The sequence below is a fragment of the Leptospira terpstrae serovar Hualin str. LT 11-33 = ATCC 700639 genome (genome assembly GCF_000332495.1).
GTDB lineage: Bacteria > Spirochaetota > Leptospiria > Leptospirales > Leptospiraceae > Leptospira_A > Leptospira_A terpstrae.
Window position 1 is genome coordinate 629,295 of the sequence record NZ_AOGW02000006.1, and the last position, 57,006, is coordinate 686,300.

Consider the following 57,006-nt stretch of genomic DNA (forward strand, 5'->3'; position numbering starts at 1 on the left):
ATAAATCTTCTTATTCCGCCAAACAGTCGCTAGAGGCAATATACCTTCAGGCATTGTTGTCACTTGGTTTTTTTGGCTTTGGAACTAAATTTGGCGATGATCGAGTTTTACTTGTATTCTCTTACGTGTTAATGGCATTTCTTCATGTTATTTTTTTAGGAATTGCGATCTACAGAACCACCATAGGAAAAGCCCATCACTATCCGTTCAGTTTTTTCCCTCTTCTTTTTTCATCCAACCAAACCAAAGAGAATTGGAATGAATTAAAGAAAAAATTTGAAGATAAAGTCGAATTTACCGAATACAAATCTCAAATGGAACGTTTGGATGGATTTCGAGTTTTGACAGAAAAAGAATCCAAAACACTTCTGGATTCTACACTTCAAGGATTGAGTACTGAATACTTACATTCCCTATCTGATTTGCGTGTTCGCCTTGCAGAAGATCCGTTGTCTTACCGAAAGGCAAAACAATTTCTGAATTACTTTCCTGAAACTGTATCAAAGATACTTAGTCAGTACAATAAACTAAATACTGATGTTGGATCAGCGGAAGCAGAAAAAAGAAAAACAGAATTGAATTCATTACTCAGTGAAGTAATCAAAACAACGGAACAAGTAAGAAATAAACTGAAAGCAGATGAAACCCTGAATTTAGATGTTGAGATCACCGCTATGAAGAAAAACATCGAATTTGGTGGGTATTGATGCAATCTGAGTTACTTGATAGATCTTATCATTTTTTAAATTTCCTTCCGAATGTGGCGGACTTCCTTGTTCAAAAACACAAAGAATCGGGACTGAAGGTAGATGAAAAAGGTTTGTACAATCTGGTGACAGAAGCTGACTTAAAAGCAGAGTCCATGATTTTGGATGAAATCCAAAAAAACTATCCAAAGGATGGAATCCTTTCAGAAGAACGTGGAAAGATTGAAGGTAAGTCAGGTTACACTTGGGTAGTGGATCCTTTGGATGGAACTACAAATTATACGCACGGACTACCCTTATACGGTATTTCTGTAGGTGTGGTGGAAACAGAAACTATGACTCCTCTCATCGGAATGGTTTTTTTTCCAGAGTTAAATACCTACTATCATGCGATCAAAGGGCAAGGGGCTTTTCGCGAAAAAACACCCATACAAGTTTCCAAAACAAGTTCTCTTAAGGATTCTCTTTTTGTAACAGGATTTCCCTATGATCGAAATCTTTCATTAGATACTTTGATGCAGTATTATAAATCCATTTTGCAGAAGTCCCGTGGTATCCGTAGAACCGGAGCCGCTACACTCGATTTATGTTGGTTAGCTGAAGGGAAGTTTGAAGGATATTACGAACTTGGATTAAAACCTTGGGATATGGCTGCTGCTGGTTTGATTGTTCTTGAAGCTAAAGGCAAAATTACATCTATGGATGGTAACGATTTTTCTATTTTGATTCCTAGTTTATTGGCGACCAATGGCCTTGTTCATGATTATTTGTTAGCTGAATTTGAAGGTCAAATCAATCGAGTAGCATACTAACCATTTGGTTTAGTTTTTTACGAATCACTTCTTTACTAAAGTTAGCCAATACATATTCACGTCCATTCTGCCCAAGCCTTGTGGCAATTTCTCGATTTTCTAATAGAAAATCCAAGGTTTTTTGGAAGGAAAGAGAATCCGAATAATATAGTCCACCTTGGCTTCGTAAACAATGTCCTTTCATCACAGTGGATTTTGCGTTTACGAGCACCGCTTTTTTTTGAATCCAAGCTTCCATTATCGAAATAGAAAAACTCTCAAACGCCGATGGATTGAGTAGTAGAAATGATTTTTGGATTTCAGATATTTTTTCTTCTTCACTGACAAAACCAGTAAATGTAATCAAAGGTTCCTTCGGAGTTTCCATGGAGGAGATGGAGCCCAAACATTTGACAGTAATGTCTGTTCGATTTGAAAATACCTTCCAATTCTGAAAGTATTCAAAAAGTTCAGGATATCCTTTTGCGGGTTCAATTCGGCCAATGGTGATCAATTGATTTGAATTCAAATCTGATGAATTTGCTTCGGTGATTGTATCATTGATATAAGTTCCAATCAAAAAATAAGAATTAGTTTTTTGATTTGTATAAGCCTCATATACAGAGATTTCCTCAGTTGCATTGAAGCTATAAACATAATGGCTGGAATAAGTTTTTCTGTATAAAGGTAGACGAAACGGCGGTTCGTCATGGAATGTTGGTACAATGACAAAGGGAATTTTCAAATTTGGAATACTGGTGACGACTGGATAATATAGATATCCAATAAGAATCGCAATATCATAATTATGTTGTTCTTTGGTGACGTAATTTACCAAGTCAGGACAAAACGGTCCTTGTTCTTTTAAAAATTCGAACTGTTCTTTATCGGAAACTGAATCTCCTTTTTCTAAACATTGGTTTAGAATGCGATTCATCCTTACAATATTTCGTGTTTGCGATACTGAAAAACGGAGGATCCGAATGGAATTCTCCTTTGTTTCTCCTTTGGAAAATTCATTTTTCCAACTTACATAATCTTTGGCACAAGAAGTACAGACTGTAACATCATTGGATTCCGATAGGATTGACGCGTAATCATAAGCTAATTTTTCAGCACCACCAGAAGCATGTTCTAAAAAACGTGCTGTGATCATTAAAATTTTTGCCATAACTAATCTCTCATTACTTCGAGTAGAGGAAGGATACTAGTGGATTGCAAATATTCATCTAACCTAATATTCTGAGAACCAATGACTGAATTTCGTAGATCAGTTTTTTTGAAAATGGAATCTACGAGTGGAACAAGGGAATCAAAATCTTTCGATTCAAAAAGTATTCCTGATTGATTTAAAGTTTCAGGAATTGCTCCTGCAGCAAATGCAACCACTGGCAGATGGAAATACATCGCTTCCATTAAGGGAACACAAAATCCCTCATGTTCACTCATCGATAAAAACATATTACTTTCAGAGTAAATCTTTTTTAACATAGTCTCATCAACATAAGAAATAATCTTAACTTCTTTTGTAAGATCTAAGTGATGAATCATAAAATTGAGTTCATCCAAGTAAGATTGTTGGTTTGGATTACAGAAACCAAGCATTCGCAAAGAAAATTGATTTCCCATTTTGGATTTCCATGTCCTCGCAAAACGGATTAAATCATCTTGACGTTTGTTAGGAGCAATACGGCCTACAAACAAAAAAGAAGGATTTTCAAATGATTTCAATTTGAGATCTCTTGGAACATCTTTCCATTTTAGAAAATTTAGATGTAGAGGAAGTAACCTTGCATGTTCAAATCCAATTTCTCGTAACTCGCTTAGGTTAAAATGAGAAACAGCAAATGAATGATGAAATGTATCACGAATGATTTCCAAATCTTCTCTGCCTTTCCGAAGTAAATAAGAAAATTTCAGGTCATAATTGGTAAAAAAATCTTCAGGTGTAACATTGTGATAAATAAGAATTTTACGATTTGGAAATTTTAAAATAAAATCTAATACTTCACTATGAATCGAATGGTGATATACGAGGACATCATTAGGTTTGATTTTTGCTTTCGCAAGTTTTTCTGCGTATTTCCGATCATAAGAAAATACATTTTCTGCAAATATTTTCCCATTATATCCTTCCTTTGACAACAAACGTTTTATCTCCAACATCTCTTGGGAGATTGCGTCACCTAACTGGAATCCTGCGGAAAATTGATGTATGTTCATTGGATACCAGATTCGAGAATACCAGAAATTACTTCTTGAAAAGGAAATTGGTTATAAGATTCCAATACTCTGTATTGGTCATGAATCAGGGAAGTTCGTTTTTCTATTTGGAACAAATTCTCTCGGATTTGGTGTACAATAGATAAATAATCTTTTGATTGGAAAATTACTCCTGCTCCCTTCATGGTTCCTGGAACTGCACCTGCCGAATAAGCAAAGACGGGAATTCCAGAACCAAATGCTTCTAGAATCGGCAAACAAAAACCTTCATGTTCGCTCATGGAAACAAAGGCACCAGACTCTTTCAAAAATGAAATTACTTCTAAATCAGTTTTGCCTGTTAAAAAATGGACCTTTCCTTCCAATCCAAATCTCTCTACTGTTTTTGTCAGTCTATCAAAATAACCATCGAACGCACCAATGACAGAACCAATACACAAACATTTAGCGTCTGGAAATTCCTTGATCCAAAAAGAGAAAAGTTCAATGAAATCTTCCCATTTTTTCTGCGGCGAATAACGACCCACAAAAACCAAGGATTGATTTCGAGTTGGAGATTCAATTTCAGAATTGGTTTCATAAGATTTGCAAATAGGAATGACATAAGGATTTTTAAATTGGTATTCAGAAATTGTTTGGAAGTTGTATTCTGAATCGCACCAAATAGAATCACAAAATATGGATAAACTAGCTATTTCTAAATAAGATAAAGATTCAAATTTTTCCATTGCTGAATATATATCCGGAGTGGTAGTATTTTTGTAAAATTGAGCGGGTGTTATGTTGTGAAATCTTAGAATTTTACGACCAGGTAAATTTTGAAAAATAGAATAAGGATATCCTGCCCCACCATAGTGCAAAATGTGAATGTCATTCGAAGTAGTAGGGTGCTGAAAAGAACTTACAAGATGAAACTTACTATTTAATGGTTTTCCTTTTCTTGGCAATCGAGTCACAAAATGTGATTGGTAACCAAGGGATGTAAAAACATTTGCAAGTCCAATTGCATCATTTCCAACACCATCAGAATCTTTTAGTTCATCTAAATGTTGGAAAACATTCATGTATCGAGTTTTGTATATCTGTATACTTTCGTATCTTCCGTAGCAGAAAGATCTCGAACTTGTTTAAAACCAAGAGTTTCTAAATAGCTGGGAAGTTGGTCCAAATTAATTTCAGAAACTTGCAGATCGCGGAATGGGCGGTTAGAAAAATTGGGTTTGATGGATACTGAAAAGTATAAATTTTTCCCATTGGAAAGTGAATTTGAAATTTCAGCAAATATCCTCTCAATCCAAAAAGAAGGAAAACGGTTGAGAGGCAAATAAACTAAAACATCCGTTGGATTCTTTAGAATTTGTTTTAATGGGAATATTTTTTTTTCAAATTGAACTGTTGATGTGATTTTACGCTGAATGAATTGAAATTCACTTTCATGTGATGTAACACAACGAAATGGAATTTTCATGATAGAAAGTTGTTTTAAAATGTCTCCCCATTCTGGGAACAATACGGTGATTTCGTTGGTTTTAGAAAAATCCTCTAATGCAAGTTTCCAAGTTGGATTTGATCCTGCATCGGTAAAATATGAATTCGTCGCCCAACCAAAGTTAGGCAATTCATGAGAAGACTCTTGCAACAAATGGTCACGATAAAATCCATCAAACCGACTTTCGATTTGTTCTATTCGTTTTCCCAAACGAACCAACTCGTGCAAAACAGAAAAAAAAGCACGAATTCGATTCTCGGAAAGTTTTTTATCGATTAGTCCATAAACAGAGATTAGGCGATTGACGAGGTATTTAATTGGTCCCCGGATAAACCAGAATTTTGGATTTGAAAATTTAGGGCTGGAAATGCCTTTTTCAAAGAGATGTGCAGTGCCCGCAGGATCAAATTTTCGAAAACCTTGTGGGGATTCGGGTTTGTAACTGATTTTTGTGAGCTCGCGCCAATTGGGCGTTTGTCCTGGATCGAGTGGAATCTTTGATTCGATTCCCTGGATCAATTCTGATACATTTAACTGTGGGTCTCTGACTTCGACAAAGGGGGAGGGATTGAATTTCTTTTTGTCTTCCACAGTTTTCTTTCTTTTGTTGAGAGGATTTGAAAAATTGGAAGAATGGCAACTAAATCTTAGGGCCGAATCGGAAATTTCCCTTTTCTATGAAAAAAAAACAAACTTTAGTCACCGGAGCCAGCGGATTTGTCGGAAGTTATCTACTTCCTGCTCTTGAATCGGTTGGCGAGTATCAAATCCATTGTTTTCAAGGTGACATTCGCGACCGAAAGGCCGTAGTGAAAAATCTAGAAGAAGTCCAACCGGATATTCTCATCCATTTGGCAGCCCAAGCATTTGTTCCTATTGCGATCGAAAATCCATGGGAAACGGAAGAAATCAATGTCGGCGGTACTTTGAATCTGATAGAATTCTTACACAGAATTCAAAAGCCATGCAAAATGTTGTATGTCTCTTCCGCTGATGTCTACGGGAAACAAAACTTATCTCTCCTTCCATTAAAAGAGACTCTTTTGCCAAACCCAGTGAATCCCTACGCGGGCAGTAAATTAGCAGCAGAATCTTATTGTCGTCAATATGCGGAATATAGTCCTTTTGTTTCCGTTGTCATTGCTCGTCCTTTCAACCACATCGGGATAGGCCAAAGGAAAGAATTTGTGATTCCCAACTTCTGTACCCAAATTATCGAAGCCAAGTATTCTGGAAAATCTTCGATTGCCGTTGGAGACTTAGCGCCGACACGAGATTTTTCTCATGTAGAAGATATTATCAGTGGTTATCTAACCTTAATTGAAAAGGGTGAGTCTGGTGAAATTTATAATATCTGTTCAGGTGAAGAACGAAGTATCCGCTTTATGGTGGAAGAATTAGTAAAAATTTCAGGTCATGATATCAAATTCGAAGTGGATGCCGGACGAGTGAGGGCGTCCGAAACATCCAAAGTTTATGGCGATAATTCTAAATTAAAAACGCTTGGTTGGAAAAACAAACATAGTTTAAGCGAAACTTTACAACAGATTTACAATCATTTAGAATCAGAATTTTTAAAATCCAAACAAACAGATTGAACATCTTTCCACGTTTTGTCTGATACCACTTTTTTGATGGTTCCTTTTTTTCCGGATTCAATTAAAGATGCCAGAGTTTTCATTCTTTCTTCTGTGGCAGGATGAGTACTTAAAAAATCAGTGAGTGATTTTGTGACTACCTCATCATCTTTTGCGTTGGCATCCGGTGGATTGTCTTCAGATTCCATACTTTCTTTTTCAAGTTCTTGCATCCGTTTAAAGAATGTAAGAAGACCCGAAGGAGAAAGATTTTGATTTCGTAAATATTCAATGGATGTAACATCAGCCTCTGTTTCAAAGTCTCGAGAAAACTTGAGAACAAGGATTGTGGAACCAATTTCTGTAAACGTTTCCAGAAATTCCATGTTTCCCAAACCAGGACCGACCACCAAACTAATCGCAAGTGAAGTACCACCTGCCTTTACTAAATTTCTCATATGGTGTCTCTTTTCAATATGGGCCACTTCATGTGCCAATACTCCGATAACTTCTTCTTGCGATTTTGCATCGTTTAACAATCCAGAAAAAAAATAGATTTTTCCATTGGATAGGGCAAATGCATTGGGAATAGTAGAGCCAATCACTGAAACTTTGAATTGATGAGGGCTACCTTTTGGTACAATTTTTTTTAGAGCTTCAGAAAAGAATCTATCTGTCGCTTTTGTATTACATTCTTGAAATTGGGCATCCATTTTCATTTGAACCGATTCCCCAAGTGATTTGTCCATTGAAACTGGGATTAAATTAGTAACAAGTTCCAGACCTTTGAAATAGAAAAAACCAATAATAGCAACAATGACAATTGATAAACCACCGAGCACAATGGGGTTCATTTCTCTAATAGAATAAAAAAACGCATGCGCATGACTTTGATTTTTCTTCGACTGAATCCAAAGAGATTCGAATTGTTTTGCATCAGACTTTGAGCATATAATTTCTAATACAGGGCTTTCTTTTGATTCATCTGGTCGTAATACCAACTTACAACCTTTATGCGTCAAAGTGAATTCTGCAAATTGGGAAACATTCAATTTGTGGGCAGTTTCCGCGGAAGAAAAGTCGATGGTTTGGCCATGAACCAGAACAGTCCCTTCTTCAGGGACTGCTGATACTCCGTCAAAATATCGGGATGTAAATGTTTGATTTTGAAACAATGTTTATGATAGGAAGCCTTCTAGAGCTTCGGCAAGCGCTTCCAAACCCTCCGCAGTGGCATTTGCTGTTGTATCTGCTTTTGCTGAGATAGTAGAGAAATCAACCTCTGCTTCCAAACTCACCGACTCAATGAAAAGTTTGGTCAAACGTACGACAGCCCAAGCAAATCCAATTCCTAAGGTAAATAGGATGATTAAATATGCGATGATAAAATTAATGAAAATTTTACCACCTGTGATATCCGATCGGAATTTTTTTCCTTGGAAACTGGTTCGATTCCAAATGTAATTTTGAACATCTGCTAAAAACCAAGAATAATAAATCCCGAGAGTCACAATACTCAAAAGAACTCCTTTCAAATAGAGGAAAAAGATTTCTTTCCCTTCTGCAGAAAATCCAAAATTTGTATTTCCGTATCTTGTTTTGCTTTGTACGTAAGCTTCCTTTTCTGCAAAAAACCAAGGGTAATAAATCCCAAGCGTAATGATTGTTAGTAGGATTCCCTTTCCATAAATTTTTGCAACTTCTAGGATTTTTCCATCAAATCCAAAACGAAGGTTGCGGTATCCGGTTCGAGAAGTTAGGTATCTTCTTCCACCGACTACTATGATAGGAACGAGTGCCAGGAATACTCCCAATGTCAAAACATACCCGACAATCATTGCAAAATAAGGGATAGGGATATAGGCCAGGATGGTTTGAATGATATAGATGCCGAGATAAAGGACTATGAAAATTCCTAAGGCCTTTAAAAAACCAATGAATCGCTCTTTTCCGGTTCCGTGAAAGGAAAAACGTTCCCCTGCCCATTCCAAATTTTCTGCCATAAATTTTTGTACATTGGTTCTTGCCCAAAAGCTATAGATCCCCAAAGTTACTACGGTAAGAAACATATTCTTCAATAGAAGGATGAAGAGTTGTCCTCCCGTGGCATGGTATTGTAGTCTAGTATTGTTCATTGATGGTCCTCAAAGGATGATTAGTGGGGAGAGTATAAAAGATTTTGTAAAAGGGTAAAGAAAAATATTTCCTATCCATTAGAAATACAATTTGTACGATTGAACCTAATTCATGACTTTTTTAGGAATCGCCGAACTTGTGTATCTTTAACCAAGTCTACCTGTACAGAATGCGAACAATATTGACTTTTCTCTTCTTGAGTTTGGCGTCATTATCCGAAGGATTTGCCGATTCGAGACAAGAATTACCTCCAACTCTAGGAGATCTGAAAGGACAGGATAAGTCGGTACGCCAACCTCCCGATCGTAAGGACAAAAAAGGATGTTGTAAAATCAAATATCCAGCAGGCGGATATGATTTCTTTCTTGCGACTGAAGACGATTGTCGGGCTAGTTTATACTTTGACAGATTTTTGGGAGAAAACAACACTCTATGCTTTCGTTGGGAAGGGGAATAGAATTTGTCGATTTTATGGGCGTTCGAGAACAAGTATTACAAACATTAGTAAAAATATTTCCTTCTTATGATGCATCCCTTGCTATTGCAGGTGGCGGCTGTAAGGCATTTTATGCTTTAGGAGTTGGGAAAACTCTTCGCGAATGGGGAGTTCGTTTCACAGAAGTTTCTGGAGTCTCTGCTGGTGCAGCTATGGCTCTTTGTATTCTCTCTCAAACAGAAGAAGAATCTGTAGAATACTTTGAAGAAATCACAAAACGCAATTCGCGTAACTTCCATTTTTCGAATTTTCTTCGGGGAGAATCTACTTTCCCTCACGAAGATATGTATCGCCGAACCATTCGGTTTGGAATGAAGTTCGATAAGGTTTTGGATTCAGGTGCCAAAGTTTGGATCCATTCGGTCAAGGCACATCCTAAGGAAGATTCGCTAAAGAATAAGTTTCGTTTGGCGAGACTCATCTCCGAAACGGGAAGAGCCTTTATTTTGGATGATCGCGATCGTTCTGATGGAATTCCTGCGAATAGAACTGCAGAGATGATTAAAAAATGGAATATGGTCGATGTTGATTTCACAGAGAAAGACTTTGTGAATTCAGAAACCATAGAACAATTCATTATGAATTCTTCCTCCATTCCTCCCATTGTGGACTTTCAATCGGTTGATAATGAATACTATTTGGATGGGGGCTTAACCAATAATATGGTTATAGAAACTTTTTCTCCAAATGCCAAAATCATTGGAATCCACTATGAACCAAATACGATTGTAGGTAAAGATCCAGAATTATTGGCAAAGTCTTATTTGATCACTCCGTCTAAACCCTTGCCAATTACTTCTTTTGATTATACGAATCCAAAAGGAGTCAGGGAAACTTTCGAATTAGGAAAAGCAGATGCTTTGGCCCAAAAAACTGCAATTCTAGATTATTTAAGATAGGATTGAAGGGTCGCTAAAGCGTTTCGCAACGTTTCTTCTTCCGAAATCAAACTGACAACTAAGGTACAACGGTTATGCGAAAATCCATACCAAGAGCCAGGGTGTAAAAAAACCTTGGCATTTAGTAAAATTTCCAAAACTAAATCTTCGTCTTTGTTTTCCATATCCAATTCAAATAGATAATACCATCCAGCTTCGCTATGTGATTTGGTTTTGATTTTTGGATTTTCTTTTGAAAAGTATTCACACTCTGCCAAGTTTCGCATAATCCTTGTTCGAATACGATTTTGGACCATTAATTTCCAGGGTATGAGTTCTGGGGTTGCTAATTGGACAGGCGAATTTACTGAGAGGTAAGTGTCAGCAATGAATCCTAAGTTTTTCTGTATCTCAGACCGGAAGTGTTTAGGACTTTTGTTTAGGATCCAACCAAGTTTGAGTCCAGGAAGAGCCAACATTTTAGAAAATCCATTGCATACAAGGAGAGGGAAAGTGGGCTCATCGGGTATTTCGTGTGCCTCTCCGGAAAACTCATAACCAACAAAAACTTCATCTAAAAGAATTGGGATTTTGATTCCAATTCTTTCCCATTCTTTCCAAAAACTAGCTGTGGTTCGAGATCCTGTGGGATTTGCGGGGCTGACTAGGACAATCAGTTTGGTTTTTGTACTCACACAATTCGCAATCGTTTCCGCAGAATAAATCCATTGCCCGGTCTCTGGATCTTCTTTTAGCGGGTAATGAACTTCTTTTAGATTTTCAAGACCAATTAAAAAGCTAAATAACGGATAACCAGGATTTGGTGTAAGAACTTCATCACCTGGATTTGTAAAAAGTTTAAAAATATATGAATAGGCCTCTGAAGTACTCGCTGTGAGAATCAGATCGGAAGTTTCAGTTTGGATTCCCCTTGTTTTGTAATCAGTAACAATCACTGATCTTGTAGATTCTAATCCTTCAGCTAGCGGATCATACTGACTAAGGTCCAAACTAGAAAGTATATGGGACAAAGCTCCCGGCGGGAATTCCAATCCTAGTTTTGTAGGATTGGAATTGGTGAGATCTAAAATTTCATTTCCTGACCTTTCCTGGTTTTTTTTTGTTTGGTGAATTTTATTTTCTGAACTTAAATCACCTAACAACTGAAAACGATTTGAAAATGAAAAAGGGAAATCGACCAAATCAACCTGCTTGGTGTAAATATTTCGCAATCAAACGGACGAGAAACCGGGGAGAAAATCGAACTGATTGTGCTAATAGGAAATTAAAGAATCCAGTAATTTTTACGACCTTTTTTCCAAACAATGCATCGAGTCCAATATCTACCACATCTTGTGATTTCATGATGAGAAAAGATGACTTAACTAAATTGATTTTAGTCATATCGGCTCTTTCAAAAAATTCTGTCTGTGTTGGTCCTGGACAAACACAGGTTACAGTAACACCGTAATCCCGAACTTCTTCAGCAAGACCTTCACTGAGTGAAAGAACAAAGGCTTTTGAGGCGTAGTAACTAGACATTAGTGGGCCTGGTTGGAAGGCAGCAGTGGAGGCAACGTTTAGAATATAACCTTCTTTTGCTTTTACCATATCTTGCAAAAACAAATGGCAAAGTTCTGCGAGAGTAGTGACATTGAGTTGGATCAATTCTGCTTCTTTTTCAAAAGAATTTTTATGGAATTCACCGTTGATACCAAAACCTGCATTGTTCACTAAACAGTGGATCGAAATTTTTAGTTTTTTGACAGCTTTGTACAAAACTTCGGCTGATTTAGGTTTTGCCAAGTCCTGGGTTATAACGACACTTTGTAATCCGTATTTGGTTTTGATTTCGGTAGCAAGAGCCTTTAGTCGATCGGCACTGCGAGCGACTAAAACAGGGGTATAACCCTTTTTCGCCAATGTTAAAGCAAAATCTTTTCCGAGACCTGTGGAAGCACCAGTAATTAGAGCATATTTCATTAGGGAAATTTATTACTGAATGCAAAAGTTGGCAATTCGAAACTAAATAGTTTTGGAAATTTTGAACGCCTGGTCAATATTAGTTTTATGAGCCAACCTCTTACCCATCCGCTTCATACCATCCAAAAAGAAAGAGCCATCATCTTCATCCTTGCAGCCCTCCAATTTTTACATATCCTAGATTTTGTCATCATGATGCCCTTAGGGCCAGTGTTTATGGAAAGTTTCAAAATCGACTCTGCAGCCTTTGGGTTACTAGTGTCTTCCTATTCTATTAGTGCTGGAGTATTTGGACTGATAGGAGCTTTGTTTTTAGATTCCTATGACCGTAAAATGAGTCTCCTTGTATTGTTCTTTGGATTTTCTGTCGGGACATTGTTATGTGCTTTTGCCCCCAATTACCCATTTTTGCTTTTTGCAAGAATTGTTGCCGGTGGGTTTGGAGGAATGTTGGGTGCTACGGTATTATCAATCATTGGAGATATCATTCCTGTATTTAGAAGAGGGACGGCAACAGGTGTTGTGATGAGTTCCTTTTCTGTGGCATCGGTGATCGGAATTCCCATTGGTCTTTCCTTAGCCAATAAATTCGGATGGCAGTTCCCATTCCTGTCCTTGGCAATTGCAGGTTTTTTGATTTTACCGATTGGTTATAAAGTATTACCTTCGATTCGTTATCATTTGGATTCGGATGTTCACCCTAAACAGTCCCAACTAAAATCCTTAATACAGGTTGTTACCAAAAAAGACCATATGGCACCTTTTATTTTTATGGTTTTTTTGATGTTTGGTGGATTTACGATCATTCCTTTTCTTAGTCCATTTCTTGTCTCTAACGTTGGTTTAGTGTTCAGTGATTTACCTTATATTTATTTCTTTGGTGGTCTATTTACATTTTTTACTAGTAGATTCATAGGAAAACTATCAGATCGATATGGAAAACTAACTGTTTATCAAATCATTTCAATCATTGCCGTGATTCCCATTGTGCTTGTGGTTTCATTGACAAAAACTTCATTACCAATCGTTCTTACGATCACAACACTATTTATGATTTTAGTTTCTGGAAGGATGGTCCCTGCTTTTGCGATGATCACCTCCGCTGTGGAACCAAGAATACGGGGAAGTTTTATGTCTGTAAATTCTGCTATTCAACAAATTTCTTCGGGTGTTGCGTCTTATGTTGCAGGACTCATTTTGGTCCAAGCTCCCGATAACCAACTCGTAAACTACGAATTAGTAGGGATGATTTCTGTATTTAGTTTGTTGTTTAGTGTGTATCTTGCTAAAAAAATAAAAATTGCAGGATAGTTTCAAAATGTATAGAATAAACTAGCGAAAGTTAGTTTATTCTATAATTCTAATTTTCCCGTGTTAAGAAAATCAATAATCATTTGTTTTTGAGAAGGAGTGATCATTTTTCGTTCTAATAGTTGGTTTAGAATTTCCGACGCAGTTCCAATTTCCATTCCAGCCATTTCAGAAAAAATAAACTGAAAGTTTTTATCAATCCGGTGTTCCCCAATATAGTTTATGAGTTTTTCACTTGTTTCTAGAATCAATCGCTGCCTTTGAATGAGGCCTTCCATAGTGGAAAGTATGATCGATACTTCGGGATCCTCAGCAAATAATTGCATCATATGTTCATAAATTTTGGGAGATTGTAATGGTAATTCGTAAATCGAATCTCCAAGAGCCGTATATAAGGATTTTTCTTCTTCAAAATCCAAACCAGTATATTTGTTAAGATTGGATACAATTTCGGAAGGTAAAATCACGATAAACTGACAGGCATATTCTGGTTCTTTTAAGTATCGAACAAAATACTGAATTAAATCGCAAATACGCAAATAACTAACAAATGTCCAATACTTGAAACTTCTTATATCAAACATATGTTTGATGGACTTTTCTCTTTTAATCGAGTCTCGGATATTCATGTAATTTTCAAAATCACATTTGAAAAGATAACTTAATGTGTGGTTGGAAAAGGACTCAATGATTTCACGAACGAGTGTTGGTTCTCCAATATAAAGAAAATAAGAGATTAATTCTAAATTGTCTTTTGAAGTCCAAAGGAACTTTTCTAGTGTTTTGGCTGGAATTTGGGAAAAAGCAGAAAACCCAATTTTAAATGTAACTTTATCTTGTAAAAATGCTTCTAATTTATTTTTTGCAATACAATCTTCATCTAAGTCTTGTTTAGCGAAAGAATGCCTGCAACTAGGTGGGCAGGCTTCATATAAAGATGTACCAAGGAAACATTTTGGCATAGATTATTGAACTAATTCTCCGCAGTCTCTCATTTCAGGAGCATAAGGGTTTTTTACTTCTCTACCTGTCATTAACCAAGATTTATCAACCATAGGACAGTAAAATCGATTGTACTTAGATTGGTTTGGCACTTCCGTTTTGATTTGGATCAATATTTCCTGAATTTTCGAAATTTTTTCATAACTAGTTTCTAAATCGGCTCCATTTGCGGGAACAAAGGGGCGCAATGTTTCTGCCCAGACCTTTAATTTAGGATGTCCATTCGCTCCCAATGCATCAAGAGACTCTGAAAAAACTTTCCAATTCGGTTTGGGATCTTCTTTTAGATACTCTTCGAGGAGGATTTGGTTCTCTGCAAGGAGTTTTGCCGCTAGGTTTTCATGGGCAGTTTCAAAAGGAACGACCTCTTCCTTGCAAGAAAGGGCAAAAAAGGCTAAAACGATGAGTAATATCCGAAATGCATTCATATTTTGATTCTTTTTTCCTAAGTTGGAATTGGAATTCAAATTTTAGTTTCGAGTTTGTTAGAGGGAAATTGCTTTTTTCTCGACAAAGCCGGTTTTTCAAGCATGATGACAGAAAAGTTCACGAAGGTGTAATTCCATTATGATTATTGTAGAAGGCATTGGCCACATCAGTATCCCCGTCTCCCAACTCGACACCTCTATCGATTTTTACCGGGACATTTTTGACTTCGAAGTGGAGACAAAGAAGGCTACTGAGGCAATTCTTTCTCTGGATTCCTTTCGGATCCGATTGGTGAAAGCAGAGGTTTCAGACAGGTCTCTCCCTATCCTTAGTTTTGTGATGGATGTGGATGACTTCACTGAAGCTATCAGCGAACTGGAAGAAAAAAATGTGAAGATCATCAAAGGACCAGAAGGAACAGACTCTGGAGAAAGCTTAACCTTTGCAGATCCGAGCCAAAACTTAATAGAGATTTTCTACTCCAACTAAAACCTGCTGATTTTTTAAAATTCCCAATGAAAGTCTCCTTGGTGTCCTAGGAACCAAGGGGTGGGAACCTCTAACCTTATATTCAATTTTATAAAATGCTTAAGTACTTATCTTTTTCAAAGTACTAAGCTACAAGTTGCGGATTCTGCAGTGATGTAAAACTGCGTCGCAACTCCCACCGGAAAAGGGATGACTGGGTCGTTTTGTAAAACGTAATCGGTTGCCCGACATGATCTATCAAATACTCTCACAGTCACGACACTTTGACAACCAATGGTCAAATTCCTTGAGGATAACAATGTATCTGTATGAAAGGCTTTGGTTTCATTCCCATCAAATTCTACTGATAAACTTTGGCCTTGTTTTAGTTCAATTTCGGCACCGTATTGTTTGTTAGTGACCGTATAGCAGTCGATAAAGTATTCCATACCGGCACAATTCACACCTTCTTTTGAATTGGGTAAACAAGAGCCACCCGATTTTGATACTGTGATGAATCCAGAATATGCTCCATCGGGAACTTTGGTATACAATTCGGTTCCAAGGTTTAAACTGATTGCTGCAACAACGTCATTAAAACGAACTATGGGATCGATTCCAAAATTTTCTCCTTTGATGACAACTTCTGTGGCAGCATAGAAGGCATTTAAATTGTTTTGAGCAGGAGTTCCAATTTGGGGAGTCACTGAAGACACAACAGGTGGAGAGGTAAGAAGTGAGGCCAGAGGGTCTTCTGAAGACGAGGACTGGCAGGAAAAACTGCTTCCAAGTACTAGTGAGAATCCGATTGTGTATAAAATCCTTCTCATGACGGCTGCTTCCATTATCGGAAAATCAAAACAGTTTTCATTTCTATTTTTTCATCTGGAGGAAATTCTATGAACACTGTCACTCTTCAAACTCACCATACTTATGTAGCATTGATAGAACTAAATCGTCCTGAGGCAAAAAATGCCATATCCATTCAGCTCCTGGAAGAACTAAGAGGGAAAATTGAAGAAGTAAAAACAACCCGTGCTCGTGCTCTTGTCATCATTGGAACAGGAGATGCTTTTTGTTCTGGCGCCGATTTAAAGGAAAGAAAATCCATGTCGGACATAGAGGTAAAAAAATTTCTGAAAGATATCAACATTTGTTTTTCAGAACTGGCAAATCTCCCTATCCCAACAATTGCGGCTATCAATGGGTTTGCCTTTGGTGGTGGATTAGAAATGGCATTATCATGTGACATTCGTTATGCGAGTGAGTCTGCGCAAATGGGACTAACTGAAACTAAATTAGGAATCATTCCTGGTGCAGGCGGAACCCAAAGACTTTCCCGAATTGTAGGAGAATCCACAGCCAAAGAATGGATTTTTTCCGGAAGGAAACTATCAGGAAAAGAAGCAATGGCCCGGGGATTGGTATCTCAAGTATTCGAATCAGACCATTTAAGGGAATCTTCTCTTGCCTTGGCGCGGGAGATATCGGAATCTGCACCTATTGCGGTTTCTGCAGCTAAAAAGGCTATAGACCGCGGAATGGAATTGCCAATAGAGTCTGCCCTAGAGTGGGAGAGGTTATGTTATTTTGAGACGATAGGTACAAAAGATCGAATCGAAGCCTTGCAGGCGTTTGCTGAAAAAAGAAAACCTAATTTTAAGGGAGAATGATCCGTGATTTTAACCGGAAAAGAAATTTTAAAAAGACTTGGTAACGATATTAAAATCGAACCATACGATGCTAACTTACTAAATCCAAATTCATATAATTTAAGATTGCATGAAGACCTTTTAATATACTCAGAATTTCCATTGGATATGAAAAAACCGAATCCTGTACAAACTCTGAAGATACCGGAAGAGGGTTTGTTATTAGAACCGGGCAAATTGTATTTAGGAAGGACAATCGAATTTACGGAGACTCATAATTTAGTTCCCATGTTAGAAGGTCGTTCTTCGATTGGGCGATTAGGAATGTTTGTTCATATCACTGCAGGTTTTGGGGACGTTGGATTTAAAGGTTTTTGGACTTTAGAGATCCAAGTGACTCATCCTTTACGTGTTTATTCAGGTGTCCAGATCTGCCAGATTTTCTACCATACAGTGGAAGGGGAAATCAGTGAATACAAATCAGGAAAATACCAAGCAAACCAAGGCATCCAACCTTCTTTATTGTATAAGGACTTTGAAAAGAAATAGGTAATTTGATTTCTTTAAGATGAGAATTGGCAATGGAAAGAAGAAACCTGCCTCCCAATGGGAGGGCAGGTGTTTCATAATTACATTTATTTTTTAGCTTTGAAGGTACAATCCCAGCGAGGGTCATCTAAGTTCATAGCACCTAGTTTTACCCAGTTGTTCGTTTTACCAATGAAGGTAATGGAACAAAGTGTTCCCTTTAGATCCAAACGATTTCCACCTTCGAGGGAAGTAAATTTTCCACAGTAGGTTTTACCATCGCGCGGATTATAGATCTTTCCGTTTTTATATACACCTTCCCCAACATAATCAAATCCAGTGATAAAAACCATTCCTAAGTTAGGGCGGTTTCTTAGTTTTGGATCTTCATTGTTATGGTCTAAGTAAGGAGTTCCTGGAACACCTTTGTCTTTCTCTTTTTCAGGGTAAGCATTGTCTTTGATACAAACCGTTTTACCGCAGTACTTATCACCACATTTGAAAATTTCAATGACAGAGTCTTTTTCAGGGGGTAAGTACCGGCCTATGGCAACGTCTGCCTCTTGGGCAAGTAGAGAACTTCCGGCGAAGAGGATTGCCGTCCATACACTTAAAACAAGTTTTTGATTCATAAGGATCCTTATTCTATAAAATTGGATTCGCTTATTCTGACAGAAATTTGAATCTCTGGCAAGCTGGTTTTTGATAATTACCCGTTACAATTTAATAAAAAGGTACATTCTTTATAACCATTTTAAATTGAATTACGTATGGTGTTTTTATACAAATTAAAGAATCCCAATAGGCGTTTTCTTACAGAACCGAAATTCCATAAGTGAACGGTGGATTCAAATAAATCGTTTAGTGAATATGGACTAACCTCAATTAATTGAGGCTAGTCGCTTTTTCTAGTAATTTGGAAAGTTTGAGAACGTTTTTGTTTGTTGGATCAATAGATTGAGCTCTTGTTACATAAGTAACTGCTCGGTCGACATTCCCAAGCAACCGGCTAACATCCGCAAGGTTAATAAGATTTTGAAAGTTTTCAGGATCGTATTTAAGAGCTTCCTGCGCAGCTTTTAGGGCACTTTCATAATTTCCGAGTTTCTTTTCGGACATTGCTAGGTAATACCAATACTCACCTGATCCTTCATTTTCTTTTAAAAATTCAGTTAGCACTTTTGCAGCGATGTCGTACTCTTTTCCTTTGTAACTTACAAGACCTAAAAACTTATTTAGTTTTTGGTTAGTTGAATCACCGAGGAAGGCTTTTTTCATTACGGTAATGGCTCTTTCAATTTCTCCATTTTGATAAAGAACTTTTCCTTCTTCATAGGCACCGGAAGTTGTAAGCGCTTCATCCCAATCGTCGCCGGGAGTGTCAAAAAAGTCATCAATCGGTTGGTGTGATAAGTCGTCTTTTTCTGGTGCATGCAGGATTGGGGACCTTTCGCTTTTGAAAACAACACTTAACATTGAGATATCATCTGTAACATCTCCCGATTTTTTTACGAGTTTCTCCACTTCATAAATATCGCCATCAGCTTGTTCAACAAATCGAAGAACCATTGTTTCATCTTCATTGATAGTTCTTACATCTTCATCTGGTGTGAGGTCAATATCATCCCTTCCATCGGAACCAAGGATCAATTGATCGCCAGGTAGAAGTTGAAATGTTTGCACTTCGAATGGATATTCAGAGTCCAGTCCCAATTTACGTAGTTTTAATTCATCTTCGATAAAACTTGCCTTACCGTCTCGGTAAAGAATGCTGTATGGGTGTTCTGCGTTAAAATACCAAATTTTACCACTTTCATCATCAATTAACATGACTGTTGCTGAGATGACCATGGTTCCACTAAAGGATTTAAATACAGCATTGACTTCTTCGTATACGTCTGTTAGCCATTCTTCTGGAGTTCTGTTGAGAATTCTTTTGTTACCAGCCGAACGTGCCATAATGGAATTCATTACCACACCCATCACTAGAGAGCCACCAGCCCCCTGCATGGATTTTCCCATGGCATCACCATTCATCACCATAGTATATCGATGAAAATCATCAGGTTTTCCTAACTTTAGGTTTCCTGTGATACAAATGTCACCACCCAAATCTCCGGTTTTATTACGGAATTCGAAAGTTTTCTTTTGGTGAACAAAAAAATCGCAACGAATATTGTCTGACTTGTTTGCGTTGAAGAATAATGGTTTTGCAAGTAAAGAAGTTAGGAAGTAGTCTCCATCTTGTTGTACTTTCAAACGATGAATCTCATCCATTTTTTCTTGGAGTTCTTTCGTTCGTTCTTTTACTTTTTCTTCTAAGTTTTCTGCATAGTCTTGGAGTTCGCGTCTTGCATCACGGATTGAAGAAACCATGCCATTGAAGGATTCTGCAAGATAACCAATTTCATCATTTACTTTGATGGGAACTTCTACTTCCAAATTTCCTTGGTTTACTTTTTCTACCCCAGCGAGTAATGCATAGAGTGGATTCACAAGTGCGGAACGAAAGAAAAGAGGGAAAACAACGAGTAAAACGAACATCACAATTGCAAGAATTACTAGTTCGAGTTTTGCAGACTTGTGCATATAAGCTCTGTAGTCTCGATAGTTAAAACCAACCTCTCTGTTGATTTTATTTTTCGAATCATAAGTCATATAAGCAACGTAATGCGAAACACCATCTAAGTCTTTTCTGTAGTGTCTTGTTAAGTCTGGTTTAAAATAACGGAAAAACTTCAACATTTCGACGCGAAGGTCCCTTCCTGAAATTTCCTTTCCGTCCCACTTACAATCGCTAACATGTTTGAGGATGGCATCACGAAACGTATCAACGTTTTTTACTTTTTCGACGTATTTGACGCCCTCTTCACAAAACTGGTCTGGTAGAATGTCACCAAGTTTGTTTGTGTTGATAAAGGTTCTTCGATTTAATTTTTCGATCAGCTTAGAAACTTCGGCTTTTAATTCCGCTCCTTCTGAATCTGGATTTTCATCCAAAAACTGACTGATCGCATTTTTATAACCTTCAAAGTAATATGGTGTTTTTTCTAAAATTGACTTCAGTGAATTTCGATACTCTGATTCACCAATGGATACAACTTCATCATACAAAGCGGTATTATAAAGATCTGCTTGGACGAGAGGAAGGTCTAGGTTTACCGAAGAAGGTAAGTATGCTTTTTTAAGGTTTTGACCTGAGGAATCGTATTCAATGACAAACAAAATATCCTTGGAACGTACTCCGCCTTCTGCGACTCGTAGTGCCTTTTGGATCGCAGTATTATCAAAAGAGGTTTCCTTTTCTTGATCTACTAAGTAACTGAAGGCCTGCATGATGAGGAGGATGGTTACAAATGAGATTCCTACAATCTTTACCATGAAGGTAGTACGTTCACTACTGTTGTTGATAAAGGTAATAGTAATAATAAAGAATGTAAATGTGAAAAGTAATACAAGCGCTGTCAAATATGTCGAACGCTCCATTGCTCCATCACGACTCATAACGTTAGTTATATTGGGTACAACCGCTGCAATTAAAGCCGCAACCAACATGATTATGAGAGTTCCCCGTTTGTCTTTACTTACGTGGAATATACGATATCCAGGCAGAACAAGGAAGTTGATAAATGAATAAGCAGCGATGAATAAACTTAGAATTCGGCTAGGTCCTTCTGAATTAAAATCCCAATGGTGAGCAGTGAAGTGGTATTTTCTTTCGCCTTGAGAAACGGTAACAAGAAACCACAAAACTACAACTACTGCGATAGCATAAAGGATGGCCTGGAGGATGGTTGCTGCTTTCGGGTCTTCATTATCTGGAAAACGAAAGAAGAACTGTCCGAAATGGATGATCCCGAAGATAATAAAACCACCAGTGATCCAACGGTGGTAAGAAGCAATGGGATGGTAGTAAAACGCTCCCAAAAGGTATCCGAACTGAAATAGACATAAAAACAAACAAGCTAACCCCATGTGTTTAGTGGCCACAGTTTTGTCTTTCAGTGAGAAAAAGAATGTAGTCAAGACCGCAAGGAGGACAGTGACAATTAAACTACCGAATGTATAATAATTTGTTAGTATGTGGTCAACGGATAATATGCTTTCACTCATAGGGTCTTCTAGTTGCTAATTTAATACGAAATCGTAACAGGCAGAAATTCGAAATCAATTCATTTTCCTACCTTCCCGAGCAAATCGGACAGTCGCCGTTTTGCCCGAAGGAAGGGTAAAAACTATCGAGTTGCGATAAAACAATCAATCCCATCGTATTTCAATTTTGATTTGAGAGATTCCGCTTTTGAGCGGTCTGCAAAATCACCAACTTGAACTACGAACTTTCCATCTCGAGGAGTTACAAACACGGATTGGTTGTATTCAGATTTCATGTTTTCTTGGTATTTTAATGCTCTTTCTTTTTCTTGAAAGACCCCAACTTGAACCGTAAATCCTTTTCCTGCCGCTACTGGTTTCACAATACCCGGTTTTACAGGTGTCAGTTTTTCTGGTTTCGCAGGAGCATCATCCAAAAGATTTGCGTCATCTAAATCATCGCCAAGATCATCTTCTCCTTTTTTGAGAACTTTGATCCCAACTTTGGTAATCCCTTTGTCTTTAAACTCAAGGATCTCTGCAGTTTTTTCTGATACATCTACAATTCGTTCATCTACAAAAGGCCCGCGATCATTGATTCGAACCACTGCTTCTTTATTGTTTTCTAAGTTCTGGATTTTGATCACACTTCCGATGGGCAGAGTTCTATGAGCACCTGTCATCTTCATTCGATCAAAAGGTTCACCACTGGCAGTGGGGCGTCCTTGGAACTTTTGTCCATACCAGGAGGACAAACCAACTTCATCAAACTGATCCGCAGGTTTTTTGGTTGGGATTGCTGCGGCCGCAACAGGAGTTGCTGTTTTTGCATTAGAATCTAAATCGTCAATGATGGAGCGAGCCACTGGATCTTCCGATTTTGTGTTACTTGCCGGCTTTGACTTCCCAGACCGTTCGAAAAAAATATCTTCCGGATCGCCGGAAGCACTATAATCTCTTCGGGTAGCATCTGCAGAACTGCAGGACACTAGCCACAATACTATGGATATAAGTATGAGTCTTTGCATAACTTTCCCCTTCCTCTGGACTCTTGTGTGTACCTTTCGGAAGGTTTTTCCAATCTCCTGATAATTTTTCTCGAGGGAGATTCGTTTCTGAAACGATAATGGCTAGTATGGCACAAGAAATCCAATCTCTATTCAACGAGGCAGTCCGTTTGGAGCGGAATGGGGAGTGGGAACGTGCAGAAACTCAATATAAAATTTTGCTTGAGAAGGACCCAAATTACCATTTGGCCTTACAAAACTTAGGAGTGATTTACGCCAAACAAGGGAAACATGCGGATGCAATTCCATTGTTTTCTAAGGCATACAAACTCCACGCAAATGTGAAAAACTGTTATAATTTAGCAGTTTCCCTTTACAAACATGAGGAAACGGAAAAAGCCATAAGTTTCTTAAAACAAACTTTAACCTTTGAAAAGAAGTTTATTTCTGCGCATTTGCTTCTTGCACAAGCCTATCAAAAGTTAGGCAATGATGAAAAAACCGAAGTATATCTAACTAATGTTATTAAAATCGAACCGGACCATAAATCAGCTTTAGGAGGGCTTGCGATGTTTTATTACGAAAGGAATCGTTTTCCAGAAAGTTTAAAAATGATCGAACGTTATTTGATTCTTTATCCTGGTAATGCTCAATTAAAAATTATTCAATCGGAAATCCTCGCCAAACAAGGTAATTATAAAGCTTCAGCCACTTTACTTGCAGCCATGGTTAAAGAGGATGTAGGATTCACAAACTTTAATGAAAGTTTACAAGCTGCTTGGAAAGAGGAAGACGGAATAGCAAATGAAAGTTTGCACAGAATCCAATCCAAGGCCAAAATGAAATTAAAAGAATTTCAAACAAAATTAGAACTTTCAAAAGAGAATCCAGAGGAGTTTTCTCCGCCAGATGCACAAGAAGCTTTAGATTTAAGTTTGTTATATCTTTTCAACGGCAACCCAGAAAAAGCGATGCAATATTTGGTATTTGCCCAAAAGATGAAGGAAAAGACTGATCCAGACAGGCCATCCTAGATTGAAATTTCGAATTTTATCCCTCTTATTTCTTTGTTTTATACTCATTTTTATGGGATGTAGATATCCCATTGCAAAACAAGAGGATTTGGAATCCGATACTTTGTTTTTAGAAGTGTCGAATTCCAGTGCGACAGAGTGTAATGCAGAAGGAATTCGGCTGTCGAAGTCCATCCAACTCGACCAAGCAGAGTCTGTTTGGGACAAATGCGTACAAACCAATCCAAATGAAGTTGCCGTCCATTTGAACCGACTTCGATTTTATTTTTTGTTAGATGAATTCGAACTACTCAAAGAAAAAATTACAAAGGAAGCTCCATCTCGGTCCTCAGTGACCTATACTAATATTTTAAAAGAATTGGAAATCCGTTTGCGAAATGACGAAAGGGTTGTTGTGCTTGATGCCCTATCTCGTGTAAAGGGATGGGAATTGTATTCTTATGAAGAGTTAGCAAATTATTATTTACAAACAGGTAACTATGTTTATGCGGAAGGTTATTTTAACCAAATTTTAGAGCTAGTCCCATTCCATGAAAACGCTCTTTATGGAATGGCAGACATCCAAGTCCAAAAAGGTAACTGGTACAGTCTGTTAGATTATGCAAAATCTTTAGAAGTTGCTTCTAAAAAGAATAAGGATTTTCATTTTTACTTTTTAAAGGCCAATTATGAATTAGGGCGATATGAAGAAGCCTTAAAATGGGCAGAGTCAGCGACTGTTAGCGAAAAAACACAGATCGGTTTTTTAGAAATTTGGCGAGATACTTTACTGGTCTTAAAAGATTTTCCTAGATGGGACGGGCTTTTACCTTACTACCGTAAGGCGGTAGAGAAAGGTTATTCTGTTCCGGAGTCGGTTTTTTTTCCTACTCTTTCCAAAGAAGGAAAGGATGTTAGGAAAGCTTCTCGTACAGGAAGAAGTTAAACAAATAAACTCAATATTTTAAAACTAATGATAGAGATCATTCTCTGTCTTGGCATAAATTCCAAATTTTTTCCGCTTGTCGGAGCTTAAGGACGTTATGCGTTCGAATCAAAGGAATTTTGTATCGTATTAGATGGAGTTCACAGGCCAAAGTGGCAAACTCTCTATCAATGATTGGTAAATTTCCAAGTACATTTCCGAGAAAAGACTTTCTAGATACTCCAACCATTAATTGGGGGAATTCCAATTTTAGGATTTCCAATTCTTGTAAAACTTGAAAAGAAACCATCGGATCCTCACTCAAAAAAAATCCCATTCCGGGATCAAAGTAAAGGGCCGTTTCAGGAATGCCAAGTGAGATTAGTTCGGAACGACGGTCTCTAAAAAAAGTTTGGACTTTTTTCACAACTTTTTCTGGCGTTAGGTCTGATTTATATTTCGCAATATTTCTGTTATGCGAATGCATGATGATGAGTTTTAATTCCGGGTGTTTTTCGATGGAATGTTTTAGAAAACTACGGTCCCCTTCATAGGTAAAACCCGTGATGTCGTTGAGGCAACGAACACCCGCTTCAATTCCCTTTTTTTGTACTGCGGGTCTAAAGCTATCAAGACTGATCCGAACTCCCTTAGGGACAAAATGGCGAATGACTGGCTCGACTCTTTGCCACTCTTCCTCTTCCGTAACTAGCGTGGCTTCAATGTTAGAAGATTGACCCGATACATCCAACCAGTCAGCACCTTCTTGTAAAAGTTTCGTACCTTGTTGGATTGCGTCCTCTGGGTTAAGAAATTTTCCCCCATCACTAAATGAGTCAGTGGTAATGTTTAAAATTCCGAAGATTTCGGCCATGAATGAGTAGGATAATGGGTAAACCTTACCCTAAAAGCCTTATTTTTCCCTTGGCAGAAAATTCCGATTAGCCGATACATAGGAGAGACGGCAGATGAAAAAACTCCTTATTTCCTTAATCATTTTGGCATTCCCACTTCTGGCGCAGCCTTTACCAAAGGCGAAGGATGTAAGGTTTTACCAGCCACTCAACACACAAAATGTGGAATACAACCCAATCATATCCCCAACAGGAAGGTATTTAGTATTCCAATCCAATCGACCAGGTGGTGAGGGAGGGATGGATCTTTGGATTTCAGAAAACTTAAGTTTTCCAGACCGAATGAAATTACCTGTATGGTCGCCGCCGAAAAATTTTCGTGAACTCAATACATCCAATTTTGAAGGTATGTTTTCCATCCTTTTTGATGAAGAGGAAAAACCATACGAGCTCTACTTTACTTCAGTGCGTGATAAAACACAAGCTGATCCAAAAAAGAACCGTGAAGGTTATGATGGGCTTAACCTCTATTATACAAAGATCAATCAAAGGACCGGTCTTTGGTCTGTTCCCATTCATATCAATGAAGTTAATTCCCATTTTGAAGATAAAATGCCTGCCGTTTCGCCTGATGGATGTTCGATGGTATTTTCATCAAACCGACCAGGGGGACTCGGGGGATTTGATCTTTGGATTTCGAAAAGAGAACCCACAACAGGAACAAAGGAAACAGTTCCAGATAAACCAAAAATTAAATGTCGAGATGGGATTTGGCAAAAGCCAATTTCTATGGGAACGGTTATCAATACAAACGATGATGAAATTAGTCCCAATTACCACTGGGATGGACTTCGTTTGTATTTTAGTTCGAATCGAACTGATAAAAATCGTAAATTTAGTTTTTACTATAGTGAGTTTAATGAGGCACAAAATATTTTTGAAACGCCTATATTGTTAGGTTCTCCTTTTAATACTAAAGGTCAATTGTCAGGTGAATCTACAGGATTCCCATTTGATACTCCTGCAGATTATTCAACTTATAGCCTTTGGGAAGAAAGTGATAATGAAGGTATTTCTGTAACCTTTGATGACTTGTGGTTTTATTTTTCATCTAACAGACCAGGTGGGGAAGGCCAGTTCGATATTTATAGAACTATGGTTCCAGAAGACCTAAGGCGTACATACGAATTTGTATTTCGTGGTCTTGTGCTCGATGGATCAGAAGCCATCATGATAGGACTTGATTCTACTCTCAAGATATATGATGATACAAGACCTATTCAAGTGATTACATCAAAACGAATCGGTGGAGACTTATCCATTGCGGATGCAGAAAATTTTCGTACAACGATCAAAACAGGAAAACTATACCGAGTAGAAGTTTCTTCACCTGGGTTTCATCCTACAGAAGTTCTTTTAGATTTGAGAGGAAATGTTGGAAAGGATAAAGAACAATATTCTCAGATCATCTTACAACCAATTCGCCCAACGAAAGAGGAACGACCTGACAAAACCATCCAAGGAATTCGATTTATTGTCAAAGACAGGAAAACAGACCTTGTCATTCCCAATGCCATCTGTTATTATTTTGATGATTTAACTCGTAAGGGAAAATCTTTAGAATCAAAAGATGCACGTTTTGACCTGGAAAAATCTCCTACAATGGATTTTGAAATTTTGGTACGAGCAAAAGGATATAAAGAAGAAACATTCCTTTTTTCCAAAGATAAAATTTCAGGAATGGAAGGGAAAGAAACCGTACTTTATCTAAGAAATTTAAATGATTTTGACAATTTGTATAATACAATTATTTATTTCCCATTCAACGAACGGGTATTGAGTGATGAAGATAAGAAAAAATTGGATCTTTTTGCTGACTTCCTGATCCAACATAAGAATGAAAAAGTTGAAATCGGTGGACATACTGATAATATAGGGAATAAGGAATACAACATCAGTTTGAGCGAAGATAGGGCTCTTTCTGTTTATCAATACATGCGACTCAAAGGTGTTCCAAAGGAACGAATGAAGGTACAGGCCTACCATTATTCTCAGCCGATTGCAGAAAATGAAACAGAAGAAGGACGATCTCGAAATAGACGTGTGAATTTCAAAAAGATAGACTAATTATGATCAATCGTGTTAAAATTCATTTCGAGCAAGAAAGAGATTACCTTCCATTAGAGGCAGTCAGAACATTACCCGAATTCTTCAAACAAATGATGGGTGGGAATGGATTGTATCTTAAAGGATATGACACTCCCATTCGTGCAAAGTTCAAAGGGGAAAGACCAGACGGTGCACATATTTGGGAATTAGAGACCATTCCTGAATTAATCGAAACTATTTTTACAGTGCAAGCAACTCCTAGTTTCCATGTAGAAGTGGATTATGAACTGATAAACCAAAAAGACAATCTCCTTCTTGGAAAAATCATAGACCGAAGACAAACCTATGCTACGAGACAAGATCCGAGAAATGAAAAAGTTCGAGGAAATGTTGTAGCATCAAATTTTTTAGTCGCAAAAACTAATATCGATTTTTCAAAGCTAACCGGGGTTAGCTCGCAAGTGATCCTTTCGGATATTCAACGAACTGTCTTAAAGGATTACCCACAATCAAAAGTGGTATTTCTTTCAGTCTCAATTCATAGTGATGAAATTGATTTGATGAAGGAACACAAAAAACCTCTTTTTATATTGGATACGGAAACCTTTGAGTCTTTTTCCTCTGAAGATGTGTTCAATCCCAAAAAAACCTTTGAAGATGAATTTTTATTGGATGATAAAATCCAAGAGTATAAAAAGAAAAAAATTGGTTCTTATATCTATTACCCTCTATTCATTCAAATGAAAGACATGCATTTTTTTGCATATATTTCACTCGAGACGGAAAGACCCGGAATTCCTGGTGAAGTATTGGATTTGTTTAAAGAGGTTGAACGTACGTTTCAAGAAAGAATCATGGACTCAAATACCCATATTCTTGATATCAAACAAAACGTACTGAACGTTTCCCGAGGTGGGGTCGCCTTGGAAGTTAACGATATGGAAATTATTAGAGCACTGAAAGTGAAACCTACATTTACTTTAGATATCAATTTTAAATTGCAAGCTCCGATCCGGATGGCAGTAGAATTGCGACATCTGGAAGAGGTGAATGACTATTTTAGATTGGGTGGAAGGATCACAGGTGTGAGCGGAGATAAAAAAGCCAAAGAGATTTATCACAGTCTTATTGATTTTTTTGGCTAATCTGCGCAGGTTCCAGGGGCCATACATTGAAAGAACAAAAACTAACAACAGAAAACTATAAAGGCACTAGGGATTTTTATCCTGAAGATATGCGCCTTCGCAATTATTTATTCTCGGTCATGAAAGATGTCGTCAGGTCGTATGGATACGAAGAATACGATGGACCTATGGTAGAATCATTGGATCTTTACAGAGCCAAAACGGGTGAGGAAATCGTAGGAAAACAAATTTATAATTTCATTGATAAGGGAGATCGCGAAGTTGCAATTCGTCCCGAAATGACACCAACTGTTGCTAGGATGGTGGCAAAAAAATTACGCGACTTACCTCGCCCTATTCGTTGGTTTTCCATTCCTAACCTTTGGAGATACGAACAACCTGGCCTCGGCCGACTGCGGGAACATTGGCAATTGAATGTAGATATGTTTGGTGTGACAAGTAGTAGAGCCGAATTGGAAATATTGTCTTTGGCTTGCGATATTTTATTTGCTTTTGGTGCACCAAGGAATAGTTTTAAAGTTACCATTTCTCATAGATCACTTCTCGACGAATTTTTGTTAGATGGTTTGAAAGTAAGTCCAAACCAAGCTCATGAAGTTTCAAAAATTTTGGACAAAAAAAACAAAATTACTGAAGATGAATATGTTGCACTTGTTTCGAAAACAATTCCGAACGATCCTTCCGCGATTTCTAAAATCAATTTGTTTTTGGCATCTACTACAGAAACTTTGAATCAGATTCCTGGTATCAAAGAAGAAACTTTAAATGCCATTCGAACTTTGTTTGAAGATTTGAAAACTATCGGATTACAAGACATCATCTATTTTGACCCATCAGTGGTTAGAGGTTTTGACTATTATACAGGTTTTATATTTGAAATTTTTGATACGTCCCCGCAGAACAAACGTTCGCTATATGGCGGAGGAAGGTATGATAATTTAATTGGTCTTTTTTCCAATGAGGAACTTTCTGGAATTGGATTTGGACTTGGTGATGTAACTCTCCAAAATTTTTTAACAGCACATAATTTGTTACCAAAATTTTCAAGTGATTCCACTGTATATATTCCACTACTAGATGAGTCTTCATTTACAGAGAACCATAACTTTGCGAAAGAACTACGAAAGGAAAAGATTGCCACTGAGGTGTCTTTAGTTTCTCAAAAGATGGGAAAACAACTTTCGTATGCAGAGAAAAAAGGATATCGATGGATCCTTCTTCGCGGGGAAGACGAAATCAAAGCGGGAACTGTGACTTTAAAAGATATGGCAACTCGTAACCAATGGACGTCTTCATTTCCTGAAGCACTTCAAAAGATAAAAGAAGAGCTTTCTAAATGAATTTGATTTCTACTATCGACTTAAAGCTATCTATTTGGATCCAAAAGTATTTACACCATCCAAAGCTTAGTTGGGTTTTGTCCAGAGTCAATCGTGGGGAAATGTTTGCTTTAGTTTTGTTGCCCCTTATGTTTTTGAGTGAATTATACAAACCAGTTTACTTTAGTTTGCCTTTTGTACTCGTATTCACTTACATAACGGATCGTTTGGTATTGGTGTTAAAAAAATACTTCGCTAGGAAACGTCCCCTAGTTAGTGTTATGGGAAAAGTAGATTCCAATCCAGATATGAAACACTCCTTTCCCTCGGCACATAGTGCTAATTCGATTGTCGTATCTACAATTTTGGTGTTTGCCTTTCATGAAACTCCCTATTTCTTTTTCTTTAGTTTATTTGCGGGTGTGGGACGGCTTGTAACCTTACACCATTTTGTAAGTGATATTGTGGGAGGATGGATCATTGGTTTTGGAATTGGACTAATTGCAGTTCTATTTCATTTTTATCTATGGCCATATTGTTTGACACTATGAAACATATTGGATATTTTTTCTCATTTTTAATCGTATATCTATTTTATTTTCCGTTTAAAATTCTTCCATATAAGTGGTGTTTGGCGTATGGAATTTTTTTAACCAAACTTCTTTATCCACTGGATAAAAAACACCAGAAGGTAGCGGCAGATAATATTCGGTTTGCATTCCCGAATTATTCTGAAGAACAAATTCAAAGTTTAGTAAAAGCTCATTACAGACATTTGGGGATCTTACTTGCTCATACACTTTGGGCGCCACGGATGACAAAAAAATGGTTGGATGAAAATTTGATTATTGATGCAGAAAGCCTACAAATCGAAGAAGAAACCAAAAAACAAGGAGTAGGAGTGATCTTAATTTCTGGTCACTTTGGCACTTGGGAAATTTTAGTTCAATTTTTGGGAATCCGAATGAAGGGCGGCGGTATTTACAAAAAGGTGAGAAACCCCTTTGTCGATCGGCTTTTACGCAGTATGCGTTCTAAAAATGGAGTGGTCCTTGTTCCTGTGCAAGAGTCTACTCAAGTGATCAAACTTCTGAAACAAGGTTATTGGATAGGTTTTGGTGCTGACCAAAATGCTGGAAAAGCAGGAATTTTTGTTCCCTTTATGAATCGCCAAGCCTCTACCTTTGTGGGTCCGGCCCTAATGGCTTACTTAACTGGAGCCAAAATGTTATATTATTCAGTGTTAGCTGGTGAAAACGGAAAAGTGATCGTTCGAGTGAAGGATTTAGGTTTTGTTGATAAAAAACTTTATCCATCAAAAGACGATGTGATCAGACATTATACGGAACTATGGACCAAAACTTTGGAAGAAGAAGTGAAGTTGTTTCCGGAGCAGTACTTTTGGGTGCACCGTCGTTGGAGAACCCAACCGCAAGTCACCGGAAACAATCAGTAAGTCTCGGAGTTATTCTCCGAGAAGTGCTAGCGTAGGTTTGTGACGAACTGAACCATTTTCTGCAATCATACATGCATTAATGATCTCATCTTCCAAGTTGATGTTGAATTGTTTTTCTTTGTTCACAAATAACTTGAGGAAGTTCACAATATTTTTTGCATACATCTTACTTGCATCCATTGGCTGGGTGCTTTGTAGATTTGAGTTTCCAATAATTGTGATGCCTTTATAAACAATTGTTTTATCGTTTTCTGTAACTTCACAGTTACCACCGTTGACTGCTGCCAAATCTACGATTACAGAACCTTGTCTCATTTTATCTACCATCTCTTTTGTGATGAGTAGAGGTGCTTTTTTTCCTGGAATCAGAGCTGTCGTAATGATGATATCTGCTTTTTCAGCAAATTTCGCAATAGCTTCTTTTTGGCGTCTTTGGTAGTCTTCTGTTTGCTCTACCGCATAACCACCTGTATTCGATGCATCAGCTGCACCTTCTACTTCCACAAATTTTGCTCCAAGAGACATACACTGCTCTTTTACTTCTGGTCTTGTATCAAATACATCCACTACAGCTCCCAGTCGGCGGGAAGTTGCGATAGCTTGCAGGCCAGCAACACCAGCACCAAGAATGAGGACTCTTGCAGGAGTGATAGTTCCTGCTGCCGTAGTCAACATCGGGAAAAAACGACTGTAATTGGAAGCAGCAAGTAATACTGCTTTGTATCCAGAAACAGTTGCTTGGCTACTGAGAACATCCATGGATTGCGCGCGAGTGATTCGCGGGATAGTATCCATAGAGAATATTTTAAAGGAAGCATTTGCAATTTCTTTTACTTTTTTTGGAAAAGCGAGTGGAGAAAGTGTAGCAATGTAGATTTTATCTTTGCCGATTTTTTTGGCACTTGTTTCATCCAAAGCATGAATGGAAACTACAATGTCCGATCCAGAGAGAATTGAATCTCTTGATTCAATTGTTGCACCGACATCTTTATAATCTTGGTCGGAGAAAAATGCATTGTCCCCAGCTGTAGTTTCAACTGAAACAGTGAAACCTAACTTTTTCAAAGGGTCAACAACATCCGGAGTGATTGCCACTCGGTTTTCATAAGATGGTTCTTTGATTACGCCTATTTTCATTTTATACTCTTTTGCTAAAATATTCGATGGTTTTTTTTACGCCTTCCACTAACGGGACGGTCGTTGAATAATTCAATTTTTCTTTCGCTAAACTCAAGTTTGGTTTTCTTCGTGTCGGGTCGTCTTGTGGAAGTGGAAGATAAATAATTTTAGATTTACTTCCCGTTTCTTTGATTACAAGTTCTGCCAATTCCTTCACAGTAAATTCGCCTTCATTGCCTAAGTTTACGGGTCCAATGAAACCTTCTGTGTTCATCATCGTTATGATTCCGCGAACTAAGTCATCCACATAACAGAAGGATCGAGTTTGACTACCATCACCATAAATAGTGATGTTTTCTCCGCGTAACGCTTGTACGATAAAGTTACTTACCACACGACCGTCATCCGGAATCATACGCGGACCATAGGTATTAAAAATACGGATCACACGAATGTCGACAGCATGTTGGCGGTGGTAATCAAAACATAAAGTTTCCGCAACTCGTTTCCCTTCGTCATAACAACTACGGATTCCGATTGTATTTACATTTCCCCAATATGATTCAGTTTGCGGGTGTTCGAGTGGATTTCCATAAACTTCAGAGGTACTTGCCTGGAGGATTCGCGCCTTCACTCGTTTGGCAAGTCCAAGCATATTCATCATACCCAAAACATTTGTTTTGATGGTTTTGATCGGGTTACTTTGGTAATGCACTGGAGAGGCTGGGCAAGCCATATTGTAGATTTGATCCACTTCTAATTTGATGGAGTCCGTAATATCATGGCGGATTAGTTCAAAATTTGGATTGGGAAGAAGGTGGGTTAGATTTTCCTTTCTTCCTGTATGGAAATTGTCCAATACGATGATCTGATTTCCCTCGTTCAGAAGAGTTTCTGCAAGATGGGATCCGATAAATCCGGCTCCACCTGTGATAAGGATTCTTTTTGCCATTGAGATTCTATATTTATGAAGTCGGTGTCCTACGCAAATGAAAATTTGCGCGAGGCCTTAAGGACTATTGTCTTTAGGGGGGAAGTCTTGGAACAAATTGGGGGGCAAAACGATCCCACTTTCTGGATCAACTCCACGTTTTTCCAACCAAAGTTTTGCTTCTGGAGAAAGGTCTCCCGGAAATCTCTCAAAAGATTCTTCCATATCCGGAAAATCATGGGTTTCTTCGTGGCTAAGCGAACTGCGTAGGGACATAAAAATAATCCCGATGCTGAGAAGTGACCAAAGAGTTGCAATCATGTAACCGAGAACAACTACTACAGTCGGAACTTCCTGATTCTGTAAGTCTTCTGGTCCTAACCCGGCCATCCAAAAAGCTAGAATTCCCGCATCTGTTTCTGTAAGTCTTTCTGCAAAGTCAGAAAGATCATACAATGAATAGAGAGAGATACTAGTTCCTAAAAAAACTAAGGATAGGATCGAAATCGTTTCGCCTAACATACCGGTAACGAGAATTCCTACACCCCAAAAAATACCTGTAAAATAGGCAAGGTCACCCAGTTTGGAATACAATACGCTTACAGAAATAAGGAACATACCAAACAAAATCATTGTTTGGCGAGCATGGCGACCTTGGAATCCTAAACGAAGTAAAAAAGCTCCCACAAGAGAAGAACCAATGTAACCAGCAGAAACAACGAGGATAAAAGAACCACGAAACGAAGCAGGAACAGCAATGGTTTCCCCACCTTCATTTCCGTGAAGGGCGATTCCTTTCACAACTCCGCCACTGAAGAGAGCAGCAGTGGCATGGCAAATTTCATGGATGAGTACAACAAATTCTTTGAGGTAAGATGTGAATTGGTGATCCCAAAACGCAACTAAGCTCAAAATCAAAGAGAGAAAAATGACAAATTTGACCGGTTTTTCTGCCATCATCGATTTAAATATCGGCTAGTTGGGTGTAAAAGAAAGACCAATAAATGTAATATCATCCGATTGTTCTCGGTTCCCACGAAAATTTGTCATCTTAGCATCTAGAAGTGGAGGAATTTCTTTTACCGTTTTTTCGGCATTAAAATGTAAAAACTCAATTAATGTCTCTTCTCCAAAAATTTCATCCCTTTCGCTGAAGGCTTCCGTGATTCCATCGGAGTATAGGAAGAGTTTGGTTCCTGGTAATAATTTTAATTCTTGGGCATGGTAATCGGTTTCTAAAATTCCTAGAACTCTTTGTGTTTTGGAATGTAATTTGATTTGTCCATCAGCGCGCATTTCAATCAAGGAAAGATGGCCTGCATTGACATACTTAAAGATATTTTCATTGGAATCAAAAATTCCACCAAGAAGTGTCATAAATTCATTCCCTTTATAACGCGCTCGGAAAAATGAATTGATTTCACGAAATAGTCCTTCAAGGGAAGTTCCATTTCTAAGTTGTTCTCTCACAATTCCTTTAATCGCACTGACTAAAAATCCAGTTCCTAATCCATGTCCCGCAACGTCACCTAACAGAACTATCATTTTTGTTTGAGAAACTGGAATGATATCTAAGTAATCTCCAGAGATTCCCACAGCAGGTTTAGAAATATAACCATAGTCAATTCCTTTCACTTCGCTTGGTAAAATTAAACGTAGCGTATTGTCAACAATAGATGCGGTTTGGATATCTCTTACAATTTTACGTTTTTGAATTTCATCTTCAAGCAAACTGTAGTTCTCAAGTAACATTCCCGAAATTTTCACAACTTCGTTTATAAATTTCAATTCTCCGATGGAAAAATATTTTTTATCTAACTTTTCCCCAATAAGAATCATAGCCTGAATGTTTTTTTTATTCGAAGATGAATCGTAAGCTGGAAATGCTAACTGTACATGTAAACCTTTCAAAAAATTATAAAGAGTTTCTCGAAGACCAATTCCATACTCTAAGTGAGAAGTGACTGTTACTCTGTCTGTACTTGTAAAATAATTCCATATTTCTGATTGGGGAGAAATACGAACAAAATTAATATTTCTTAAATCGGTACTCGCAAATTGATCCCCCGGAATTAAGATAATGATATTTGAAACATTAACTGTTTCTTTTACAGTGCGATTGATAGTGAGAATTGTTTTTCGCATGGAAAGAGGAGAAGATAATAATGCAGTAATTTTGTTAATCCCTTCACTAAGTTTGGGATTTTGTTCAAAAAACCAGTAATCAAATAATTCCTTCACCCGAAGTTTGAGCGGAATTAGATAAGCAGTAACTAAAAAAAGATAAATAAGATTAAAAACCCAACGGTCTTTTAGATAACGAATCGGAAGAATAAAATCTAATATAAAAATAGAACCAATATATGTACCCAAAATTATGGAAACTAAAATTAAAGTCACAATACTTGGAGTAAAAATGACTAATGACGGGACAAAAGTATATCGGTATGTCCCATAAAAGAAAGAGAGGATAAACAAAAGATAGGTGAAAATAAAAAGAGATCTATGAACAAAAAACCAAGGATATCCATCAAAAAATAGGATACTGGTTGGAAGGGCTACATAAAGGATTATTGAAAAAACTAAAACGATTCTTTTGATGAGTGCTTCTTCTTGAGGTTTTGATCGAATAATTTCATAGACGTTAGCAATGATATTGATGGAACCAAACAAAACCGTGATAGCATGAGCAACTAACACAACTCTTTCGATTAGGACCATGTCGTATTTTTCTTGTGATGCGATCATCGCCATGATAAAGGAAATTAATACTTGAGGTAATAGCCACTTGGAGTTGATTTCTTTTCCTCGAAGTCGATAGATTAGATGGTATTGGAGAAAACTTCCTAAATATAATGTTAGAACAAAAAGAAAAATCGAATTATTAAAAGTTAATACAAAAACATTAGATAATATAACTAGTCCAAAATTAAAGAAAAAACCAAAAATTAAACCATCCCTTGTGGAATAGTAAAAGTAAACAGCAATGGCTAAACTAAAAAACGCTAAAAATAAATCAGAAAAAAATACACCAAGTACATCAGTTTTACGTATAGTGGTTAACTTAAAATCTTCCTCATAAATATTTCCTTCGGTATCTTTAATGTGTAATCGAAAGGTTTCTATATTAGAAAAATCTATTATGGAATCAAACTTTTCTAAATCTTCCCGAACCACCGAGTTTCCCCAGTGTGCTTTGTTTCCATCTCCAATATTGACAATAAGCCCGGAAGGGTAATGGTAAAAGGGGAGTCTTTTTGTGTTGTTTTGAAATCCAATAAACGCAAAGAGAAGAATCAAAAAAAACAAAAGAGAGGATAAAATTGTAATCGCAAGCTCTCTCATTTGATTTCTGGCTCTTCAAAACTAAATTTAAGCACTGGTTCTCCGCGTTGTTGGATGATGATTGGACCTTTGTCCATATTGATCATATTTTTCCATCCCATACTTGCAACGACTTCTTCAGAGTTTCTTGTGATTCGAAATTGTTTTCCTTCCTGAACTATATAAAGTTCCGAATAACCAATTTTACCTATGATCATTTCATAGTTTTCTTTCCAATCTAACTTTTGAAAGGTGGATTGGATTAAGGTTTTTATATCTGAAAATCCCTTTAAAATTCGTAATCTTGATTGTGAATACACAACTCCTAAAATATAGGAAAGGATAATCCCTATATGTTGGTAGGATTTTCCTGCATTTAGAATCACAAAAAACCAGCTACCATCTTCTACTTGGAAAAACTCGATTAAATTCCGGTTGGTTCTTTTGAACGCGGTGATATTCCAGCCCATAAGTTGCGGTATTGTTCCTGTTTCCAAAAGGTTTTGGACACGTACCGCATATGCTGCTTCTTTCTGATATTTTTTATTTTCAGAAATATGATAAGAGAGGATATGATTATGGATTGTTAATGCAGATTGACCAGCTAACAAAGATAAGCTATGGTTTGCATCAGCATTTGGAATGTTGGATACGGCAATAAAACCAAATAGTTTTTCTCGAAAGATAAAAGGATAAATATAGTTTGCATGGAGTTCCATAAAGTCATTGTTTATGTTTTCATGGGAATAGGTATCAGCTACAGAAGAGCCATTTCTTTTGCTGAGTAAAAAAGATTGAAAACTCGATTTAACAATAATATCCTTTGTTGGGTTCAATTTTTTTTGCCGTCCTCGAAAGTACGAGTGAAATGCAAAGGTTCCATTTTGCGTTAATACAGCCATGGTTCCAGAATGGCTTCCTGTAATTTTTACCATATCCGGAAAAACATTTTTGATCAGGGCATCAAAATTAAATCGTTTAATGGCTTGCCTGTATGATTCCGCATCTTCTGTTAAATACTCTGATAAAAATCGAGTACGAATGTAACGTGTGAGTCTTTCTATAATTGGTAGATATAAAATTAAGGCGAACGCAGATGTAAGTAGTAAAGCAAGTTCCAAATGATAAGACATCTGCTCTGGAATCTGAGAGAGAATTAGAAAGTATGAAAAATATACGAGTAAAATAAACAAAGTTCGCGTAAAGATATTGGTTACCGATAATTTTAACTGATAACTGGAAGGTAAAAAATATTTAAGCGAACTTTTGATTTTATTCGAAATCATGTTGTATAGTATGCATTTTCTTGAATGTATCCTTCGGTGAAATCACAACTCCAGAAAGTTTTTTGAAAGGAACCTGTATTTAAATTAACTAAAATTTTTATTTCTTCATTTGATTTAAGGTATTCAGCTAACTTTGTTTTGGTGTCATTGTCAGCTCCTTTGACAGAAATTCCACCCAGTTGGATTTCGAGTGTATCGTAAGGAATGGGTTCATCAAAAACTTTTCCAATTGCCATGACAAACCTTCCCCAGTTTGGATCCCCACCATAAATGGCAGTTTTTACCAGTGGAGAATTAAGGATGGACTTTCCAATTTTAGTCACTTGGACATCATCTCTTCCTTTGGATACAGTCAGTTCGATAAGTTTGGAAGCTCCTTCTCCATCGCGAGCGATCATTTTGGAAAGATCGGTGGCAATTTCTTTTAAGTGCGATTCAAAAACTTCATCGGGGATGGTTCCAAGAACGCCAGAACACATAAGAACCACTGTATCACTTGTAGATGTATCGGAATCGATGGTAATACAATTATAAGTGAGATCCACAACTCGTTTTAAAATTCCTGGTAGGTCACCTGATTCGGGAAGAAAATCGCAAAGAATGTAAGACAACATAGTGGCCATGTTTGGTTCAATCATCCCCGCACCTTTCGCAATTCCGAACATAACACCTTCGCTGGTTTGTGTTGTAATGGTACGATAAGAAATTTTTTTGCGAGTGTCGGTAGTCATAATGGCTTCGGCAACTTCTTCTAAATTTCCAGGTTTTAAATCTGTTTTTGCCGTAGAACAGGCATTAAGTATTTTTTCTATGGGAAGGGGAACTCCAATCACACCTGTAGAAGATGGAAGGATGTCTCTGGCAGAGATGCCTAGAGACTTTCCAAGTTCCGTGCAGATCTGATAAGAATTTTGGATTCCTTGTTCTCCTGTGGCCACGTTTGAGTTTTTAGAATTGATAACAATTGCTTGGAGGAATCCGTCTTTGATATGGTCCCGGCCCACGTAAATGGGTGCACCAGGAAAATTATTTCGAGTGAATACAGCTGCCGCCTTACATCGATTTTCCGAATAAATGACTGCAAAATCTAAACTGGAGTCTTTGATTCCTATGTTTTTGCCGAAGGAATAAAATCCCAATGGAAACTTCATAAATACCTACCGGATACCAATATTCTATCCGGTGACTTCTCTTACGAGAATCTATTTTTTAGGGAATTCAAAGGTAAAAATGGACCCACCTTTGGGGTTTGGGGAGACGGAAACTTCGCCAGAATGTAGCCTTGCAATGTGTTTTACGATGGAAAGTCCAAGCCCTGTCCCACCTTCTTTTCGGGAACGGTTGGTATCCACACGGAAAAAACGTTCGAAGATTCTTTCCGCGTCCTCTGCAGATATTCCTATTCCATGGTCTACCACGTGGATTTGGTTTTTGTCTTCTGTAGAGGAAGTTCTTACAATCACGCTGGAACCTTCAGGACTATAAGCGGAAGCATTGGAAATTAGATTCACCAATAAATCTTCAAGTAACAAACGGTCAGCTTTCACTCGGAAATCGGATGGGATGTCCAAAATCAAATTTTGTTTTTTTTGGGAATAGATAACCCCCAAAGATTCGGACACATTTTTCACAAGATCCAAAACCGAAACATCAGTAAGGTTCAATACAGTTTTATGATTTTCTAATCTTGATACTGTTAACATATCTTCAACAATACGAATCAAACGATCTGTATTTCGGAGAATAGCGTCCAAAAATTTTCGTTCATTCGAATCTTGTGGAAGTTTCAGTTTATATTCTAAAGTTTCGGCATACCCTTTAATCGATGTTATGGGAGTTTTTAATTCATGAGAGGCATTTTGAAAAAACTGTTCTCGGATGAGTTGGTTTTGTCTATCTTCCGTGATGTCTGACAAAACTCCAATATATAACTGGATCATGGAATCGGATTTAATTGGATAAATGCGGGCTGTATAAAAATGAATTCCGTCCTGAAACTCTGTTTTTCCTTCCACTCCATGGTGGATTTTATCCTTAATGAAACCAAGGAGTTCTTTGTTTTTGATGGAAGGGATATAATCTTTGTATTGAGAATTTTTTTCGATTAAGGTATCTGAAATATTACGGTTTAAAAAAAGAAATTTTTCATTCCGATCAATAGCAAAGACACCTTCTTTTAGGTTTTGCAGTAAGTAGTTAAACTTTTCTTTTTCGACAGTAAGGTCCAAAAATTGCACTTTGAGTCGTTTAGCCATTTCATTGATGGACAAGGCCAGCGTTGCAAGCTCACGAATGTCAGGTGAAGATAATTCTACACCGAAGTCACCAGCATTAATTTCTTTTGTTTTTTTCTCAACTGTAGCAAGCGGATCTGTGATTCGCATCGCAATATTTGTGGAAGTATAAAAAGTACCAAAGATAGCAATTAAAACAAATCCGAAAAGAATCAGAGGACGTACTGCGGGTACAACTAGATCATAAATAAAAAATACACCCAAGGCAAGGGTCAGTAAAACAAGTAAAAGACCCCAGTTGAGTAAAAGTAATGTGGAAAAAAAACTACGCATCTCGGAATCGGTAACCGACCCCGCGTATGGTTTCTAGTCTTTCTTTTTCAGAAAGTAACTTATCACGTAGGCGTTTGATGTTTACATCGACTGTTCGGTCAGTAACAAATACATCTTTGCCCCAAATTCGATCGAGTAATTTGTCTCTAGAAAACGCAACGCCAGGATTACCAGCAAACAGTTGTAAAAGTTTGAACTCGATCAGAGTCAGATCTATTTCAGTTCCCTCAACAAAAACTTTATGTGCTGTTGGATTGATTTGGATTTTTCCTGTGGAAATGGTCCCTTGGACTTCTTGTGTTGGATCTGTAGAGCGTCGCGTAACAGTTCTTACACGAGCCACAAGTTCCCGAATGTTAAAAGGTTTGCGAATGTAATCGTCAGCACCTAACTCAAGACCAAGTACTACATCGGTTTCCCCAGTTTTTGCAGTTACCATTAAAATAGGAATATGAGGGTATTTTTCTTTAATCCGTCTGCAAAGATCCATCCCACCTATACCCGGTAACATTAAATCTAAAATGATTCCGTCCGGGAGGTGTTTTTCTAAACGGGGGAGAACTTCCATCCCATTGTGACATACTTCGGTCTGAAACCCTTCTTCCTCTAAATGGAATTGGATGAGGCCTGCAATGTCTTCTTCGTCATCTACAATTAGTATTTTCATGAATTATTCCAAAAGTAACAGGGATTCATTACAAACAGAATACAAAATGATGACAATGAAACGATATCTATCTATTTGCCGAGCATTTGATTGATGTCGCGGATGGCTTGCCTTTGGCGAAGTAACAAGAAGCCAAGAAATCCGAAGAACAAAAAGAAGGCCAATCCATAAACCCAAAGTAGGGATTTTAGGCGTGCCTGTTCTTTTTCGACAGCTTGAATTTCTTCCAAATGGGAAATGAGAAAATAAAAATGATCTGCTTTGGAGTAAGATTTTTTGATTTCAGCTCGGAGTTCTGAAACAAGGACCTTCGAATCTTCTTTGGAAAGGGATTCCACTAGAGGAAGTGCACGGTCTAAATCCATTTTTAAAAATTCTTCTCCGGAAGGCAAAGCCTCGGCAGAGATAGACAGGGCAAAACAAAAAATAGGGAGAACCAATAGACCTTTCACAAATACTTTAGACCTCTTCAAATCCAAGTTTCTCCTTCCATTCATTCAGAAAAGGAATTCTTGTGTTGAGGAGTAAAAAGCCAAGGACAAGCGAGTAAAAACAAAAAAATAAACTGGAACTAATCAAAATGGGCAAAAGCAAACCAGTGTTCTCTTGGTGAAAAACGGAGAGAAACATAGTGCCGAGTGGGATCATAAATAACAAAATAGATAGGCCAACAGATGAAAATAAAAACTTTAAAGGCAAAATTTGCCCTAACACACGCAAACGAATGACTGCCGGTGCATCGGAATGTTTTAAAAACGGATCCGGATTTGCAAATGGTTTATCGGTATTAAAATCAGCCTTCGATTTCATGTGACCACCATTTCCTTAGTAGATCCTTTCCTCTGGAAATATGACTTTTGATTGTGTTTAGTTTTATATTTAGATCCAATGCAATTTCTTTGAGAGGTTTGTTTTCAAAGTAATGCAATAGAATAGGCATTTGGTATGATTTCGGCAATTTAGAAATAAGGGATCTTAGGTTGTGACTAGTTTCTTCTTTGTCCAAAATTTCAACAACGGTAGAACCTGTTTTATCTGCTACAAATGAAATGTCTTCTTGCCAATCGACAATGGGAAGTTTTTTCTTTTTGAAAACTTTTGTTAGGCGAAATCTTGCAATTTGGAATAACCAGGTGGAAAATTGTGATTCTCCACGGAACTTACTGAGTGATTCATAAGTTTGAATGAAAACTTCTTGAGTGAAATCTTCTGCTTCTTCATCTGTTAGAAAGGCCTTTTTGGCTTGGGAAAATACCATTCCTTGGTATCGTTTCATCAGCACGTCGAATTGGGACACATTTCCTCTTAGGATGGATTGGATAGAATTCCAATCTTCCTCGTTGCAAATCCTTGTTTCAGGCTCTACCGATACATTTTGTAGAAGGTCAAGAGACCGAGTCCAATTGCGAATGGGATTAACCCTCCTAACATCGCCATAGAACTTCCTAAGACGAGTATAAATACAAACGATAAGGCAAAACCAGTGAATGTCAACAAAAGACCAAGGAAAAATGAATACAATCTGATGTCAAAACTCCAAGGTTTGTACTGACCGGATTGGATGAGTGCCATCTTTTGTTTATGCCACCACTGGAACAAAAAAAACAAAAGTGTCGTACCGAAAATGATTCCTATGTTGGGAACTAAATAAAGAACCAAACGGTAAGGATCGGATCCTCCCGTTTTTTGGATTTCGGTGAGTAGTATTATGATTGCTTCATATTGTTCTTCTGTCATGAAACAGCCTCTCCAATTAAATTTGATGCATAAGAACTAAGATAAGACATTCCTTCTGGTTTGTCACATTGGAAAATTTGAACTCCAATATTTATAGAATCGGACTCCCCTTTTTTCATACTTCTAAGGCTTCCGAAAAAAGTATAGGGTGAGGAGTTGATCACCATTTGGAAAGATACTGGAGATCCGAGTGCTCTGTTTTCAATATTAGTACCTGCCGGTAAAGACATTCCTATCCCTCTCCCATCTTGGCTTATATCTCTAACGGGCGTTGTGCGAATTAAGGTTTCCCAGTCCTTGGCATAAGCAAATTCTAATTGAAAGACAAATTCCTCCGCTTTTTGGTCTAAAAAGGCAAGTAAGGGCCCGATACCTTCAGACCCTTCGATGTTCGATTGTAAAATAGAATTTCCAAGATCTGGTAAATTACTAATAATTTCAAAATAACCAAGTAAAACTTTTCCGTTGGAGAAAAAAGGAAATATCAAAGTGGATTTAACATTGTTTAAAAGAAGAGAATCCAAATACGATCGGACATAGATTTCGCTAAGTTTTTTCGGGCTAAAAAAACCTCTGTCTGTATAAAAAATTCTGCGATTCGCATCACGCACATAATACGGTGCTCTGGATGTTGCCAGGGCTTCCATAAGTTGTGTGTCTACGGCATAATAAAATCCAATATGAATTCTTTTAATAAAATAACCGTAACTCGTTAACACTTGTTCCAGATGGACTTGCCATTGGTTCAAAATTTGGTTGATAATCGAAGTTTTTCCGTAAATAGAAATGACTGTTCCCAAATCTGCAGTTTGAGCCATCTTGAATTCATAGGCAGAGATATCTTCGATGGCTGCACGTTTAGCAGATCGTTCTAGTGGTTCTATGAGAATTTCGTAGACTTGGAGCAAATCATCTTGGTAGGGATTGACTGCTTTCACCCGAAGTTCTACTCTGTTTTCTTTTAGAACACAAACAAGTGACTTTGGTTTGGAGACAATCGGTTCTGTGGTCGCAATTGTAATATGAACTGATTTTAGGATGTCTTTCACTGCTACTGGATTTGTGAGAGTAAACTTTTGTTTGGAATCCTTGTCGAGGAGAACCGTCGTAGTCAGCTTGGAAACGATTCCCAAAACTGTCCTTTGGTCAGTCAGTCTATATTTTTTCATGGTCTAAACAGTATGATACGTAAAATCCTAATTTTTGCCATAGTTTTTCCATCTTTTTTGCCTCTATGGGCAGAAAAACCAAAATACCAATATTTCGGAAAGGCATACGATCTGAGTACTGGGAAGTATATATATTCAGACAATCATAAAGAATATTATAATAATGGAAAGCATATCTATTCAGATATCCTCTACAAAGATGAAGAAGGAAAGGTGTTTGGATCCAAACATATTGAGTTTGATAAAAACTCGGAAGTTCCAACCTTCAAAACAGAAGACTTTAGAGATGGTTATACGGAAGGTGCTGACGTAAAAGGTAAAACGGTTCGCTTATTTTCGAAACGTAAAAAAGAAGATCCTCTTGCTGAACGGACCTATACTCCAAAATCTCCAGCTGTAATGGATGGCGGTTTTGATTATTTTGTTAGAAATAATTGGGAGGCTTTGGCAAAGGGCGAAAGGATGTCTTTTCATTTCCTTGCTCCCATCCAATTAGATGATTATAAATTTGCCGCTGAAAAAATTAGAGATGGGGAATGGAAGGGAAGGTCTGCATTATATTTACGATTGGAAGTGGATAATTTTATTTTGAAACAGGTTGTGAAACCCTTTCTTTTAGTTTATGATGTCAGGACCAGACGAATATTACAGTTCGAAGGGCTTTCTAATATCAATGATGAAAACGGTAAAAGTTTGAAAGTAAAAATTGTCTACGATTATCCAAAGGATGTATTGGAACCTTGACGCAAAGAAGTTTAGATCAGTTCTTTAAAAACCCAAGAACATGGAAGGAAGATCTTGTTGCAGTGGGTGGGGATTTTTCCGTAGAGCGTTTGTTATATGCTTACAAACGAGGAATTTTCCCTTGGTCTGAAGATCCCATTCGTTGGTATTGTTTAGATCCCCGCGCTATCTTTGATTTACAAAGGGTTCATTTTTCCAAAACTGTTCTTCGTAAAGTGAGGCAAGGTAAGTTTCGCGTCACTTTCAATGAAGCCTTTCCGATCGTGATGCAAGGATGTTCTTATAGAGAAAAAGATAATACTTGGATCACTCCAGGATTTATCGAAGGGTATTTAGAATTACATCGATTGGGATGGGCTCATTCTGTAGAAGTATGGAATACGGAAAATATTTTGGTGGGTGGGGTGTATGGGGTGGCAATCGGTAAGTTTTTTGCCGGAGAAAGTATGTTTTCTTTTGAATCAGATGCAGGTAAGATTGGGTTATACCATTTGTTTGAATCCTTAAGAAAGTCAGGTTTTCAACTTTTTGACACCCAACAACTCAATCATGTGACTTGGCAATTGGGTGCCTACGAAATTCCCAAACATTCTTACTTGGACCGCTTAGAACGTGCCTTAGGTGATGAAAATCCTTGGATCATTCTACCTTCACACGACTGAACTCATCCAATTCTACTTTCCACAATTTTTGAATCTCACCTGTAATACTTTCCCATTCTTTATCACCTAACTTTGGTGCTTTGTAAGGATCAAAATTAGGGTGGTTTTCCCAAAAAACATCCAAATCCTGTTTGGAAATGGTCGTCCTAAAAATCTCTGCTTCTTGGATTTCTGCATCAGGATTTTTTTCTCCCTGAATGAAAAAAGGTTTGGAAAGACTAAGGGATAACCTATGGAACTGGTGGAGGGCCAGAGCATAACCCACTCGAAGTAGGACCAAACTATGGTATTCTGTGCCTGTCTTTCGGTAATCGGATGCATCATTGAAAGTGAGTGCTGAGTTACTACCATAGGTGATGTGGACTTCGTTTTTAGTGTCCGAATCGACACCTGATTCGAATCGTTTGAATTCTTGTCCCAGAATTTTTGGCAAAACTAGATTTGAAAAAACGAAAAGGTTTTCGTGATTCCCATCTCGTAAAGCAGTGATTTCTTGTTTGGTAATATCTTTTGGTTGGCAGCCAAGAAATAAAACAGCAGTTACAAGCAAGTTGAGAACAAGTTTCATCTTAGCCTTTATTTGACTTAATTTTGGCAAATTCTACATCAATGCGACCGGTTAACATTTTGAAATACATGATCCAATCTGATACAAAGGAATAAATGGGATAGGTGAAGGTTGCTGGTCGGTTTCTTTCCACGAAAAAATGTCCAATCCATGCAAAGAAATACCCACTAACAAGTGCGAATGCTAAGATATAAAATTTACCTGTGGATATAAATCCAAGGATACATCCTAATGCTAGACTCGATCCAATAAAGTGAAGAGCACGATTGAAGGGATGGCTATGTTCCTCTAAATAAAAAGGGAAAAAATCTTTTAGTGTTTTGTATTTCTTTTCCATACATGACTCCTTGTCTTTGATCTTAGTAGATATTTCAACTTTGCCAAGACAAAAATGATTCTAAATATTAGAGTTTATCCCTAGTTTTTTTGTCTATATTCCATAATTGGGATATGATTTCAAAATTGTGTTGCGCGTTAGGGGGTACTGACTAATGTGCATTAACATTTAGAATCTAACAGAGAGTTAAATTTAGTAAGAAAGCAGGAGAATGTATGAAACCTAAATCGATTAAACCGGATGAGCTGAGTAAGATTTTTTCCGAACTAAAAAAAGGGGAAGAGTCTGCAATAGGTAGCTATTTGGTAAAAGGGGTTCGCCTTCAAATCAGTAAATACAATCTATCTGGAGCGGAAAGAGTTCAGTTGTTGTACAAACGAAGAAGAGCTCAAGGGATGTGTATCGTATGCGGAAAAAAAGTCACAAAGAAAAATCCATCTACAGACCAACTCTATAGATTGTGCGAAGAACACCGCAATAAGATTGATAAAGGTTCTAAATAACCATTTTACTTGAGAGAGCCTCCCGCCTTTCTTTGCGGGAGCTCACCCCAAACTTTTTCTCTCTCTTCTTCGGTCATCACAGACCAACTTCCAATCTCTTCTAAAGTACGAAAACAGCCGGCGCAGAGCCCTGAATCCGGATCCATCATACAGACTTTGGTACAAGGCGATTTTAGTGACATAGGCCTGAAAATAGTAAATTTTTATAAATTTTCCTAAGCTAGTTTGGGAATCCGTCGATCCTTCCCATAAGGGAAAAGGAATTCGCATGTTGGATTGGGTAGAATCACTTAGAAGTTTATTTACTAATGAAATAGACTGTTACAAGCGCCTTTTAGAATTGGAAGGCAAAAAAAGAGCTGCGATCCATTCTGCGGACGGAAAATCCCTAGAGTCTTTCGTGAAAGACAGTTATCACATTATGGTAGAAGCCTCTGAATTGGAACGAATTCGAATGAAGGCCATCGAAGATGTCTATGATAAAGAAAAATTCAAAAAAGACGAATCTTCCATCACACTTACTAATTTTTTAAACCAACTGGATCGTGAGTCCAATTTTAAATTAAAAACATTTGCTTTAGAATTAAAGAAGGTAGTGGCCGATTTGAAGGACGCTATCATTACCAATGACAAACTCTTAAAAACAAGAAAAGAGTTTTTGCAAACAACTGTTGACTCTTTGCAAGAGTTATCTAGAGAAAAAGTTTATACCTCACACAAACAACCGACAAGGCGTGGGCAGGGCCAAAAAGGCGCGATCATTTTGAACGCGACTGCCTAGGAGAATCGTATGGGATCAACATTCCAGGGAATTGAAATAGGGAAACGAGGACTTTCGGTCCACCAACAAGCGATCCAAACTACAGGTCATAACATATCCAATGCGGATAACAAACATTATGCTCGCCAACGAGTGGTAATGAACAGTATGGATCCCATTTATGATCCAGCGTTCAATCGGGCAGAAGTTCCCGGTCAAATTGGACAAGGGGTGAAAATTTCCGAAATTGAAAGAGTTCGGGATAGTTTCATTGATGATCGTATCATTGATTCTTCTTCTCTCAAAGAGTATTGGGGTAAAAAAAACGACTACCTTTACCAAGTAGAAACTGTATTTAACGAACCAACGGGAACAACCCTTCGTTCCATGATGGATCAGTTTTGGTCTTCCTGGGAAGATCTTTCTAATTATCCAGAAGAAACCGCACATAGGGCCGTGGTACAAGAGAAAGCAGAAGCACTTGGTTCCCGCATGGAAGATGTGTATCGTAAACTTTCTCTTCTTCGTGACCAGTCCAATCGTGAAATTGAATCCAAAGTGAACCATTTAAATACGGTTGCTGAAAATATCAAATCGCTAAATGAAAAAATCACAAAATCGCAAGCGTTAGGTGACAATCCAAATGACCTTCTTGACAGAAGGGACGAACTTTTACAAGAACTTGCGGGAATGGCGGACATAACCATTGGTCGCAGTGATGAAGATGAACTGATGGTTTTTATTGGCCAACAGATCCTTGTCCAAGGTCAAAAAGTCCATAAAATCGATCTCGTCGGAAATGCAAATAACGATGGGCTTTTAGATCTTAAGTGGTCAGAAACTGGAGATACAGTTTTACTCCGCCAAGGAAGTATCCAAGCCCTCTTTGAAATTCGAGATCGGATTTTAGTAGAAAAAATCAATGCAGTCGATGCCCTTGCGATCAATGCCATGGATGTCATCAATGAAATCCACAAAGATGGATTTGGACTCAATGGAAAAACCAATTTAAACTTTTTTGAAAGTCGAGCCCTTGCGACAAACACTTTTGGGGAAATAGATTCCGATGGCGACGGCCTCAACGACAAAACGGCTGTGTTTCGGGTAACTGGTCGTACTTCTCTTGATGCAGATCGTCCGATTGGAATTTCAGGAACCATGCGTTTTTTGAAAGCAAGTCCTGGTGGCGAAACAGAGGTTCTTGTTCCTTATTCCAAAGACGATACTTTGAATGCAGTCATCAAACGTATCAATCGTTCGGAAACCGGTGTCGTAGCCTACATGTCGCATGACAACCAGTTGGCGCTAAAATCTACAACAAACCCATTGGATAAAAAAGAAAACTTTATGATCCGCCACTTAGAAGACTCAGGCGAACTTCTTGTTGGTCTGACAGGAATTCTAACAGCAACGGGAGTGGCTGGATCTTTTGATTATCGAAAAGTTGGAGAAATCAATAAGTTCCAAGCCAATGCTCAGGACATCACTCTCACTCCGATGTATCATCCCTCTTCGTTTTTTAAAATGTCAGAAGATGTAAGAAACAATCCGGCAAACATTGCCGCAGCTCGCGGTAAGGATGTGAATGGGTCTGGTGATTACAATTCACCTAACGGACAAAAAGACGGATCTAATGCCCTCCTCATTGCTGCAGCCCTCCGAGAAAAACCGGTGATGTTTGATTATTCCAAAACAACGGATGATTTTTACAACTCACTCATCTCTAGATTGGGAACAGAAGCTAGGGAAGCAAAACAAGAGTATACAACGCAAAATGAACTGATGGTAGAACTTGAGAATATGCGTCAGTCTGTGATGGGTGTGAATTTGGATGAAGAAATGGCCAATATGGTTCAGTTCCAGCAGTCCTATAACGCATCGGCACGAATGATCTCAACACTCAATGAGATGTTAGATACCATCATCAATAGGTTAGGTGTATAAAAATGATTCGAATCACTAACATGATGCAAAACAATTCCTTGGTGCGAAACTTAAACCGCCACCAAGTGGCTATGGACGAAACCCAAACCCAATTGGGTACGGGATTAAAAATCCGTAAACCATCGGATGATCCAGGTGCGGCGACAAACCAAATGTACTTTCGATCTCGATTAAACGAACTTTCCCAATACGAAGAAAACATTGGGGATGGATACCAAAGGTTACAACAAATTGATGGTGTCCTAGACAAAATGGGCGAAATTTTCCAAAGAGCACGGGTGCTTACAGTTCAGGCCGGAAACGGAATTTACCAAGGGGACAAGGGATTTGAATTGGAAGTGGCTATCGGTAAAGAGATAGACCAACATTTACGTGCCATAGTTGATCTTGCCAATGCTCGTGATGCGACCGGGCAACCTTTGTTTGGTGGTCATGTCATTGAAAGGCCTCCATTCGAACCTATTGAATCTAAAATCAAAGGATTGCAAGGTCTTGAACTCAAAAACCAATATGTGGGAGTTGAGTATCGGGGTGATATCGGAGAACAACTCCGTGAAATCGAAAAGGGTGAGTATATCCCAATTACCATTCCTGGTAACAAAGTGTTCTGGGGAACAAACGTGAGTGTTACTTCCAAAGTTGATAACTCAGCTTACCAAGCAACTTCCGACCAAAAGTTTAAAATTGATGGAGTAGAAATACATATTTCAGTGGGGGATACCATTGATGATGTGATTGATAAAATTAATAATTCTCCTCTAGAAGTGAAAGCAAGTAAACTTGCTCAAGATAATATCTCTATTTCTTCGACAGCACCTCACCAAATTTGGTTGGAAGATGTAGATGGAGGAACAGTTTTACGTGACATCGGTCTTGTGGAACCAAGTGCAAGTGAACCACCAAATAACTTTTCTAAGTCGGCAACAGTCACTGGCCTTTCCGTCTTTGACGTTCTTATCCAACTCCGAAATGACCTCATCCAAAAAGACCAAGAACGAATTGGTGGTAGGGATTTAGGTGATCTGGATTTAGCATTGGAAAATATCCTTCGCCATCGGGCAACAATCGGTGCTCGTATGAACCGTTTGGAACAACATGAAGAACGAGTGTCCTATGATAAAATGTATATGACCGAACTTCTTGCTAAAAATGAAGGGATCGATTTTCCAGAAACCATTATGAATATGAAATGGTTAGAAACCATTCATAGTTATGCGCTCAATGTCGGTTCTAAAATTATTAAACCAACTTTGATGGATTTCCTTCGGTAAACGAAACTAAATGACGGTAATATTAGAAAGAATAGAAACTACTACAGGAACTAGAATGTCGGTAACGATTCACACAAAACCTTTCGGAACCATCCAAGTGGACTCAAAACAAATCTTAAAATTTCCGCAAGGATTGTTGGGATTTGAGGAATTTGATGAGTATGCACTGATTGAAGAAAGTCCAGAAAGTCCTTTCAAATGGTTACAATCGACCAAAGAATCGGGACTAGCATTTATTGTCATTCAGCCTGAACTTTTTATGAATGATTACAAACCTGCCGTTTCTGATGAAGAACTTAATGATATTGGACTTCAGTCTTGGAAAGAAGGATTGACATTCCTTATTGTAACGATTCCCCATGACAATCCCAAAGGAATGACAGCAAATTTACAAGGGCCAATCATTTTGAACGGAAAAGAGGGTAAGGGAAAACAATGTATTTCTCGTGATGAAAATCATCCAATTCGAAAAAACATTATTGAGTCTATGGAAGAAATGTCTTCCGAAAAGGTATAATCCGTGTTAGTTCTTGCGAGGAGGAGTAACCAATCAATCATGATCGGTGACGATATTGAAATTGTCATCGTAGATATAAAGGGTGATCAAGTAAAGATTGGTGTCAAAGCTCCCAAAAATGTTTCTGTTCATCGTGCAGAAGTATATAAAGAAATCCAAGAAGAAAACAAAAAAGCAGCCGGTGCCAACATCAAACCAGAAGATTTGGGCAAACTTGGAGATTTGTTCAAAAAGAAAACTTAACTTGATCTTTCCCTAGAACAGAGTTTCCCTGGAAATTAACTTCGGGGAGTATCTTCATCTTTGAAACGTAAATTTTTAGTTTGGTTGTTACCTCTCGTTGTCGTTTGGTTCCAACGTTTGATTGGTCTTACTTCTAGGTTTCGTTTTCTCACAAACGAACCATACGAAGATTTATTCAGAAACAAAAAACCTTATATTTATTCCATTTGGCATACGAACGTTTTGTACTCTCCCTATTTGCATCGAGGGAAAAACGTAGCTGTTTTGATTTCTGAATCTAAAGATGGGGATTACATCAACCAAGTGGTCCACCGGTTCGGAAACACTAGCATTCGAGGCAGTAGTTCGAAAGGAGGGTCTAAAGCCTTAAAGGCAGTGATCCAACATTTAAAAAAAGGTCTTCCTGCTGCTTTTACTCCCGATGGTCCACGTGGCCCTGCTTTCATTCTCCAACCTGGAGTCATTGCCGCTGCCCAGGTGACTCAAGTACCTATTGTTCCTTTTCATTATGAATGCAGCCGGCAATGGATTTTGGAAAGAGCTTGGGACAAACATAGGGTCCCAAAACCTTTTACTACTTTTGTTGTTTCTTATGGAGAACCTATGTTTGTGCCTCGAGATTTGAATGAAGCGGAATTTGAAGCGATGCGTCTAAAAGTAGAAGAAGCGATGTTAAACAACCGCAATCGTGCCATAGCGGAAGCAGAACGAATTTTTAAAGGAGAATCCAAATGACAGCAGTATTCGAAGATAAGGTGGTGGTATCCACCGCCAAAACAAAGTATGAAACAAAAATCAAAGTTGGAAAACATAGTTTGATTGCAGACGAACCAGCGGATAAAGAAGGAACGGATCTAGGTCCTATGCCTACCGAGTTACTTGCTTCTTCTTTAGGAGCCTGCACATCGATTACAGTTAGGATGTACGCGGATAAAAAAGAATATCCTTTAGATTCTGTAGAAGTTCATGTAACGATTGATAAACGGTCACCAGAGGATCACAAATTTTCACGAGAACTTTTCCTTTCTGGAAATTTATCACCCGAACAGAGAGAAAGATTACTTACGGTTGCAAATGCCTGCCCGGTACACAAAATTCTTTCTGGAAAAATTGAAATAGAAACGAAACTAGGGTAGATTTCTTAATCATACCCATATAGGGATTACTGTAGCTGAACCTCCGTCCCATTCGATTTTTGTATGGAAGTGTTTTCCTTCTTGGATCCTTGGGACTTTGGCACCATTCACATAAAAGGTCCCACCCTTGTATTCATGAGTTTCCCGTTCTTTCTTTTTGCTAATTGAATGGTGCATATGTCCTGAAAGTACCAAAGGAACTTTTTTCCCGATGGACTTAGCATATTGGATGGCTTCTGTAAGATCGATATCCCCCCAATCCCCACCATCTTTTTTAAATTCCGCTCCAAATAGGGAGTTTTTGGCGGCACCCAAACCAAAAGGTCCGTTATGCGAAAGAAAAAATATATTTTTTTCTTTGGTTCCATCAATGAGTCGTTTGTATTTTTCAATCGATGCTTCCATATTGGAAACCAAATAAGCCTTTGCCATATTGGGAGCAAAACTTAGTCCTCCTCCCATGGCATGAGGCCGACCTACGATAAGGCTTAAGTCTAGTTCGGATGATAATACGAGAGAACTGTAGCCAAGTAAACTAATTGGTTTTACAAGCTCTGAAAGTTTCCGCATCCGTCGATTTTGCCCAAATTGTCCTGAATGGATGAGAATTTTAGATTGGATCACCTCACCTATGATGGATGAGAGACTGGTTCCATCCCAATTTCCAGGAATCATATACGCTCGTTTGGTGAGACCCTGGAAAGAAAGTTTGCCGAGTTTGGGATTGCCCCGTAGGTCTCCCGTAAAGAACAAACAATCGTAATCCGATGCATTGAAATACTCAATATCAAGATGGTTCCAATATCCGTGGATGTCTCCAATCAATGCAAATTTCATTTGAGTTTCATTCCTTAGTCTTTATTCCGAATGGTACTGAGGGAAGAACGGATAAGAGCTTCCGACTTTCCTCCAACACGGATAAAAGCAGGTGGTTTTCCGATGGGTGCGGGAACTTGTATCTTTCTGTAACCATCATAAGTGGTTCCTGTCCAAAGGTGTTGCCATCTTCCTCGAGGAAGGTAAACATCCTGAACAATTTCCCCACTTTCCACAACAGGGGCCACAAGAAGGTCATCACCCAAAAAAAACTGGTATTTGTATTTTAATAAATTTTTGTCTTCGGGCTCCACAATGGCATTGTGTCTTACTACAGGAATCCCTGTTTGAGATGCTTCTTCCACCAAACTTTGAATATATGGTTTTAAGGCAAAATGGATTCTTGCTATTTTAGCAAATAGTGTCACTGTATCTTCATCACCAAGAGATTTGGTTCCATCTGGTTTTGTATATGTATACACTTGCCAGTTTTTTAGAGGTCGATTCCCTTCGTGGGTACGAAAGACAGGAGTAAAGGCAGAGGCCTCTGCCCAACGCAAAAGCAGTTCCTTGGATCTATGGTAGTTGCGGAGTGGATTGGAAATGGTTGTGTAACCACCGATGTCGCTATGATTTAGCGCATAACCGCTGATACCCGATGTTGTGAGGCCGATGATGGAAGATGGCAAACCATCATTGGTTCCAAAACTAACCATTTGGTCTCCCTCCCAAAACAGTGTGGAGTGGGCATTGGAATAACTATAACCTGCACGGGTGAAGAATACAATTTTTCCTTCCATACCCGCTTCTTTGATGGCTTCTCGATTGATTCTTGCCCAATCGACAGGATAACGATTGTGATAGATTTTTGCATCTACACCTGATGCGAGTTTGGCGTCATAGGGCAACCATTCTCCAAAATCGGCCATCCATCCAGAGAGTCCCATACCAATTAAATTCTTTTTGATCAAGTCTTTGGTCCAACGAACTGCTGCTGGATTTGTGAGGTCAATTAGGTAAGCAGGAAAACCAACGGTTTGGATGAGATAGTCATCCCCATTTTGATTTTTAACAAGATACCCTTTTGATTTTGCTTCCGTGAGTAATGGATTCGTAAAATCATCCCCTGGTTTTTTCGGATCTGTATCAGCAAGGAAGGAATTGATATAACCTAATACTTGTACGTTTTGGTCATTCATTGACTTAACAAATTTTTTAAAGTCAGGGTAAAGACTTTCATCGGCATACCAACGCCATTTGAGTTGGTCACCAAAATTGGTCACACGACGGCCACACCAGTCTTGGATCCAAAGAGCCGTTACTGGATTTCCAACATCTTTTGCTTGTTTGACGATGGAAGACACTTTTTCTGTTCCGCCTTGGACACCGAGCCAAGTTCCGTAAGCCCAATCTGGAAGTTTTGGAAACCTACCTGTTTTTTTGGTATAAGCTTCGATGAGAGCTTTGGAAGAGTTTCCTAGCCAAATAGTCCCGGTGAGAGATTTTTCTGATTGGAAATCCCAAAATTCTACCTTTGTATTTTTAGAATCACTGAAATCAATTTTCGCATAACCGCTGTTTTCAAAAAAAACAGAACGGTTTTCCGATGTTATATAGTGGGGGATCGGTGCATATGTAGTGTAAGCATTCCCGCCGGCACCAGCGAGTAAATTTGCACCTGTTGTGATGGGTTGGTCACCTCGACCGACTCCTTGTTCCTCTGTAAATAGAAACGGTGTTTTTCCTTTGAGTTCATCATAAGTGAACTGTTCTCCAAGCCCGAAGATTCGTTCTTCTGGATGAGAACCATATTGGAATTGGATTCTGTTGAGAGTAGGGTCAGAAAGAGTGATCTTCAATTCAATTTCAGTATCTGATTTAGAAACAAAAACGATTTGGTAATCGCTAGAACAATCCTTTCCAGTTAATTTCCCTTTGATGGTGATTTTGCCAGTTTCTTTTTTGATTTCGTCTATGGATTGTTCGGTGCAGGCTTTTTGTAAAGACTCTTTGAATTGAAAGGATGCCATCCGGTATTTGGCAGTGGTCTCTTTTGTGAAGGATTGAAGAAAGGGTTCTTCTAAAGAAAGTTTGATAAAGTCTTTTTCTAGAGTCTGGTTTCTTAGGCTAAAATCTTTCGCAGACTGAATCCATTGAATTTGTTTGCTAAGAGGATACGTTTCTTCTGTTGTAGGAAGATGGGAAATGACACGCGATGCACAATCCCAAAAGATTAGTGGTAAAAATAAGAAAAATAATCGAGATGCCATCGACCCCTCCAGGAGCAGGAGTAAGTGGATCGATGGTTTAAGGTTTCGTAAATCCTTTTTTAAACTTTCTTGCGATCGACACCGCCAACTCTAGGAGCAGCAGCTGCTACCCCTTGTTTGGCACCAAAAACGGCGACTGCTTGTTTCGGTAGGCTCGACTTTCTCCATTCAAACCAAGAACCTTGGTAAGTGGTTACATCGATGTATCCTGCTTCTCGGAGCATAAGCGCCAACAAACAAGACCTTGCCCCATTGTAATCATAGATGACGGTCGGCCTTTCTGGCATAAAAGGAAAACCATTTAGGCGTTTTTTGAATAAAGAACGTTCAATGAGGTTAGCTTCCCCATCGTAAAGGTTTCTCCAATCCCAAAGGAAGGCACCAGGCAATCGTCCGCAAAGAGTTCCTTCTTCTGGAGCCGTGAGTCTTGGCAATCGACCTTCATATTCATCCATGGTTCTGGCATCAAAAATTTGGAGTTTGGTAAGATTTCGTTCCATAAAGGCTTTGTCTACAACACCTTCGATGGGTTTTACTTTGTCAGCGATGGGAGGTTCCACCTTCAGATCACCTTTGGATTTATTTCCAGTGGCAGGCCATTTTTGACCAAGAACATAGGCATCTTTGATTCCCATTCCTCGGAGTAAATACACCATACGAGTGGAGAACATTCCCATTCCTTCATCGAAAACAATAATTCGAGTTTTTTTTGATTTTTGGAATTCTTGTACGACTGCCAACATAGGTCCGTACAATTTCTTTTGGGATTCTGGATCAGATCCGAATGCTTTTTTGATAAATGGATAGTAGTAAGCACCTTCTAATGTTTCTTCTTCATATGCTGA

At 38.1% G+C, this 57,006-nt stretch carries 60 protein-coding genes (2 of these 60 running past the window's edge); 26 read left to right on the top strand and 34 right to left on the bottom strand.

All coding sequences use genetic code 11. The features are described 5' to 3' along the window. Positions 1-707, top strand: partial view of a DUF4870 domain-containing protein gene (locus LEP1GSC203_RS05005; protein WP_002972842.1) — the 3' portion only. Its footprint begins 172 nt before the window's first position; the window shows 707 of its 879 coding nt (coding positions 173-879); its start codon lies off the left edge, out of view; it ends in the stop codon at positions 705-707. Beyond that, positions 707-1,519 (top strand): inositol monophosphatase family protein, encoded by an 813-nt coding sequence (locus tag LEP1GSC203_RS05010; RefSeq protein WP_002972841.1) that lies wholly within the window; start codon positions 707-709, stop codon positions 1,517-1,519. The genes LEP1GSC203_RS05005 and LEP1GSC203_RS05010 overlap by 1 nt, the downstream gene beginning before the upstream one ends. On the opposite strand, the gene LEP1GSC203_RS05015 is transcribed toward LEP1GSC203_RS05010, so the two are convergent. Genes LEP1GSC203_RS05015 through LEP1GSC203_RS05030 form a run of 4 tightly spaced genes read right to left on the bottom strand, consistent with a single transcriptional unit; the run spans position 1,500 to position 5,801 of the window. Beyond that, entirely contained in the window at positions 1,500-2,669 is a 1,170-nt protein-coding gene (locus LEP1GSC203_RS05015; protein ID WP_002972688.1) for a glycosyltransferase family 4 protein, read from the bottom strand. The genes LEP1GSC203_RS05010 and LEP1GSC203_RS05015 overlap by 20 nt on opposite strands. Positions 2,670-2,671: 2 nt before the next feature. After that, on the bottom strand, positions 2,672-3,721 hold the full coding sequence (locus LEP1GSC203_RS05020) for a glycosyltransferase family 4 protein (RefSeq protein WP_002972492.1): 1,050 nt from the start codon (positions 3,719-3,721) through the stop codon (positions 2,672-2,674). Beyond that, positions 3,718-4,785: a glycosyltransferase family 4 protein gene (locus tag LEP1GSC203_RS05025; RefSeq protein ID WP_002972659.1), complete on the bottom strand. Its 1,068-nt coding sequence runs from the start codon at positions 4,783-4,785 to the stop codon at positions 3,718-3,720. Before LEP1GSC203_RS05025 ends, LEP1GSC203_RS05020 begins: the two co-directional genes overlap by 4 nt. Further along, positions 4,782-5,801: an LIC_10202 family protein gene (locus tag LEP1GSC203_RS05030; protein ID WP_002972278.1), complete on the bottom strand. Its 1,020-nt coding sequence runs from the start codon at positions 5,799-5,801 to the stop codon at positions 4,782-4,784. Before LEP1GSC203_RS05030 ends, LEP1GSC203_RS05025 begins: the two co-directional genes overlap by 4 nt. Positions 5,802-5,887: 86 nt before the next feature. Between LEP1GSC203_RS05030 and LEP1GSC203_RS05035 the strand changes: the two genes are divergently transcribed. Next, positions 5,888-6,808 carry a GDP-mannose 4,6-dehydratase gene (locus tag LEP1GSC203_RS05035; protein WP_002972522.1) on the top strand — a complete coding sequence of 307 codons (921 nt, stop codon included), beginning with the start codon at positions 5,888-5,890 and terminating at the stop codon, positions 6,806-6,808. Here LEP1GSC203_RS05035 and LEP1GSC203_RS05040 read toward each other — a convergent pair. Together LEP1GSC203_RS05040 and LEP1GSC203_RS05045 are read right to left on the bottom strand one after the other, a co-directional pair. Beyond that, complete coding sequence (locus tag LEP1GSC203_RS05040) at positions 6,766-7,962, bottom strand: M48 family metallopeptidase (protein ID WP_002972915.1); 1,197 nt, start codon at positions 7,960-7,962, stop codon at positions 6,766-6,768. The two genes, LEP1GSC203_RS05035 and LEP1GSC203_RS05040, sit on opposite strands and share 43 nt — an antisense overlap. 3 nt (positions 7,963-7,965) lie before the next feature. Next, entirely contained in the window at positions 7,966-8,922 is a 957-nt protein-coding gene (locus tag LEP1GSC203_RS05045; RefSeq protein ID WP_002972408.1) for a YjgN family protein, read from the bottom strand. Positions 8,923-9,125: 203 nt separating this feature from the next. On the opposite strand from LEP1GSC203_RS05045, the gene LEP1GSC203_RS05050 reads away from it, so the two are divergent. Both LEP1GSC203_RS05050 and LEP1GSC203_RS05055 read left to right on the top strand, forming a co-directional pair. After that, a complete protein-coding gene (locus LEP1GSC203_RS05050; protein WP_232225784.1) occupies positions 9,126-9,380 on the top strand; it encodes an LIC_11321 family protein in 255 nt (84 codons plus the stop codon). Beyond that, positions 9,356-10,318 (top strand): patatin-like phospholipase family protein, encoded by a 963-nt coding sequence (locus tag LEP1GSC203_RS05055; RefSeq protein WP_002972276.1) that lies wholly within the window; start codon positions 9,356-9,358, stop codon positions 10,316-10,318. Before LEP1GSC203_RS05050 ends, LEP1GSC203_RS05055 begins: the two co-directional genes overlap by 25 nt. On the opposite strand, the gene LEP1GSC203_RS05060 is transcribed toward LEP1GSC203_RS05055, so the two are convergent. After that, a complete protein-coding gene (locus tag LEP1GSC203_RS05060) occupies positions 10,306-11,499 on the bottom strand; it encodes a pyridoxal phosphate-dependent aminotransferase (protein ID WP_002972626.1) in 1,194 nt (397 codons plus the stop codon). The genes LEP1GSC203_RS05055 and LEP1GSC203_RS05060 overlap by 13 nt on opposite strands. 1 nt (position 11,500) lies before the next feature. Next, positions 11,501-12,280, bottom strand: a complete 780-nt coding sequence (locus LEP1GSC203_RS05065; protein ID WP_002972742.1) for an SDR family NAD(P)-dependent oxidoreductase — start codon at positions 12,278-12,280, stop codon at positions 11,501-11,503. An 87-nt stretch (positions 12,281-12,367) separates the two neighbouring features. Between LEP1GSC203_RS05065 and LEP1GSC203_RS05070 the strand changes: the two genes are divergently transcribed. Beyond that, entirely contained in the window at positions 12,368-13,591 is a 1,224-nt protein-coding gene (locus tag LEP1GSC203_RS05070; protein ID WP_002972702.1) for an MFS transporter, read from the top strand. Positions 13,592-13,632: 41 nt separating this feature from the next. On the opposite strand, the gene LEP1GSC203_RS05075 is transcribed toward LEP1GSC203_RS05070, so the two are convergent. Beyond that, positions 13,633-14,553, bottom strand: a complete 921-nt coding sequence (locus LEP1GSC203_RS05075; RefSeq protein ID WP_002972759.1) for a cyclic nucleotide-binding domain-containing protein — start codon at positions 14,551-14,553, stop codon at positions 13,633-13,635. 3 nt (positions 14,554-14,556) lie between these two features. Further along, entirely contained in the window at positions 14,557-15,060 is a 504-nt protein-coding gene (locus LEP1GSC203_RS05080) for a DUF3347 domain-containing protein (protein WP_002972874.1), read from the bottom strand. Between the two features lie 100 nt (positions 15,061-15,160). On the opposite strand from LEP1GSC203_RS05080, the gene LEP1GSC203_RS05085 reads away from it, so the two are divergent. Beyond that, positions 15,161-15,511: a VOC family protein gene (locus LEP1GSC203_RS05085; protein ID WP_002972168.1), complete on the top strand. Its 351-nt coding sequence runs from the start codon at positions 15,161-15,163 to the stop codon at positions 15,509-15,511. A 116-nt stretch (positions 15,512-15,627) separates the two neighbouring features. Here the strand turns inward: LEP1GSC203_RS05085 and LEP1GSC203_RS05090 are convergent, their stop codons facing one another. Further along, entirely contained in the window at positions 15,628-16,320 is a 693-nt protein-coding gene (locus tag LEP1GSC203_RS05090) for an LIC10067 family putative lipoprotein (protein ID WP_002972180.1), read from the bottom strand. Positions 16,321-16,389: 69 nt separating this feature from the next. Here LEP1GSC203_RS05090 and LEP1GSC203_RS05095 point away from each other — a divergent pair, with 69 nt between their 5' ends. Continuing rightward, on the top strand, positions 16,390-17,163 hold the full coding sequence (locus tag LEP1GSC203_RS05095; protein ID WP_002972304.1) for an enoyl-CoA hydratase-related protein: 774 nt from the start codon (positions 16,390-16,392) through the stop codon (positions 17,161-17,163). Between the two features lie 3 nt (positions 17,164-17,166). Beyond that, entirely contained in the window at positions 17,167-17,691 is a 525-nt protein-coding gene (dcd, locus tag LEP1GSC203_RS05100) for a dCTP deaminase (RefSeq protein ID WP_002972453.1), read from the top strand. An 86-nt stretch (positions 17,692-17,777) separates the two neighbouring features. Here dcd and LEP1GSC203_RS05105 read toward each other — a convergent pair whose 3' ends face one another. From LEP1GSC203_RS05105 to mpl36, 3 genes are all read right to left on the bottom strand, one after another. Then, positions 17,778-18,302 carry a DUF2147 domain-containing protein gene (locus LEP1GSC203_RS05105; RefSeq protein WP_002972531.1) on the bottom strand — a complete coding sequence of 175 codons (525 nt, stop codon included), beginning with the start codon at positions 18,300-18,302 and terminating at the stop codon, positions 17,778-17,780. A gap of 253 nt (positions 18,303-18,555) precedes the next feature. Further along, entirely contained in the window at positions 18,556-21,783 is a 3,228-nt protein-coding gene (locus tag LEP1GSC203_RS05110) for a SpoIIE family protein phosphatase (protein WP_039937169.1), read from the bottom strand. 122 nt (positions 21,784-21,905) lie between these two features. Further along, positions 21,906-22,790, bottom strand: coding sequence for an RlpA family plasminogen-binding lipoprotein MPL36 (gene mpl36 / locus LEP1GSC203_RS05115; RefSeq protein ID WP_002972590.1), 885 nt, complete (start codon positions 22,788-22,790; stop codon positions 21,906-21,908). A 107-nt stretch (positions 22,791-22,897) separates the two neighbouring features. On the opposite strand from mpl36, the gene LEP1GSC203_RS05120 reads away from it, so the two are divergent. Together LEP1GSC203_RS05120 and LEP1GSC203_RS05125 are read left to right on the top strand one after the other, a co-directional pair. Then, positions 22,898-23,803 carry a tetratricopeptide repeat protein gene (locus LEP1GSC203_RS05120; protein ID WP_002972673.1) on the top strand — a complete coding sequence of 302 codons (906 nt, stop codon included), beginning with the start codon at positions 22,898-22,900 and terminating at the stop codon, positions 23,801-23,803. A 1-nt stretch (position 23,804) separates the two neighbouring features. Continuing rightward, a complete protein-coding gene (locus LEP1GSC203_RS05125; protein ID WP_002972774.1) occupies positions 23,805-24,728 on the top strand; it encodes a tetratricopeptide repeat protein in 924 nt (307 codons plus the stop codon). Positions 24,729-24,765: 37 nt separating this feature from the next. Here the strand turns inward: LEP1GSC203_RS05125 and folP are convergent, their stop codons facing one another. Further along, on the bottom strand, positions 24,766-25,581 hold the full coding sequence (folP, locus tag LEP1GSC203_RS05130) for a dihydropteroate synthase (protein ID WP_002972285.1): 816 nt from the start codon (positions 25,579-25,581) through the stop codon (positions 24,766-24,768). A gap of 94 nt (positions 25,582-25,675) precedes the next feature. Between folP and LEP1GSC203_RS05135 the strand changes: the two genes are divergently transcribed. Genes LEP1GSC203_RS05135 through LEP1GSC203_RS05155 form a run of 5 tightly spaced genes read left to right on the top strand, consistent with a single transcriptional unit; the run spans position 25,676 to position 31,590 of the window. Continuing rightward, positions 25,676-27,688 (top strand): OmpA family protein, encoded by a 2,013-nt coding sequence (locus LEP1GSC203_RS05135; protein ID WP_002972947.1) that lies wholly within the window; start codon positions 25,676-25,678, stop codon positions 27,686-27,688. A gap of 2 nt (positions 27,689-27,690) precedes the next feature. Continuing rightward, complete coding sequence (locus LEP1GSC203_RS05140) at positions 27,691-28,815, top strand: DUF1577 domain-containing protein (protein ID WP_002972795.1); 1,125 nt, start codon at positions 27,691-27,693, stop codon at positions 28,813-28,815. A 26-nt stretch (positions 28,816-28,841) separates the two neighbouring features. Beyond that, entirely contained in the window at positions 28,842-30,155 is a 1,314-nt protein-coding gene (gene hisS, locus LEP1GSC203_RS05145) for a histidine--tRNA ligase (RefSeq protein ID WP_002972895.1), read from the top strand. After that, positions 30,152-30,685, top strand: a complete 534-nt coding sequence (locus LEP1GSC203_RS05150) for a phosphatase PAP2 family protein (RefSeq protein ID WP_002972491.1) — start codon at positions 30,152-30,154, stop codon at positions 30,683-30,685. Before hisS ends, LEP1GSC203_RS05150 begins: the two co-directional genes overlap by 4 nt. Further along, positions 30,682-31,590 (top strand): lysophospholipid acyltransferase family protein, encoded by a 909-nt coding sequence (locus tag LEP1GSC203_RS05155; RefSeq protein WP_039937254.1) that lies wholly within the window; start codon positions 30,682-30,684, stop codon positions 31,588-31,590. Before LEP1GSC203_RS05150 ends, LEP1GSC203_RS05155 begins: the two co-directional genes overlap by 4 nt. A 9-nt stretch (positions 31,591-31,599) precedes the next feature. Here LEP1GSC203_RS05155 and LEP1GSC203_RS05160 read toward each other — a convergent pair whose 3' ends face one another. From LEP1GSC203_RS05160 to LEP1GSC203_RS05220, 13 genes are all read right to left on the bottom strand, one after another. Then, the gene (locus tag LEP1GSC203_RS05160) at positions 31,600-32,727 is read right to left on the bottom strand and encodes a Re/Si-specific NAD(P)(+) transhydrogenase subunit alpha (RefSeq protein WP_002972399.1); all 1,128 of its coding nucleotides are present in this window, start codon (positions 32,725-32,727) and stop codon (positions 31,600-31,602) included. 1 nt (position 32,728) lies between these two features. Beyond that, complete coding sequence (locus LEP1GSC203_RS05165; RefSeq protein WP_002972517.1) at positions 32,729-33,661, bottom strand: UDP-glucuronic acid decarboxylase family protein; 933 nt, start codon at positions 33,659-33,661, stop codon at positions 32,729-32,731. 57 nt (positions 33,662-33,718) lie between these two features. Further along, entirely contained in the window at positions 33,719-34,597 is an 879-nt protein-coding gene (locus tag LEP1GSC203_RS05170; RefSeq protein ID WP_039937256.1) for a M50 family metallopeptidase, read from the bottom strand. An 18-nt stretch (positions 34,598-34,615) separates the two neighbouring features. Beyond that, positions 34,616-36,985, bottom strand: coding sequence for a PP2C family protein-serine/threonine phosphatase (locus LEP1GSC203_RS05175; RefSeq protein WP_002972293.1), 2,370 nt, complete (start codon positions 36,983-36,985; stop codon positions 34,616-34,618). Next, positions 36,982-38,250: a hypothetical protein gene (locus LEP1GSC203_RS05180; RefSeq protein WP_002972346.1), complete on the bottom strand. Its 1,269-nt coding sequence runs from the start codon at positions 38,248-38,250 to the stop codon at positions 36,982-36,984. Before LEP1GSC203_RS05180 ends, LEP1GSC203_RS05175 begins: the two co-directional genes overlap by 4 nt. After that, positions 38,247-39,401, bottom strand: coding sequence for a bifunctional glutamate N-acetyltransferase/amino-acid acetyltransferase ArgJ (gene argJ / locus LEP1GSC203_RS05185; protein ID WP_002972435.1), 1,155 nt, complete (start codon positions 39,399-39,401; stop codon positions 38,247-38,249). Before argJ ends, LEP1GSC203_RS05180 begins: the two co-directional genes overlap by 4 nt. Positions 39,402-39,452: 51 nt before the next feature. Beyond that, positions 39,453-40,817: a HAMP domain-containing sensor histidine kinase gene (locus LEP1GSC203_RS05190; protein WP_002972918.1), complete on the bottom strand. Its 1,365-nt coding sequence runs from the start codon at positions 40,815-40,817 to the stop codon at positions 39,453-39,455. Next, positions 40,810-41,484 (bottom strand): response regulator, encoded by a 675-nt coding sequence (locus tag LEP1GSC203_RS05195; protein WP_002972240.1) that lies wholly within the window; start codon positions 41,482-41,484, stop codon positions 40,810-40,812. Before LEP1GSC203_RS05195 ends, LEP1GSC203_RS05190 begins: the two co-directional genes overlap by 8 nt. 71 nt (positions 41,485-41,555) lie before the next feature. After that, positions 41,556-41,936 (bottom strand): hypothetical protein, encoded by a 381-nt coding sequence (locus tag LEP1GSC203_RS05200; RefSeq protein ID WP_039937258.1) that lies wholly within the window; start codon positions 41,934-41,936, stop codon positions 41,556-41,558. Positions 41,937-41,943: 7 nt separating this feature from the next. Next, positions 41,944-42,294: a hypothetical protein gene (locus LEP1GSC203_RS05205; RefSeq protein ID WP_002972757.1), complete on the bottom strand. Its 351-nt coding sequence runs from the start codon at positions 42,292-42,294 to the stop codon at positions 41,944-41,946. Beyond that, entirely contained in the window at positions 42,278-42,760 is a 483-nt protein-coding gene (locus LEP1GSC203_RS05210) for an RNA polymerase sigma factor (protein WP_002972411.1), read from the bottom strand. The genes LEP1GSC203_RS05205 and LEP1GSC203_RS05210 overlap by 17 nt, the downstream gene beginning before the upstream one ends. An 86-nt stretch (positions 42,761-42,846) precedes the next feature. Next, a complete protein-coding gene (locus tag LEP1GSC203_RS05215; RefSeq protein ID WP_002972271.1) occupies positions 42,847-43,221 on the bottom strand; it encodes a hypothetical protein in 375 nt (124 codons plus the stop codon). After that, entirely contained in the window at positions 43,218-44,390 is a 1,173-nt protein-coding gene (locus tag LEP1GSC203_RS05220) for a hypothetical protein (RefSeq protein ID WP_002972579.1), read from the bottom strand. Before LEP1GSC203_RS05220 ends, LEP1GSC203_RS05215 begins: the two co-directional genes overlap by 4 nt. A 12-nt stretch (positions 44,391-44,402) precedes the next feature. On the opposite strand from LEP1GSC203_RS05220, the gene LEP1GSC203_RS05225 reads away from it, so the two are divergent. After that, on the top strand, positions 44,403-45,134 hold the full coding sequence (locus tag LEP1GSC203_RS05225) for a hypothetical protein (RefSeq protein WP_002972463.1): 732 nt from the start codon (positions 44,403-44,405) through the stop codon (positions 45,132-45,134). Continuing rightward, entirely contained in the window at positions 45,131-45,796 is a 666-nt protein-coding gene (gene aat / locus LEP1GSC203_RS05230) for a leucyl/phenylalanyl-tRNA--protein transferase (protein ID WP_002972821.1), read from the top strand. The genes LEP1GSC203_RS05225 and aat overlap by 4 nt, the downstream gene beginning before the upstream one ends. On the opposite strand, the gene LEP1GSC203_RS05235 is transcribed toward aat, so the two are convergent. Both LEP1GSC203_RS05235 and LEP1GSC203_RS05240 read right to left on the bottom strand, forming a co-directional pair. Next, the gene (locus LEP1GSC203_RS05235; RefSeq protein WP_002972698.1) at positions 45,774-46,364 is read right to left on the bottom strand and encodes a hypothetical protein; all 591 of its coding nucleotides are present in this window, start codon (positions 46,362-46,364) and stop codon (positions 45,774-45,776) included. The genes aat and LEP1GSC203_RS05235 overlap by 23 nt on opposite strands. 1 nt (position 46,365) lies before the next feature. Beyond that, positions 46,366-46,701, bottom strand: a complete 336-nt coding sequence (locus LEP1GSC203_RS05240) for a DUF962 domain-containing protein (RefSeq protein WP_002972589.1) — start codon at positions 46,699-46,701, stop codon at positions 46,366-46,368. A gap of 215 nt (positions 46,702-46,916) precedes the next feature. Between LEP1GSC203_RS05240 and LEP1GSC203_RS05245 the strand changes: the two genes are divergently transcribed. Beyond that, on the top strand, positions 46,917-47,204 hold the full coding sequence (locus LEP1GSC203_RS05245; RefSeq protein WP_002972473.1) for an LIC10235 family protein: 288 nt from the start codon (positions 46,917-46,919) through the stop codon (positions 47,202-47,204). Between the two features lie 5 nt (positions 47,205-47,209). Here LEP1GSC203_RS05245 and LEP1GSC203_RS05250 read toward each other — a convergent pair whose 3' ends face one another. Then, positions 47,210-47,386 carry a DUF1289 domain-containing protein gene (locus LEP1GSC203_RS05250; protein ID WP_051064135.1) on the bottom strand — a complete coding sequence of 59 codons (177 nt, stop codon included), beginning with the start codon at positions 47,384-47,386 and terminating at the stop codon, positions 47,210-47,212. 86 nt (positions 47,387-47,472) lie between these two features. Between LEP1GSC203_RS05250 and flgN the strand changes: the two genes are divergently transcribed. The 7 genes from flgN to LEP1GSC203_RS05285 are packed head-to-tail and all read left to right on the top strand — an operon-like array spanning position 47,473 to position 53,075. Further along, on the top strand, positions 47,473-47,985 hold the full coding sequence (gene flgN / locus LEP1GSC203_RS05255; RefSeq protein ID WP_002972268.1) for a flagellar export chaperone FlgN: 513 nt from the start codon (positions 47,473-47,475) through the stop codon (positions 47,983-47,985). Between the two features lie 9 nt (positions 47,986-47,994). Further along, positions 47,995-49,908 carry a flagellar hook-associated protein FlgK gene (gene flgK / locus LEP1GSC203_RS05260; RefSeq protein ID WP_002972255.1) on the top strand — a complete coding sequence of 638 codons (1,914 nt, stop codon included), beginning with the start codon at positions 47,995-47,997 and terminating at the stop codon, positions 49,906-49,908. 5 nt (positions 49,909-49,913) lie between these two features. Continuing rightward, the gene (locus tag LEP1GSC203_RS05265) at positions 49,914-51,179 is read left to right on the top strand and encodes a flagellar hook-associated protein 3 (RefSeq protein ID WP_232225801.1); all 1,266 of its coding nucleotides are present in this window, start codon (positions 49,914-49,916) and stop codon (positions 51,177-51,179) included. A gap of 55 nt (positions 51,180-51,234) precedes the next feature. After that, entirely contained in the window at positions 51,235-51,696 is a 462-nt protein-coding gene (gene fliW / locus LEP1GSC203_RS05270) for a flagellar assembly protein FliW (RefSeq protein WP_002972833.1), read from the top strand. Positions 51,697-51,699: 3 nt separating this feature from the next. Continuing rightward, positions 51,700-51,939 carry a carbon storage regulator CsrA gene (csrA, locus tag LEP1GSC203_RS05275; protein WP_083901971.1) on the top strand — a complete coding sequence of 80 codons (240 nt, stop codon included), beginning with the start codon at positions 51,700-51,702 and terminating at the stop codon, positions 51,937-51,939. 60 nt (positions 51,940-51,999) lie between these two features. Next, positions 52,000-52,674 carry a lysophospholipid acyltransferase family protein gene (locus LEP1GSC203_RS05280; RefSeq protein ID WP_002972632.1) on the top strand — a complete coding sequence of 225 codons (675 nt, stop codon included), beginning with the start codon at positions 52,000-52,002 and terminating at the stop codon, positions 52,672-52,674. Beyond that, on the top strand, positions 52,671-53,075 hold the full coding sequence (locus tag LEP1GSC203_RS05285) for an OsmC family protein (RefSeq protein ID WP_002972426.1): 405 nt from the start codon (positions 52,671-52,673) through the stop codon (positions 53,073-53,075). The genes LEP1GSC203_RS05280 and LEP1GSC203_RS05285 overlap by 4 nt, the downstream gene beginning before the upstream one ends. A gap of 9 nt (positions 53,076-53,084) precedes the next feature. Here LEP1GSC203_RS05285 and LEP1GSC203_RS05290 read toward each other — a convergent pair whose 3' ends face one another. The 3 genes in view from LEP1GSC203_RS05290 to LEP1GSC203_RS05300 are tightly spaced (at most 59 nt apart) and all read right to left on the bottom strand, a layout consistent with a single transcriptional unit that may run on beyond the window. Further along, positions 53,085-53,912 carry a metallophosphoesterase gene (locus tag LEP1GSC203_RS05290; protein ID WP_002972636.1) on the bottom strand — a complete coding sequence of 276 codons (828 nt, stop codon included), beginning with the start codon at positions 53,910-53,912 and terminating at the stop codon, positions 53,085-53,087. Positions 53,913-53,926: 14 nt separating this feature from the next. Continuing rightward, positions 53,927-56,161, bottom strand: a complete 2,235-nt coding sequence (locus tag LEP1GSC203_RS05295) for an alpha-glucosidase (RefSeq protein WP_002972747.1) — start codon at positions 56,159-56,161, stop codon at positions 53,927-53,929. 59 nt (positions 56,162-56,220) lie between these two features. After that, on the bottom strand, positions 56,221-57,006 hold the 3' portion of the coding sequence (locus LEP1GSC203_RS05300; RefSeq protein ID WP_002972857.1) for a sulfurtransferase. 66 nt of this gene lie beyond the right edge of the window; 786 of the gene's 852 nt are visible here — the last part of the coding sequence; the start codon falls outside the window, past its right edge — the gene reads right to left on this strand; the stop codon is at positions 56,221-56,223.

Excerpts from the sequence above, each read along its gene's own strand:
- LEP1GSC203_RS05205 (WP_002972757.1), bottom strand. The coding sequence starts at position 42,294 with ATGAAATCGAAGGCTGATTTTAATACCGATAAACCATTTGCAAATCCG.
- LEP1GSC203_RS05010 (WP_002972841.1), top strand. The coding sequence starts at position 707 with ATGCAATCTGAGTTACTTGATAGATCTTATCATTTTTTAAATTTCCTT.
- LEP1GSC203_RS05170 (WP_039937256.1), bottom strand. The coding sequence starts at position 34,597 with ATGGCAGAAAAACCGGTCAAATTTGTCATTTTTCTCTCTTTGATTTTG.
- LEP1GSC203_RS05045 (WP_002972408.1), bottom strand. The coding sequence starts at position 8,922 with ATGAACAATACTAGACTACAATACCATGCCACGGGAGGACAACTCTTC.
- LEP1GSC203_RS05250 (WP_051064135.1), bottom strand. The coding sequence starts at position 47,386 with ATGTCACTAAAATCGCCTTGTACCAAAGTCTGTATGATGGATCCGGAT.
- LEP1GSC203_RS05235 (WP_002972698.1), bottom strand. The coding sequence starts at position 46,364 with ATGAAACTTGTTCTCAACTTGCTTGTAACTGCTGTTTTATTTCTTGGC.
- LEP1GSC203_RS05055 (WP_002972276.1), top strand. The coding sequence starts at position 9,356 with ATGCTTTCGTTGGGAAGGGGAATAGAATTTGTCGATTTTATGGGCGTT.
- flgN (WP_002972268.1), top strand. The coding sequence starts at position 47,473 with ATGTTGGATTGGGTAGAATCACTTAGAAGTTTATTTACTAATGAAATA.
- LEP1GSC203_RS05105 (WP_002972531.1), bottom strand. The coding sequence starts at position 18,302 with ATGAATCAAAAACTTGTTTTAAGTGTATGGACGGCAATCCTCTTCGCC.
- LEP1GSC203_RS05175 (WP_002972293.1), bottom strand. The coding sequence starts at position 36,985 with ATGAGAGAGCTTGCGATTACAATTTTATCCTCTCTTTTGTTTTTTTTG.
- LEP1GSC203_RS05085 (WP_002972168.1), top strand. The coding sequence starts at position 15,161 with ATGATTATTGTAGAAGGCATTGGCCACATCAGTATCCCCGTCTCCCAA.
- LEP1GSC203_RS05155 (WP_039937254.1), top strand. The coding sequence starts at position 30,682 with ATGAAACATATTGGATATTTTTTCTCATTTTTAATCGTATATCTATTT.
- LEP1GSC203_RS05225 (WP_002972463.1), top strand. The coding sequence starts at position 44,403 with ATGATACGTAAAATCCTAATTTTTGCCATAGTTTTTCCATCTTTTTTG.
- LEP1GSC203_RS05240 (WP_002972589.1), bottom strand. The coding sequence starts at position 46,701 with ATGGAAAAGAAATACAAAACACTAAAAGATTTTTTCCCTTTTTATTTA.
- LEP1GSC203_RS05295 (WP_002972747.1), bottom strand. The coding sequence starts at position 56,161 with ATGGCATCTCGATTATTTTTCTTATTTTTACCACTAATCTTTTGGGAT.
- LEP1GSC203_RS05065 (WP_002972742.1), bottom strand. The coding sequence starts at position 12,280 with ATGAAATATGCTCTAATTACTGGTGCTTCCACAGGTCTCGGAAAAGAT.
- flgK (WP_002972255.1), top strand. The coding sequence starts at position 47,995 with ATGGGATCAACATTCCAGGGAATTGAAATAGGGAAACGAGGACTTTCG.
- LEP1GSC203_RS05160 (WP_002972399.1), bottom strand. The coding sequence starts at position 32,727 with ATGAAAATAGGCGTAATCAAAGAACCATCTTATGAAAACCGAGTGGCA.
- LEP1GSC203_RS05070 (WP_002972702.1), top strand. The coding sequence starts at position 12,368 with ATGAGCCAACCTCTTACCCATCCGCTTCATACCATCCAAAAAGAAAGA.
- argJ (WP_002972435.1), bottom strand. The coding sequence starts at position 39,401 with ATGAAGTTTCCATTGGGATTTTATTCCTTCGGCAAAAACATAGGAATC.
- LEP1GSC203_RS05215 (WP_002972271.1), bottom strand. The coding sequence starts at position 43,221 with ATGACAGAAGAACAATATGAAGCAATCATAATACTACTCACCGAAATC.
- mpl36 (WP_002972590.1), bottom strand. The coding sequence starts at position 22,790 with ATGCAAAGACTCATACTTATATCCATAGTATTGTGGCTAGTGTCCTGC.
- LEP1GSC203_RS05220 (WP_002972579.1), bottom strand. The coding sequence starts at position 44,390 with ATGAAAAAATATAGACTGACTGACCAAAGGACAGTTTTGGGAATCGTT.
- folP (WP_002972285.1), bottom strand. The coding sequence starts at position 25,581 with ATGGCCGAAATCTTCGGAATTTTAAACATTACCACTGACTCATTTAGT.
- LEP1GSC203_RS05110 (WP_039937169.1), bottom strand. The coding sequence starts at position 21,783 with ATGAGTGAAAGCATATTATCCGTTGACCACATACTAACAAATTATTAT.
- fliW (WP_002972833.1), top strand. The coding sequence starts at position 51,235 with ATGTCGGTAACGATTCACACAAAACCTTTCGGAACCATCCAAGTGGAC.
- LEP1GSC203_RS05120 (WP_002972673.1), top strand. The coding sequence starts at position 22,898 with ATGGCACAAGAAATCCAATCTCTATTCAACGAGGCAGTCCGTTTGGAG.
- LEP1GSC203_RS05135 (WP_002972947.1), top strand. The coding sequence starts at position 25,676 with ATGAAAAAACTCCTTATTTCCTTAATCATTTTGGCATTCCCACTTCTG.
- LEP1GSC203_RS05035 (WP_002972522.1), top strand. The coding sequence starts at position 5,888 with ATGAAAAAAAAACAAACTTTAGTCACCGGAGCCAGCGGATTTGTCGGA.
- LEP1GSC203_RS05180 (WP_002972346.1), bottom strand. The coding sequence starts at position 38,250 with ATGATTTCGAATAAAATCAAAAGTTCGCTTAAATATTTTTTACCTTCC.
- LEP1GSC203_RS05025 (WP_002972659.1), bottom strand. The coding sequence starts at position 4,785 with ATGAATGTTTTCCAACATTTAGATGAACTAAAAGATTCTGATGGTGTT.
- LEP1GSC203_RS05190 (WP_002972918.1), bottom strand. The coding sequence starts at position 40,817 with ATGCGTAGTTTTTTTTCCACATTACTTTTACTCAACTGGGGTCTTTTA.
- LEP1GSC203_RS05245 (WP_002972473.1), top strand. The coding sequence starts at position 46,917 with ATGAAACCTAAATCGATTAAACCGGATGAGCTGAGTAAGATTTTTTCC.
- LEP1GSC203_RS05195 (WP_002972240.1), bottom strand. The coding sequence starts at position 41,484 with ATGAAAATACTAATTGTAGATGACGAAGAAGACATTGCAGGCCTCATC.
- LEP1GSC203_RS05290 (WP_002972636.1), bottom strand. The coding sequence starts at position 53,912 with ATGAAATTTGCATTGATTGGAGACATCCACGGATATTGGAACCATCTT.
- LEP1GSC203_RS05140 (WP_002972795.1), top strand. The coding sequence starts at position 27,691 with ATGATCAATCGTGTTAAAATTCATTTCGAGCAAGAAAGAGATTACCTT.
- LEP1GSC203_RS05075 (WP_002972759.1), bottom strand. The coding sequence starts at position 14,553 with ATGCCAAAATGTTTCCTTGGTACATCTTTATATGAAGCCTGCCCACCT.
- LEP1GSC203_RS05165 (WP_002972517.1), bottom strand. The coding sequence starts at position 33,661 with ATGGCAAAAAGAATCCTTATCACAGGTGGAGCCGGATTTATCGGATCC.
- LEP1GSC203_RS05090 (WP_002972180.1), bottom strand. The coding sequence starts at position 16,320 with ATGAGAAGGATTTTATACACAATCGGATTCTCACTAGTACTTGGAAGC.
- LEP1GSC203_RS05020 (WP_002972492.1), bottom strand. The coding sequence starts at position 3,721 with ATGAACATACATCAATTTTCCGCAGGATTCCAGTTAGGTGACGCAATC.
- LEP1GSC203_RS05285 (WP_002972426.1), top strand. The coding sequence starts at position 52,671 with ATGACAGCAGTATTCGAAGATAAGGTGGTGGTATCCACCGCCAAAACA.
- LEP1GSC203_RS05095 (WP_002972304.1), top strand. The coding sequence starts at position 16,390 with ATGAACACTGTCACTCTTCAAACTCACCATACTTATGTAGCATTGATA.
- LEP1GSC203_RS05015 (WP_002972688.1), bottom strand. The coding sequence starts at position 2,669 with ATGGCAAAAATTTTAATGATCACAGCACGTTTTTTAGAACATGCTTCT.
- LEP1GSC203_RS05210 (WP_002972411.1), bottom strand. The coding sequence starts at position 42,760 with ATGAAACGATACCAAGGAATGGTATTTTCCCAAGCCAAAAAGGCCTTT.
- LEP1GSC203_RS05150 (WP_002972491.1), top strand. The coding sequence starts at position 30,152 with ATGAATTTGATTTCTACTATCGACTTAAAGCTATCTATTTGGATCCAA.